Source organism: Legionella jamestowniensis, from assembly GCF_001467745.1.
Classification (GTDB): Bacteria; Pseudomonadota; Gammaproteobacteria; order Legionellales; family Legionellaceae; genus Tatlockia; species Tatlockia jamestowniensis.
Map to the genome: position 1 here is coordinate 1,830,110 of NZ_LNYG01000013.1, position 57,671 is coordinate 1,887,780.

Sequence of the window (57,671 nt, forward strand, 5' to 3'; positions counted from 1 at the left end):
GCGTTTAACCCCATTCTGAAGAACCGTTATCTACAAAATGATGTGAAGAATCCCTCCGCTTTTGTATCATACTTCGCCTTAAAGAGATCCTTCGAGCAGCTACACTGCTTTTCAGGATGACGTGATTGGAGTACTTATCTCAGTTGATATAAAACGTCATTCTGAACGCAGTGAAGAATCTCCTGTACCTTCTCACTGACTTTTGGACGCGAAAAGGTTCAAATTTATATTACATGGGTATAAGTTGTTGTTCAGTCTGTTTTTGAGCAAAGTACGATTCAATAAGAATTCTTAGCTCCTTCTTAAGGTCTTTAGTTATAGAGTAAGCTTCGTCACTCCGATAATATTCACTGCATTTTTGTTGATTAAGGATAAGAGTTTTTATTCTGACTCAATAATATAAAACCGCTCAAAATTAAGCAGATTCCACCAATAAAAATTAAGCCTTGTGTTCCTAATGTATTTAAAAAATTAGAACCTAAGCCAGTTATAGCCCAGGATAATGCCATGACGGCATTGGCAATACCCATTGCCCATCCTTGTGCTTTTTCACTTACTGAATCGGAAAATAGAGTCAATAAAGCAGTGAAGGCCATAATATCGGCGCCAGCAATAATAATTGCCAAAACCCATTGTAAACTTTCAATAGGTAAAACAGCCGCTAGGAGTTGGCCAATAGCTGTAATAAATAAAGACACAAATCCAATGTTAATCGTCTTGAAATGTTTTACACTAAATGGCATGCCAATTAACAATCCCACCGCAAAACCCAATCCAAGCATGCCCTGTATGGCTCCTAATTGCCAATTATCGTATTGATAAACATACTTCATATGAACCACGATAAACTGAAAGTACAAGCTAAAACCAATTTGCATGAAAAGAAAAATAATTGCCAGGACACGAATATTCCTATGTTCGAAAGCCTCAACAAAAATTTTAATAGGACGAGTAAAATCAATTGTTTTTTTACCGCTGGGCAGGTGAGTTTCTTTAAATGCTAACATCAACCAAACAAGTGCTATAACAGCAAGGGTTCCTGCGATAAAAAAAGGAGTTGAAAAATCAAACCAGCTTATGAGTGAGGAGTCGGAAGTTACTCCGCCCAGCAGTGGGCCTAAAATGCTACCGATACAGTAAGACAGAGCAATAATGCTCATATTTTTTGCTTTGCTTTCGGCAGTACTTAAATCGGCAATAGCCGCTTGGGCAATGGGTTGACTCCCGGCCATTAGTCCCGATAAACTTCGGCCAATCAATAAAAACAATATGCTAGAAGACTCAATAGCAATGGCCATTAAATAAAAACTTATAGCTATACCAGTCATACAAAGCATAAGAATCGTTTTCCGCCCGTATTTATCGGATAAATCCCCCATGAAGGATGTACCAAAGAACATGCAGAAAGGGTAGAGCATAAAGCTTAAACCCAAATAAAAATGGCGTAAGGTTGTAGAAGCCTCTACAGGCAAAACAGGACTTGGACTGGCAGTTAACAGGGCAGTCATGACAGGATAAACCAGGCCAAAGCCCAAGGCATCCACAATAATAGCTAATAAACAAGGGGCAATGCTAGAGTAGGGAATAGTTCCTTGTTTCAATTAAATCTCCATTTTAAATAACAAAAGATATTCAAACTAATAGCTATTTTTTCTAGCTTAACAAATTTTGATTTTACTTCATATTGTTATTTTGATACGAGATGATTCATATAATAGTAAGAGAGATGTTAATTATACCTAAAATAGCCATTATAGGGGCTGGGTGCTTCTGGCCTTGTTTCTGCTGCTTCTGCATTTAGAATAAGGAGTAATTCCTAGTGTTTGAAGTGTAGACGTAGATTACTTAGAAGAAACGATAAAATTTCACCTTTTGCATCCATGTGCCTCTTTAAAATCAAAGAACATGAGCACCAGACAGGGGCGAAGCGTTTTCTACGCCCAGACCTAAATTGATGGGGGTGTAGCCTGCTCGAACAAAAGCTGCTCGGAATTGACTTATTAAATAATCTGGTGCTTTTTCTCTATCATTATTTTGGCTAGCTTTGTTACGATGTCCGCCACCATGCATAGTTACTGTTGCTTTTTTACAAGCTTTGTTGAGTGCTTCTTCAGGAACCAATAAATGCGCATAAATATTTTTTATTTCAATGCGACATCGATTTGCACCAGTAGTTTTAATGGTTCCACCCAGTGCTTGCGTAAGATTAACTAAAGCCCTTAAATTAATTGAGTCATAGGATATTAAACCAAATACTTTTAAAAAAGTTTCTTGTTGTTCTTTATTTAGGTTTAAAATGTTACGTCTAGTTTCTTTCTTGGGTTGCTCTTTAATTTTAGGAGGAAACAAGGAATAGTCAGGACTATAGGAGCACTCCGCGTTATTTTCTTTGTTAAGGTCTTGTTCTATCTCTTCTTCATCTTTAAAACTGACGGTAGGGATATCAACTTCTTCAGTCATTGGTGATGAAGAACAATGTAGTGTTGAGGCCTGCTCATGTGGCTCTACGTATGCTAATTGGTGTGTAATTTTTTTAGCGGAAAATTCTGCATTAGATGAATGTTTTTCTTCTTGAGAGGTTTGTTCGCATTGTACAGCGGTAGTTAACACAGAATTTTCATTTGAATTTAATGATAGTTGAGCTGGCTGTATTGCTACCCTTTCAGAGAAATTTTCTGTACCCTCAGTCTGCATTACAGTGGACTCTAGTAAAGACGCTTGTTTTTTCTCTGCTGCTCGTTGCATGAACGTTTTGATTTCTTCATCTATTCGATATTTGACTTTCATTTTGGCAAACAAATTGAGATAACTCGTATGAAGATCTGTACTGATATTTTTACTCTCAAGCGCGTCATAAGCCTCAGTACTTCTTTTTAGTAGGGAAAGAAATGCTTGATCATCTGGATTTTTATCTAAAAATTGACGTTCTTTTCTATTTGATTCTTCTGGTAACGAAAGAAATATGTAGCCATTTTTGCTTTTAATTGAAATATCGTCCTTAAATCTTAAGCAATCATCACTCACTTCAGATTGAAGCATCGTGCATATTTCAAAAAGACTGTTGATTTCGCATAATAAAGGTGATTTAGAGCTTTTCATGTTAACTCTTTTGATAACTTCCTTAACTTTTTTCTTTAGCTCATTCCCGTCATATACATAGGATAATATGTTTTTAATTTTTTTGGACGTTATGTCGTCGATTCCAAAAAGCCATTGTTTGTAGGTAAAATAAATCGTCAAATACAGCTGATCGACTGTAGTATGGGTATCGAGACAAGTTTTAATACGTTCGTATTCTTCCAGATCAGCTTCTATATGACCTATAAACTCGCCTACATTTTTCTGCAGTATCGTTTTAGGAGGGATTTTAACTAACCTTGGTACTTCAGATAAATCCAGGAAAAGAGAAAGAAAAATTTCAAAAATCTCTTCTTGTTTACCATGGGTCAGTCTTTCTTTTAAAAAATTATTGTACTCTATTTGAGCATCAACGTATTTTTTGACTATCTCTACAGGAGTCTTTGAAACCGAGGCTGAGTTTGGCATCGTTTCGCTGTTATTAGAATTTACGGCAGTGAAGAAAGGGATAGCTTTAAACATAATTAATTGCATTTATAAACATAAGTGAGTTTATTTTAATCAATGAAAATTAAAATAATATTAAATGAACATTATTTGTTTAATTTGCTATCTGTAACTAGATAAAAAAGAAATTGAGGGCTTCATGATCTATATTAGTGCTTAATCAAATTGACTTAAAAAATTTAGACTAAGGACATGGGTTATTTTATGGTTAATTGATGATTTAAATAGTTATCTTTTAATCGCTTATAATGATTAGCTGAATATTCAAGATTGGCCAATTCATCATTCGTTAATAATCGTACTGCTTTAGCTGGGTTACCCAAGTATAAATAGCCACTTTGTAGACGTTTCCCTGGAGGAACTAAGCTTCCTGCAGCAATCATGACATGATGCTCAATGTACACATTATCTAAAATAAGTGCAGCCATGCCCACTAAGCAGTAATCTTCGATGTTGCAAGCATGGAGAACAGCTTTGTGGCCGATGGTAATGCCTTTCCCAAGGATAAGAGGCTTCCCACCTGGAGTATACGGGCCATCATGGGTAACGTGTAAGATGGCTCCGTCCTGAATATTGCAAGCATCATCAATTTTTATATAATTTACATCGCCGCGAACGACAGCCATTGGCCAAATGGATACGTCATTACCCAACTGGACATCGCCGATGACTGTTGCTTGAGGATCAATATAAACGCGTTGCCCTATTTGAGGGTGTTTGTTTTCAAAAGTTCGAATGTTATCCATTGTTTACACCATCGTGACAAATTCTTCCGCACTCGTTGGGTGAATAGCGACTGTATTGTCAAAATCTCGTTTTAAAGCGCCCATTTTAACAGCTACGCCAAAGCCTTGCAGCATCTCATCGGTACCATAACCAATAACATGAAGACCAACAATTTTTTCATCGTTACCGACTGTGACCAACTTCATGGCCGTAGGGGTTTTTTCTTCACTGAGCGCATCAAACATTGGATTAAATCGGGTCTTGTAAATCTTCACGCCGTCTTTCCCATACTTACTGAAGGCTTCTTCTTCACTTAACCCTACGGTACCAATAGGAGGATGACTAAAAATTACCGAACAAATGTTTCCATAATCTAGATGCGCATCTTTTTGGCCACCAAAAAGACGATCAGAAAGTTTGCGGCCTGCAGCAATGGCGACAGGCGTTAGTGCCGGGGCTCCAGTGACATCGCCAATGGCATAGACGCCCTCAATAGAAGTATTTTGATAACGATCCACTGTAATTAAGCCACGATTATCTTTAGCTATACCTACAGCATCAAGGTTTAGGTCAAAAGTACGCGGTGCTCTCCCTACGGCTGCAATAACGGTATCTAAATCTGCTATAAATGCTCCACTCTGGCATTTTACGGTTTTACGGCGATTGTCTTGTAAAGTTATACTATGTGCGCAATGATTTGGGTGCACAATCACACCCTGCTCACGCATAATTTCCAAAAGTGTTTCCCCAAGCATGGCGTCAAAACGACTCAATGGGCGGTCACCTCGAATAAGCAAATGCGTTTCCGCTCCTAACCCATGTAATAATCCTGCCAACTCCACCCCAATGTAACCACTACCGATAATAGCAACTTTATCAGGTCTTTCAGCAAGTGAGAAAAAGCCATCTGAATCGATGGCATATTCAACACCTAATAGATCATTAGGTAAAATGGGCTCCCCTCCCGTAGCAATGATAATATGATCGGCTGAAAATTGCGTCCCATTGACATCAATGGTCTTGTTGTCAACAAAGATCCCTTTACCATGTAAATAGGTCATTTTATAGTCTGTAAAACGTTTGGCGTAAATTTCCCGTAATTTTTCAATATAGGCATTACGTTTGCTGACTAATATTTGCCAATCCAGTTTCACTTCGGATGGATGAAAACCATAATCGGGGGATTTTCGTAATATTTCAGCAACCATGGAGGCGTTAAACATTATCTTTTTGGGCACGCAACCCAGATTAACGCAGGTTCCACCTAAATGCTTCTCCTCAACCACGGCGACGTTCGCACCATGGCGGGCCGCACGTACTGCGCTTGCAATACCGCCACTGCCGCCACCTAAAACGAGCAAATCAAATTTCATGCACCTTTCCCCATTTTAAAATTATAAGGCTCCTATGCACTACTCTATCTGTACTCGGTATTTTTGCAAAGTCAAAAACACTATTTAGTTAACGGGAAAGATTAGCTGCAATACTCAAGCGCTTTTATTATACTGAGTTATAAATTGAAAATAGTAGCTGGGTATGAAACAGGGATTTATATTTTTTTTCCTTTGGATATTAACGTTATTGGTGGGGTGCGGAGACTCATCACAGCGGCGCTTTCAAGGTTATGTGGAAGGGGAAAATATATACTTGGCATCGCCTAACTCAGGTATTCTAAAGCAATTATTTGCTCATCGAGGTGATCACGTTACAAAAGGACAACTTCTATTTCAACTTGATGAAGATCCACAAGCCTTGGTAGTCAAGCAAAGCGAAGCTGATTTAATACAAGCACAAAAAACATTAAACGATCTGGAGCAACCTCGCCGAATTCCTGAAATTGAAGCCATTAAAGCACAAATAGAGCAAACGGATGCAAGACTTAAACTTGCTGAAATTAGGGTACGTCGTATGGAGATGTTATATGCCAAGCAGGCGGTTGATAAAGATTCAGTCGATGCTGCCATTGCCCACTATAAAGAGCAGCAGCAACTTAAAGCACAATATGAATCAAATTTACAACTGGCAAGGCTTGGAAGTCGAAATGAGCAAATTAAAGCGCAACAAGCGCAAGTGATTTCATTAGAGGCAAAATTAAAAGAGGCTCAATGGCAATTGGCCCAGAAAAGAATGTATGCACCTGCTGAGGGTTATATCTTTGATACGTATTATCGGGTGGGCGAATTTGTTGGCAGTCAACAAGCTGTTTTATCGTTATTGCCACCAGAAAATGTAAGAATTCAATTTTTTGCGCCCGTTGAGGTATTACCCCAGTTAAAGCGCGGCCAAAAAATTGAATTTATTTGTTTTGGTTGTTCTCAATCCAGTACAGCTATTGTTGACTATATTTCACCTGAAGCAGAGTTTATTCCGCCCCTTGTATTTAGCCGTGAGAATGAAGATAAGCTGGTTTTTAGAATTAAAGCGCGTATTGTACAGCCTGATAAGTTTAAACCAGGAGAACCAGTAACGGTCATTTTGCCATGAATCAAGCTGTAATTGATGTGCAGGATTTACGGAAATCTTTCAATAACCGCGTCGCGGTTAATGGCATAAATTTATGTGTTAAAAAAGGGGATGTTTTTGGTTTCCTAGGTCCTAATGGAAGTGGCAAAACAACCACCATTCGTATGCTATGTGGCCTCTTAACGCCTGATGCGGGGCACGGGACATGCTTAGGTTACAATATTCTAACTGAATCGGAAAAAATTAAACAACATGTCGGATATATGACGCAAAGGTTTAGTTTTTATTTTGATTTGAGTGTTGAAGAAAACTTAAGTTTCATTGCCCGTGTCTATAAACTGGACAATAGAAAGGAGCGTGTCGAAAAAGCACTGGAAGATTTAGGTTTGGTAGATAGGCGACGGCAATTAACAGGAGCCCTGTCAGGTGGCTGGAAACAAAGAATGGCTTTGGCAGCCAGTTTGTTGCATGAACCTCAGTTGTTGCTTTTGGATGAACCCACAGCAGGTGTCGACCCTATCGCCCGTCGTGAGTTCTGGGACCACATCCATGCTCTCAGTGAGCAGGGTATTACTACCTTGGTGTCAACCCATTATATGGACGAAGCTGAGCGTTGTACTTGCCTCGCTTATCTTGCTTATGGGGATTTGTTGGTTACAGGTACCGTGAAAGACGTCATTGAAAAAACTGGTTTATATACCTGGGAAGTAGTAGGAGAAGTTACGACCTTTTTATTACAAAAGACGAAAATACTGGAAGGGGTTACGCAAGCTGCTTTATTTGGTAACAAAATTCACATTTGCGGCTTTGAACCTGAAAAAATAGAATCTGAGTTAAACCGTTTGGCAAAAGAGTATCCTATTCACTGGAAATCGATTGAGTCAACGCTAGAGGATGCTTTTATTAGTCTTGTTAAAAAAACGCATGGAGCAATGGATTGAAAATCTTTTCATTTGGACGCTTAAATGCAGTTATGGTTAAAGAATTTATTCAAATGCGCCGCGATAAGGTCACTTTTGCCATGATTATTGGTATCCCATTGCTTCAATTATTCTTATTTGGGTTTGCGATTAATACCAATCCACGTAATTTACCCACGGCAATTGTTAATCCCGATTACAGTGACTTAGGACGTCGTATCTTGGTGGGTATGGAAAATTCAACCTATTTTCGTTTTGTAACATCTGCTTCCACGGAAGCTGAAGCAAGAGATTTATTAAAGCGTGGCGAGGTGCAATTTGTCGTTAATTTCCCCATTAATTTTTCTCATGATGTAATCAAAGGATTAAAGCCATCTTTATTATTAGAAGCAGATGCTACCGATCCTGCTGCTACAAGTCGTGCTCTCAATGTATTTGCTGAGTTGGCCTCAACCGTTTTAAATGAAGAGTTGGTGGGGCCATTAGAAAAATTATCACCAGGGTCGCCTCCTTACCAACCTGTTGTTCATGCAATTTATAACCCATTGGCAATCACTTCTTATAATATTGTTCCAGGCCTGTTGGGAGTTGTGTTAACAATGACGATGGTTATTATTACAGCGCTTGTTCTTACTCGTGAATTTGAGCGGGGAACTATGGAAAATTTATTAGCAACTCCATTGAAGCCCTTAGAGGTTATGATAGGAAAAATTATTCCTTATATTATCGTGGGGTATGCTCAAGTTGCTATGATCCTCGCAATGGCCAAATTTGTTTTTGGCATTCCCATGGAAGGAAATATTTTTCTGCTACTCTTACTTTGCTTGCCATTTATTGCTGCTAATCTTTCAGTAGGTTTAACGTTCTCAACATTAGCCTATAATCAATTGCAGGCTGTACAGGGGGCTATGTTTTTCTTTTTACCTTCTATTCTGTTATCTGGATTTATGTTTCCATTCAGAGGCATGCCTGAATGGGCACAGTTGGTAGGAAATGTCCTTCCCTTAACCCATTTTTTAATCATCGTTCGTGGCATTTTATTAAAAGGAAATGGTTTCCTTGACGTTTGGCGAGAAGTAATTCCTATCTTGGCATTTACTTTTGTTGTTATGATTGTTGGATTTTCACGCTATCGTAAAACCTTGGATTAATCAAAATAGAAACTGGGATACTGTTTTTTCAACACGTTCATCCATTAAGACGCTAACGTGATCAGCCCCAGGCAACAGTGCTAAATGGCTGTGTGGATATTGTTCACAAAAGACGATGGACTCCGTTGGGGTTATTGAAATATCGTTTTCCCCATGAATGCATAACACAGGAATGCTAGTACGATTAACAAAATGGTGAAAATCAAGGTTTTTTAAATCAATGGCAGCATTTTGTTGAAACATTTCACGTAAAAATAAAAAAGCACGACGACTAAGTTTAAAGCGTCTTGCTAAGCGGCTGACAGGGACACGCATGCGAGTTGGCGATGCGATTAATATAACGCGCTCAGGGAGGAAATCAAGCTGCCAGTCAGAGAATTGACTACCAAGATTAAGTGTATTTAACAGCATGGATCCGCCAAACGAATGGCCAATAACCCCATAAAAGGGACCGAGGTTATTCAATATTTGCCGCAGTAAAGTGACAGCTTCCGACCAAGTTAGTTGCACCCCTTTCGCTTCACCATGTGCGGGGAAATCTAATGCGTAAACATCATACCCTTGTTCCCGTAAATTATGGATAAGGCGTATCATGTAGGCTGCACGTGACATCCATCCATGTGTAATAAGAACTTTTTTAGACTGGTTATTTTTTACGGGCTGAAAGCGATGAATCACATGATGCCTAGGCGTTTCACAATGAATTGTGTCCGTTCGGTTTTCTAAAAAAAACTCACAGGCTCTACGCGCAAAATCCCGGTATTCTTTTTCAATGGGAAGATGAAGTGGCGTAATAAATACTTGATAACATAATTGTGCATGGATTAAGTCTCTAAGCTCAGTTAACTTATTCGCAAGCATAGCTTCACCCTTATTTATTGTTATATACCCAAGATGTTTGAGTATGGATTTAGCGTAGTTTATATAAATTTAGCATAATTGAGAAAAATTGATTTGCATAATTCCTTTTATATCACTAAATTCAAACTGTCACTGGACTTTTATAAATATCAATTTAGACTAGAATTCAATGTTAGTTAAAAGGATTTATTAATGGATACCTCAAATTATTTATACCATCATGGCGAACAGGAGTTACATGGATTTTTAGCCTACGATGAGCAAAGTGACCAGCCACGACCTGCTGTGCTGGTAGCTCATGATTGGTCGGGACGTAATGAGTTTGCTTGTGAAAAAGCAAAGGCGCTGGCTGAAATGGGCTATGTTGGTTTTGCCCTGGATATGTATGGGCAGGGACGTCTCGGGGAAAGTACTCATGAAAAAAAGGCGCTCATGGAGCCTCTTGTCAATGATCGTTTATTACTTCGCGCTCGCATTCGTGCAGCCTATGATGCTCTTGTTGGGATGTCGGAAGTTGATAATAACCGTATTGCGGTAATAGGATTTTGTTTTGGTGGCCTATGCGCCCTGGATTTAGCACGAAGTGGTGCCGATCTTAAAGGGGTCGTCAGTTTTCATGGATTACTGGGCAAACCAAAAGATATCCCCAATCAACCCATTAGCGCTAAGGTATTGGCCTTGCACGGTTACGATGATCCTATGGCTCCACCTGAACAAGTGGATGGGTTTTGTCGTGAAATGACTGAGGCAAATGTTGATTGGCAAGTTCATATGTATGGGCATACACAGCATGCTTTTACTAACCCACATGCGCATGATACTCAATTGGGAACGGTATATAATAGCAAGGCTGAACGTCGTGCTTTATTAGCGATGACTAACTTTTTGACAGAGATTTTTGCAAAATAATAAATTTGCTATTTGTGCCCTGTGCAGAGTAAAAAATCTGCTTAATAGAGAAGCTTCAGATTGTTCACAGGCTACAGGCGTGATATAAAAGTATGCCTGCTATTTTAATACAAGGAGTCTTCTCATGTCTCACAAATTTAATGAAGTGACTAAGGGTATCAGTGAACAATTGGCAAAAATGCGTAAGGAAATGCCTGAAGTCATGTCCGGATTTTCTTCTCTAGCTCAAGCAGCAACAAAAGAAGGTGTTCTGGACAAAAAGACTAAAGAACTTATTGCCATGGCGCTTGCTGTTGCGAATCATTGCCCTGGTTGTATTGGTTTTCATTCCCAGGCTTTGGTAAAACTTCAGGCTACCAGGGAAGAGCTGATGGAAACGTTAGGGATGGCTGTGTATATGGGTGGTGGTCCTTCTCTGATGTATGCGGCCGAAGCTTTAGAAGCCTTCGAAGAATTTAGTGCTTAATGCGTAAAACTGTAGCGAAGTAGAGATGCTTCGCTGCCGTTAATAAGATTAATTTTATGTGCTGGCAAGTTATGAAACAGCATATAGATTTTTGAATTTTTTTATCATATCTTTAATGGGCTAATAAGGCTGCCATATGCTCCATTTGTTTACCATGGGCATCGGGTTCACAAGGGTATTTCTTGGTAACACCAAGCCAGGCTACCTGAGAGACGGTCATTTTATCCTTGTCACTCTGTTGGCTTGAAATGGTACGGTAAGTTTCCAGAATAATCCCATTTAAAGTGACTGCATTAAGCGCAGTGCCTGGTGGCAAACAAAATAAGGGTTTCCCTTGTGCTTTAGCAAGTTCATTGGCTTGCAATAGGGTTTCTGCGATGCTTTCATCAGTTATAATGAGTACATTACGAGCAGACCTTGCCCATGCTTGTGCTTGGGGGTCTGCCTTCATCTCCATTTGTGGAATGGAGTTAGAAATATTCATGTAATGTTCCATCGTGTCTGCCTGAACAGCGAACGCAGACAGCAAAATCAATAAAAATATAAAGGCGCGCATAGTATTCCTCTATGTTATAGGTCTGATGGCGATCGATTAGCCTACGCTATCAAGAAAATAGTAATGAACAGGGTTGTCTTTGCATATAAAAGGACCACATTCGAGAAATGTACTGATTCCATTTGCAAGAATCAAGAGCAGAAATAAACTGGCGAAAAACAAAATGAATTTTCCTGGTCGAGAATTTTGCTCATAAAATGCCCTCTCGAAAAGAAGGCCTATGGCCAAAAGACCTATAATAACCAAGAAACCTATGGCAGACCAGGTATAAAGGTATAATCCAAGCAACGGTGACCCATAACCTAAGTCGCCAGGTGAAACGTGTAAAAAGATTTGTCTTAACGCAATACCCAGTCCCAGTAAAGACGACAAAAACATTAAGCCGTAGTAGCTGATACGAATGCCGTTCATCAAATTCATACAAAGGCATAGTCCGACACCAATAAAGCATATTCGTTGTAGAAGACATAACGGACAAGGAAGAAAATGGTCGACGAGTTGTTGGTAAAAGGCAAACGAAAGCACAATACAGGTGAGTATTAAACCAAGAAGGTTGCCGAGTTGATGCAGTTTATTTTGAGTCATTTTATATTCTCACGACGTGACTATGAAAGTTAAATAGCAACATGGTCAAAAACAGGCAAAATAAAAATTGTAGTTTTATAAAACGGTTAGGCTTGAATACAATTTGTACACCTACAATAAAGTAAAAAATAAACAATAAACTCATCATTATTAAGAACTCCAAAATTAAAGCGTTGTTAATGTGCGGTATAAAGGACAGTATACCTTTAGCTGTCTTAGGCATTCATAAAATAAATGCCTTCCAGATAATTAACGAGCGCGCCCTGTTCTACAGAACATTGCGTTAATCCAATGTACTTATCCGGTCGAATCAATACCGCTGTTGTCTCTTTGATAGCAAAACGCTGATGCACAATTTGTTCTGTGTCTAAAAAAACTGAATTCACTTGGGTAATCTCGCTTACTTCTGTCAAAACCAGGTGGATTCTTAGGAGGGAGTAAAAATGTTCGTTTATAAAAGTTGCAGTTTTTAATAAAGAAGCAAGTTGATGCTTATCATGGCCGGCAAATAAAAATAAATGGTGCATCGTGCCACGAATAATATCGTGGACTGATTTTTTCTCCTTTGTTTGGGCATCGGTTAGATAAAAAGTAGGTGGAAATTCACCGACAGGGAGTAAGGTTTTTTTGCCCAATATTTTAACAATAGGACTATTTGAATAAGAAATTGCTAATTCGGCCAAATCGGTAACAATGTGTCGTCTAACACTATGAAACGACGTGATGAACTTTAGAAAGTTATTGCGCAGTGTAATCAAAAAAGGATTTCTTAACATAAACATGGTGGTCATTACGCCGGTTTTCTTTAAAACGGCCTCAGCGATAGGGTGGCGCTCGCTGTTGTAGCTATCAAGTAAATTTTCCTTCGCCAAGCCTTGTTGGACCAGGGAGAGCTTCCAAACAAGGTTGTAGATATCCTGAATACCGGTATTAAGACCCTGTCCTCCCATTGGGCTGTGAATGTGTGCCGCATCGCCGGCAAAAAAAACGCGGTCATAGCGATAATGCTTGATTTGCCGATGGGCAATGCCAAATTGACTAATCCATAAAGGTTCCGACAGAGTAACCTGTTCCTGGCTCCGCTTTTTAAACATACGTTCAATGTCTGTTAGGGTGGGCTCTTCATGAGACATTTTTTCTTCTGCGGTCATAACGACACGGTAGCGTTTGCCCCCAATAGGGAAGCAAGCTAAAGGACCCTCAACACTGGAAAACATGACTAATTTATTCGCCGGCAAATTCCAATCAACTAGAAGATCGGCAAGCCACCAGGTTTGATTATAAACGTCACCTTTGAATGCTGCATGGACAAGGGTCCTAAGCGTACTATGGGCACCATCACAAGCAATGACCCATGCAGCTTGTACTTGTTCCTCCCTGCCATCATTGTGTTTTAATAAGGCAGTGACTGAATCTGCATGTTGTGTAATGTCAGTAAGCTCGGTTTCCCATTCAACGTTTAAGCCTTTATTAACTAACCCTTGATCGAGAATTGCTTCAGTTTGGTTTTGCGGTAAATCAATTAAAAATTGGCGAGTAGCTTCTTTTAGCTCCGCAAAATTAATATCAAAGAGCTGCTTGGTGCCTGATTTGAAAATAACACCATCGATTCGATGGCCTTGGGTAAGTACTTCATCAAGAAAACCACTGTCATCGAGTACATCCAGAGAGCGTATATGAAGAGCAAGGGCTTTGGATTTATCACTTAAACCTGTTTTCTTATCAATGATACGACAATGTAAACCATGTCGGGTTAATTCATTTGCACAGAACAAACCAACCGGTCCTGCACCAACAACTAATACCTCTAACGTCTCAGCCATCATGGCAACTCCATTGTCGTGTAATTATCCAGGTAATTAAAATAACCTGGATAATGACCAATTGTTTTAAGCTATTATTTCTATCTAATTAATAGTATGCCTATTATCATTTTTATTTTCTTCGTTCAGGTAATTCTCTCCTGAAGATTCTTTTTTCATCAGTTTTTTAACCACGTGAACAGGTGGATGTTGTGGTGTTTTGAATAGCCAATAAGCACGTAGCAGATCAGTGCTTACGGCATTGTCATAAACTTTCGTCGGCTTAGGGGAGAAGGTATTGGCAATTAATTTGGTAATATAGTTAGCCACACAACCGACGTCCTCATAGGAGAAAATAGAGTTAGCATATCCGGTTTCATGGATAAATTGTTCTTTTTCCAAGCGGCATCGGACCTCCCAGGGCACCATTGACATGTAGTCTTCCCAAGTGTGTGTATCAATGATCTCTACTTTTTCGACATTGTTAACCTTGCTGAGTTCAAACTGCCACTTTTCTACAGAGGGTATAACTGGAGCAGGTTGAGTTGGCTCTTGTGGAAGATTGATATAGGCTGTACACAAGCGACCATCTTCTGGAAAAACACGGCCATCGCGAGTAGTAATTAGGGCTAAATCACCAAATCCTTCCGGTTGCAATCCATGTTCAAAAAATTCCTGATGAGCTAAATAGCCTTTTAATTTACAAATGGCCACAGGATAATGGTAGTAAGTCACTTGTTTCACCGCTAATTCTTCTGTCGGTGTAAGTGATAAACCCAACTTCCCCCAGTGTAATGGAGATAACGCTAAGATTAGATAATCTGCTTTTAATTGTTTGACTTCATTTTGATGTAAGAATTCAACCGTTACGCCGTTGCTACGATCGATGGATTGAATGTCTGCTTCTGTTAAAACCTCGTAGTCTTTAGCAATGGCTTCCATAAGGCGTTGGAAACCTCCTTTAATAGCATAAAAAGGTCCTTGATGGAGTATACTCGGGAGGAGTTGCATTGCGGGAATCGTCGTATGCCCCATGTACTCAAAAACGGCATAAGCAGGACAAACCTGCATAGCGCCGTAACCAAATCCCGTGACCACGGGTCTTAATATGTCATTTAGGCGGGCTAACCCGTTGCGAGTTGCAAACTCCTGAAAAGAAAGTTCAAATCCACTTGGAAGCGGTAGGCAATTATCACGCGCATGCTCATACTGTCGTAGGAGTTTTTCAAATCGAATTAGCTCCTTAAGAACTTCTGCTGAGAAGACAACTCTGCCCCATCTGTCTTTGGACAAGTACTTTTTCATAAAATCCATGGAGTCAAGTTTTGTCGGTAAAACCTTTTCAATAGGGAGTTTTTTTTCGGCAATAGCATCTAAAACAATTTGATAATTATGGGCAATCAAGGCAGCGCCATATTCCGTTGCTAACGCCGAATCTTCTGGTTCATTATAAGTATGGCATTTACCGCCTATCCAACTGTTTTTCTCTAAGAGGATAATATTTTTTCTTGGGATACCCGTTTTTTCCAGGGCTCGCGCTGCAAAAAGCCCTGAAGCACCAGCACCAACTATAAGAAAGGTTTTATTTTCGGAAGGTTTCTTTTTTTTCTCTGGCATAATCATCCTAATTAATGAGAGAGACGCTGGCAATTACTCTAAAAACTTAAGCGATCCATAGCGCTTAAGTTTTTTAGCCATTCAGCTAAAATTATTCCACTTAGCATAAAGTGAAATATCAAAGAGTTCAATTCTATAAAATCAATCCTCTCTGTACATGACAGGTTTTTTGTCATGTACAGAGATCAATACTTTAAGTTTTGTAAACATTTAGTTACACGGCCATTTAGCGTTGCTCATGATGGAGTAAACTTCATTATCACCAATAATTAAATGATCAAGTAGGCGAACATCGATTAATTCCAAAGCATGGCTTAAACGTTTAGTGACAGCCAAATCAGCTGTACTGGCCTCAACAATTCCTGATGGATGATTGTGAGCGAGAATAACGGCTGCAGCATTCAGTTTAAATATTTTATCGATTATAGGGCGGGGATAAACATTGGCTGCGTTAATCGTCCCACTAAACAATTCTTCGTAGGCTAAAACGCGATGTTGACTATCAAGAAATAAGGCAACAAAGGTTTCGTTTTTTCGGTCTCTAAGTTGTCGTTTCAAATAAGCATAAGTTTGTTGAGAATTGGTTAGCGTTGTTTTTTTTTGCAAGCTGATAAAATCACTACGACGACAAATTTCGCGCGCTGCTTGCAACTGCAGATAGCGTACCATGCCAAGCCCTGCCACTTGATTGAAAGCTTGTGGCTCGGCATTTAAGATAGCTCGTAAGTCACCCAATTGTTTGATTAAATCTAGCGCAAGTTGCATGCAGGATTTTTTTCGGCTGCCTGAGCTGATAAAAACAGCTAATAATTCGGCATCTGAAAGATTTTCTGCGCCTTGAGACAATAATTTTTCGCGCACGCGAAAGGGGGGTGGCAACACGGGTAATTGCGTCATTGGTTATTCCTTTATTGCGAGGTTTGTGGTTTGATCGCAGGTATTCTTATTAAAAACGATAAACCATGCAAGATCTGGCGAATAAAAAAATTGTATTAGGGGTATGTGGTGGTATCGCTGCTTATAAAGCCGCTTATCTTGTGCGTGAATTAACCAATTTAGGCGCGGAAGTTCGTGTGGTCATGACAGCTGCTGCGCAACAATTTATTTCATCGTTAACCTTCCAGGCTTTAAGTGGCCATGAGGTACGTACGGCGCTATTTGACGAGCAGGCTGAACGTGCAATGGGGCATATTGAGTTGGCTCGGTGGGCCGATTATTTTTTGGTGGCTCCTGCTTCAGCCAATTGCCTGGCTAAAATGGCCAATGGTTTGGCGGATGATTTACTGACAACAATTTACCTGGTTGCTGAAACCCCAGTTATTATTTGTCCTGCAATGAATCGCTCCATGTGGTTGCATCCAGCAACAAAGGCTAATTGTGCGGCATTAAAAAAACGAGGGGCTATTATTGTAGGGCCAGAAGAAGGTCCTCAAGCCTGTGGTGAACAAGGATTTGGCCGCTTAAGTGACACTGATTCAATTATTAATGCCTTGCGTTGCCATGAAATCACTCAACGTTTAGAGGGGCAACAGTTATTGATTACAGCGGGTCCTACTCACGAAGCGATTGATCCGGTGCGTTATTTGAGTAACCACAGTTCGGGAAAGATGGGGTATGCGTTGGCCCAAGCTGCTGTTTTGGCAGGCGCAAGAGTTATTTTAGTGACCGGCCCTACTCATTTAATACCGCCCGCGGGTGTTGAAACCTACCGCGTTGAATCGGCAAAAGATATGTATAATACGGTTATGGCCAGTTTGCAAGAAGGCATGATTTTTATAGGCACTGCGGCGGTGGCTGATTATGGCATTGCATCCGTGGCCAATGAAAAAATAAAAAAGAAAGGTGACAACGAATTAACGCTTACCTTAGCACAAAATCCTGATATTCTTAAGAGTGTCGCTGCCAGTGGTAAAGCAGCTTATGTAGTAGGTTTTGCAGCAGAAACCAATGATGTGATCAAACACGCCCAGGATAAATTAAACACCAAAAAAGCAGATATGATCATTGCCAATCAAGTGGGTAGTGGTTTAGGGTTTGGGTCTGATTATAATCAGGTCATCGTATTAACAAAAAATAAACAGTTAGAACTGCCCTATATCCATAAGACCCGTCTTGCTGCAAGGATTATTGCAATCTTGGCAGCAACTATTCAAAATGACACCCTGCTTAAAACAGAGGAATAATATGAAAAAGGCAATTCAATTAAAAATTTTAGATCCTAGAGTAGGCAATACTATTGAGTTGCCTCATTATGCTACTGCTGGTTCTGCAGGACTTGATTTGCGTGTTTGTATTGATAAATCATTGCAAATTGCCCCCAAAGAGACCGTTTTATTGCCCACAGGGATAGCAATTTATATTGAAGATCCCAATTTGGCAGCCGTTATTTTACCGCGCTCAGGTTTAGGGCATAAACATGGCATTGTATTGGGAAATCTGGTGGGGCTTATTGATTCTGATTATCAAGGCGAATTAAAAATTTCATGCTGGAATCGCAATGAGGAACATTTTACGGTAAACCCAGGGGATCGTATTGCCCAGTTAGTATTTCTCCCTATCGCTCATCCTGAATTTAAAATTGTTGATTCGTTTACTGAGAGTAGCCGAGGTGCGGATGGATTTGGCAGTTCAGGGAGAACATAGGTGGTTTATCAACAAAAGCAAATTGAACGTTCCGTCTTCAGGGCTTATGACATCCGTGGAATAATTGGAAAACAGCTTGATGAAGATGCGTTTTATAGTATTGGCTTAGCTATCAGTTGTCGTCTCTATGAATTAGGGCGAAAAAAAATTTTTGTGGCCCGTGACGGTCGTTTGACAAGTGAAAGCTTGGTCAAAGCATTACAACAGGGTTTAATAGACAGTGGAATTAGCATACTCGATCTTGGTGCTATAGCAACACCTATGTTGTATTTTGCCACTCACACGCTTCAAGTCGATAGTGGTTTAATGGTAACAGGCAGCCATAATCCTGCCGACTATAATGGTATAAAAATTGTTTTGGCCGGAACAACGTTAGTCGAGAAAGATATTCATCATCTTTATGAGTTAGTAGTAGCAGGTAGGTGCTATCAAGGCAAAGGGGAATACCATTCTTTCAACATTATTCCTGCCTACATACAACGTATTGTCAGCGATATTAAGCTTAAGCGAACGTTAAAAATAGTAATTGATTGCGGGAATGGAATTGGTGGCCCAATTATACCTTCGGTAATTAGAGCACTCGGTTGTGATGTAATTCCTCTTTATTGTGACGTTGATGGTAGGTTCCCTAATCATCATCCTGACCCTAGTGTAGAAGCAAATTTGGCTGATTTAAAACAAGCAGTTGCTCACAATCAGGCAGATATAGGTATTGCCTTTGATGGTGATGCAGATCGCTTGGGGGTTGTGACTGATAAAGGCGAAGTGATTTGGCCTGATCGTCTGCTAATGCTTTATGCCCTCAACCTTTTAGAAAAAAACAAGGGGGCAACGATTGTTTATGACGTAAAATGTTCAAGTCATTTAGGGGCATTAATCAACGAGGCAGGTGGGATAGCCAAAATGTGTCCAACTGGTCACTCTATTGTGAAAGCGGTAATGCGGGAAGAAAATGCGGCACTAGCAGGTGAAATGAGCGGGCATCTTTTCTTTAAAGATCGCTGGTATGGTTTTGATGATGCACTCTATAGTGCTTGTCGGTTGTTAGAAATCCTAAGTTCTAATCCACAAACAGTCAGCGAACAGTTTGCAGCAGTTCCTAATAGCATTAATACGCCCGAAATTAAAATCCCTATCGCTGACGAGCAAAAATTTACGTTCATGCAACAATTTTGCGAACAAGCTCATTTTCCTGATGCACATATTATAACAATTGATGGTTTGCGCGTGGAGTTCGCTGAAGGATGGGGACTGTTGCGCGCTTCAAATACAACGCCATGTTTAGTGGCGCGTTTTGAAGCTAAAGACAAAATAAGTCTTGAGCGTATCCAAGCTTTATTTAGAGAGCAGTTGCATAATCTAGATAAAAATTTAGTCCTCTCTTTTTAATTCAAAACCCAAGATAACCGGTTGACGTTTTAGGGCAACCGGGTTCCATGGTTAAATCTCCTATCTCCATCCAGTGCTTTAAGGTTCTCTTAATATCTATCGGATATCTTTATATCGAGGTGCTGCCTACTTGATTCTTCACATCGCTCAACTTACCTATTTCCCACCTCCTAATAAAAATTAATCGAAAAGACCAAAAAAACGTCTTTTTGTTAATATTTTGTTAATAGTCCGCTTTTAAAATAATTCTTGATTTTAATGCAGTGAGATTAACATCATGAAACAAGCTATTGTTATTTATGCAAACTGTCACAACCCAACCGCTAAGGGTGATTTCGCTTTTGCGGGTAGTATTGCTAAGGATCTGGTTCGAGAACTTCTTCATCACGGTTTAGGCATGGACGTGTTTCTGGTCAGTACTTCTGATGGCCTACCTCGATTTGAAAATCTTTATGGTTCACCTGTGGATGGGACAATAGATATTGAAGGTCAATCAGTAAAACTTTGTAGTTTAGAAAAATTTGATGCTGTTTCGTACAAGGTGGTAGCTTTTATTGAAGCGAATCGTTGTAAGTATGCGGCAGCAGATCTTGTAAAGCGAATTGTTTCTCCAGACAGTAAATTCTTATTTATTGGTAATATTAATCAATACGCTCTTTCGGATTTATTCAAACAAGCGATGTATCAACTGCAAGTAGCAAAAGATCAACCGCAACTCTATGATTTTTTTGATTCGCGGGATATGTTTGTTGGTAGTGCAGGGCCTGGTAAAAATCGTTTAGGGTTTACAGCCATTACTAAAGCTGAAGATTTAAGTCCATTATCATCCCGCGATGCTGCGTTAATACCTTCTAACCATTATGGTTTTATGTATGCGGCAAACGTTGATGCTTCAAAAGATTACAAGTTAATAACGCAATATATGAAACTGACTGGCTTTAGTGAGTATGTGCTTGTGGGTGATTTCATGGGTAAGAATGCTGCTATTCGTTATACATTCGAAAATGACCTAAGTTTCACTAGCCCACAAAAATCTTTTCCGCAAATTACTTACCATCAATCTTTAAAGAATGGGGTTATGCGCAAAATGGCAGCGCAAGCAACTAGTGAATTAGTTTTATCAACGGGGTCTTTGAGCACGCTTGAAGTGCTTCAAGATGGTAAATTGCCTTTTTATCAACGTTACGACAGTTTTACTGTCAATGATGAGTTCGTGGCGTCTTGGGCTATCGCTGTTAAATCAATCGTCACCAACGATAGTTCATTATTTGGTGCTATGCCAAAAATGATCCTTGATTTATCAGAATTACTATTTGCACACAAACCATTAAGTCGAATCGATATGGAAAAAACGCATGACTTACTGCAAATGTCTTCTGTTAAGTCACGGTTGACTGCAATTAACAAACAAATTATGGACAGTGCCAATGGAAAAATAGCACCCAGACTGTTGAGTTTTATAGGAGAGAAAAAAAATACTCAGGTTCACACTCAATTGGCAACCGTTTGCATGTCTTTACGCAAAGCAGGAGAAATAAGTAGCCCTGTCTATGATCAGGCCTTAAGGAGAGCTGCGGCATGGGGGCGCCTGTTTGAATTAAAAGTATTAATGGAAACCATGTCTTTTTCGCAGTTAAATACGCAAGACCCAGTTTCGAAAAAAACTGCTATACACTGGGCGGCAAAGTGTAAAAGCCATGATTGCGCCCGTGCTTTAATTGAAGCAGGTGCAATGGTAGATGTACAAGATGCCTCTGGTAGAACCCCTTTACACGAAGCGGTATTAAATGCAGATAAGCCGATGATAGAATTGCTAATTGTATCCGGTGCTTCTTTGACTATCTCAGACAATCACTCTGCATGTCCAATAGATTGCACGAGTGATCAAGGGTTGAAATTATTTATTAATGATTGTCAAAAACCTACAGTCAGGAGTGTGACTGATGCATATAAATAGCAGATCAATTACTTTTCTTTTGGATTACAAATAACATTTCTTCCAGGGCTTGTTGATCCTGTTGACGAGCCCTAACCTTTTCCTGCTTAATGACGTTAAGCGCATATTTATGGCTTACAATGTGAATATATTCAGGTTTATGGCAAAAACGTGCAGTAGGCTGTAATAGATAAGGTTTATCGTCACTAATTTCTACTGTACAAATTAGATAACCGCCAGTGGTTAATCGTTGGGAAACAGCAGCAAAGAAGCTGTCCAGTTCCCCAAAATAGGGAAGCACGTCCGCTGCCACGATTAATCCGTACTGCTGTTCAGTTTGCTTAAGAAATTGTAGCAGTTCGGCCTCGACTAACTCATCATAAATGAATTTATTTTTGGCTTGGGCAAGCATTTTTGCGGCAAGGTCAACACCAGTTAAATGGTTACTGATCTTGCGCATTACCTCACCGCTTAAACCGGTACCACAACCTAAATCAAGCGCATGATCAATTTTTTTACGACCTAGTTGATGAATCATCTCTGCTATGTGCTGGGGAAGGGTATAAGCTAGAGGGCCTGTCATGTGTTGATCGTAATATAAAGCATAATTATTAAATAAATTAGCAGCGTATTCAGGAGACGCTTTAGGGTTAAGTTCGTTGTTACTTAATGCATTTAGCATATGCCGACTTGCAAGGTCATGTGGGTTTGCTGCCACGGCTAACTCCAAGAGTGCTTTCGCCCTGTCTTTATCTTCAAGACGAATATAAATGGCTGCAAGGTTATTCAACGCCGCAAAATGCTTAGGATCTTGTTCAAGTATGGCTTCAAAATGGGTGATAGCTTCACTTAAATGACCAAGAGCCATTTGTGCAACGCCTGAATTATAAAGGTATTCGCAATTTTTGGGATCTTTTTGTAGTAATACATCGTAATGCATCAACGCATTTTCAAAACGGTCATGATGCATGAACGTTGCCGCTAAATTGTTGCGTGCTTCCATATGCTCATTGTCAAAGGCTAAGGCTTTTGTGAAAAAATCAACGGCTAATTGGCCTTTGTCGCGTTTTAAAGCAATAACACCTAGATTGGTTAGTGCTTCTACATGCTGATTATCTTGTTGCAAGACCTCTTGAAAAGCTTGTTCAGCTTCATCGAGTAAATTTTCTTCCAAGTTTAATACGCCTAAATAAAAACGGGCTTCAAGATGATCCTGGTGTAGCGCGAGAACATTTTTAAACTGTGTCTTGGCGGCTGTTAATTCCTTGTGTTGCAGCAGTAATAAGCCTAAATTAAAATGGGCGGCGGCAAAATCAGGTTCTGCATGAACAGCAAGTCGGTAGTGATGAAGGGCTTTCAGATACTCATTGCGAGCCGCATACAAGGTAGCCAAATTATGATGGGCTTGAGCGTACTCAGGTGCTAATTGAATTGCGAGTTGATAATGGTGAGCTGCTTTGTCAAATTGATTTTTTTTCTTGTAAGCATTGGCAAGATTATTATGAAGATTGGCATTTTCGGGTTCTAACTCTAATGCTTGATAAAGAAAACGCAGGGACGTGTCAATATCACCCAGCTGTGCATAAGCAAGCCCAAGGAAATGCAGTGCTTGGGCGTGCTTAGGTTCTTTCTCTAATAATTTTTCATACCGTTTAATCGCTTCGGATAATTGATTCTGTCGCTGGAACAAGTAGGCTTCAGCGAATAATGAATCAACGTCTGTCGTCATGGCCTTTTTACCATACGGATATGGGGCAGGCCATCCATATCAAAAGGTTCCCCTTCTGCTATAAATCCATAACTTTCATAGAAATGGCGCAAATAATGTTGGGCGGTGATAATAACAGACTTTGTAGGAAAATGAGTTTTTAAATAACTTATGATAGTATCCATTAATTGCTTACCTAAACCTAGGCCGCGATGAGAAGGGGCAGTCAATAGGCGCCCAAAACTCATTTTATCAGGGGTATAGGAAAGGATGCGTGCATACGCGATCAATTTACCTTCTTCAACCATTAATAAATGATGCGCATGCTGGTCTTTGTAATCGAGATCCTGATAAAAACATTGCTGTTCTACAATAAAAACCTCACTACGCAATGCCAAAATTTCATAGAGCATATCTTTGCTCAAGTCCTCATAGGAATAAATGGTTGTATTAATCATGATGGTTATTAAATAGTTGATGGCGCAGCTGGTTTAAAGCTTGTGCGCGGTGACTAATCGTATTTTTAATCTTAGCAGGTAATTGGGCTACTGTGCAGTGCATTGTCTCTACAAAAAAAATGGGGTCATAGCCAAATCCATTGTTTCCTTTTGGTGTGTCAATAATCCTGCCTGAAAATTTGCCTGTTGCGATTAGCGGTGTCGGATCATTTGCGTGTGTGACTACGGCAATTGCGCAATAAAAATAAGCTTGTCGATTATCCTTAGGAACATGGGATAGGTTATCTAACAGCAAGGCAATGTTTTCGGCATCAGTAGCATGGGGGCCTGCGTAGCGAGCAGAATAAATGCCAGGTTCTCCCTGTAAACTTTCAACAACCAGTCCGGAATCATCGGCCAAGGCTGCTTTTTTGCCTAGAAGGCTGGCATGTCTTGCTTTAAGGATGGCATTCTCAATAAAACTTTGGCCGGTTTCGTTAGGAGAAGTTATTCCTAATTCAACTTGGGAAATACAACGAATGGGGGAAAGAATCGCTGTCATTTCCCCAATTTTTCCTTTATTGCCTGTGGCTAAAATAATTTCTTTCATAATCGATAAAATAAAAAATGTTTGTAAGGCGTTTGTTATACCAAATATTGTGTTTCGATGGCAGGGAATACAAGCAATTCACTAAAGACCTGCAGAGCAGCTCTTTAGTGAATAACCATTAAATCAATACACAACTGGGCCAACAGCTATTTAATTCTTTAGCCTTCTTGTTAAATTGAAATGATAAGGTCTCAAGTTCTTCAGTTTGTTTCATTAACTTTTGAAGCGCTTCTTCTCGCGTATGCAATTTACCTATATTTTCCTGCATGATTTGCATCGTTTCGCTAATTGCTGTTTGGGCTTTAATAACTTTATAGTCTTGAGTGAATTGTTCTATATTGGCAGCAACGGTATTTTTTTCTATTTTATTTTTTAGTAAATAAAAGCACAGCCATCTCATTTGCTGTTCTGAGAGTTTGTTATCAACCACAACAACACAATAATCATTTACTAAGCGTGTTAGGTAAATGTAAAAGCCTTCTTTTTTTGTTCCAATGGTTTCATTAGGCTTCATCGTTGAGCAATAAGAGATAATTTCATCCTTGTGCTTTTCAATGGATTGTTTTATTTGCCTCTCAAAAAAGCCGCTACCAAAAAAACTGCTATTGATAGAAATTAGCCAATCGAAAGAGGTATCCCCAAAACGTGTCCCTAAGGCATAACATCTCATATTCCTATCTCCTTGTTAAAACTAGCTTCCCCTTAAATTAACATGAAATGACTAAAAAAAATCAAAATAAATCGACTATTACAACTAGGATTTACCACTATGGATTCTGCAAACCTGACTATACTTAATAGAGGAAATACTACTGACTTATCATAATGATTAAATCTAAAGATGCATTTCCTGTTTATAGTATTTTTCCGGGGAAAAAATTTTATAGTTTTGCCACCTCGTTCGGGTTTTACGATAAAAGGGATGATATTAGTGATCTAGTAGGTCAAAAAAAATATCGAGAGCGCTATGAGCAGTTTAAACAGGAAATTATTAAGTTACTCCCTGCCCCTTCCGTTGAATTTGATGATAAAGAAATGCGCATCGATTTTATTGGGTTTTCTTTCGGTGATTATTATTTAACGGATATTATAGATAATTTACGAGAGCGAGAACAGTTTTCCTGGCTTCACCCTATCGGTCATTATCAAACGTTAATATCGCGCGCTCATCAAACGCGAGAAAAAAAAGAATTAATCGAGAAGGCCGAAGCTTTTTATGAGAAGCAAGTAAATCCTTTACGCCTTAAGCTTGATGATTGTCAAGACCTTGTAACCACCAACTTTGTTGTATCGGAAGCACATGAAGACCTGAGTCCAAAAAGGTTTCTCATTGAAAATTTATTCTATTTAAAAAAGCAGGGGTATGACACTTTATTTATGGAACATCTTTTTAACGATACGATGCAAACCGAACTAGAGCATTATATGAATAGTGCCTCTGATGCTGAAATGCCTCCTAGTTTAAAGGCACGATTACAAGGGTTGGATAAAGGCCATTTGTTTAATATTCAACAGCTTGGTATTCTTGATAAATATAATGTTCAACCTTCTTCGCGTCAGTATACTTATACCAATTTGGTTATGGCAGCCAAAAAAGCAGGCATCCGTGTAATAGGTATTGATTCCAGTCTGTCTTATGAAATGCAAAAAGTGGGTATTGGTTCGACCCAACTAGACCTTCCCAAAAGAATCCGCATTTTTAACTATAAAGCAAGTAGCATTATCGATGAGGAAGTGCAATCAGGTCGTTGTAAGAAATGGGTAGCACTCATGGGAAATACGCATGCAGAGCAATATGCAGGTTATTCTGGGGTTGCGCAAATTCAGGGAGCACAAACCGTACTTATAACCGATAATTATCTAAAACCTCCCGAACACGCTACTATTAATAACAATTCCTGGATTGCTGTGGATGAGAATAATTCACTTCAATATTCCTTTTCTATCGAAACACATCCAGCTACGACCCTCTCTTTTGCAGTGTTAGGGAAAGAGATAGTAAATGAGAATGATAACGCTTCGACATTCAAAGTATAAACCTGAAATTTTGCCAATAATTACCGAATCCCTATATAAATAGCGACTTGGTTAGGCGCTTCATATAGTTCAAAGTCGCTAATGAAACGCCGTTGATATGCCGATTGTTGAGCGAAATAATCCCAAATTTGGTGCCAGGTCTGTATGAGGGTAGTGGGCATAGGCCCTGAATTTGTAAAAACAAGATAGTTCCCTGAGATGATGATTATATTGCTGAGATTTGTCTTGTCTTTTGTTTCAGAGGTGCCAACAGTAAGGGTATAAGAACCACTGGCATCAGAATCATAATCTGAATAAACTCCATAAATAGGATTTATATTTGCCAATTCACTGGCATGGAATCGTTGCCAGAGAGAAGGTATTCTGGCGGTATTAGGATTACTCTCGTCACTGTTATTCGTCCTGGTACTGAAGCCTGTAATTGAAAAATTATCCACGTATTGAATTTCAGGTTTAATAATGGGCATAGCAATCTCCTGGATCCGTTTAAATAGTATGAGCCATGGGCCTTTGTGATTTTCCACATGTGACAAAGTCGCAACAGACCGTGAAAGGATTTTATATGTTGCTTAGTGCTGCAACGCGAAGCCGATTACCATCAGGGTCTTCAGCAAGAAAAGTATAGCCAAAAGATACTTGGGTTGGTCGCTGAGCAATTCTTATTCTCTTTTCTTTCCAGCTTAAAAATAATGCATCAACCTCCTCTTTATTAGCTACGGTGAAGGCTAACTCGCCATTTTTACTTCCATTCCCCTCAATGCCTGGCTGCACGGTACGTCTATCTTTTAACCCTAATCCCATTCCATTAGAAAGTTTAAACATGGTAAAAGACGGTGAAGATTCTACAGGGGATTTATTGAATAAGTCCTGATAAAAACTACGGCTAATGGTAAGATTATTCACATACATTACAATGACATTTGGCTCTAACATGATTTAATCTCCTCGATAGTAGGGAGGTTTAGCTTAATGGACACCGATGACAGTTTTTGTCAGTAGGAAATTATTGCTCAGGGATGTTGTATATCTCACGCCACTGCTTTAAAAGTGTCTGACGCTTTTTATGACTAAAGTTTTCGAGTAATGATAAATTGTTAATTCTGTCCGTGCGGAAATGCCGAAAATCGTTGCGTAACTCACACCATGCCACAATCATGCGAGTTTCTTCGAAAAAGCCAAGGGCTAAAGGCCAAATAATACGCCGTGATTCCTTTTCATTCACATCAGTATAATTAATCTGCAGTTTATATTCTTTACGAATCGCATGGCGAATCAACGCTTCATACTGCTCATTAATTGGAAGGGATTTTGTAGGACCTATCAACAGGCCAGAGGATTCAAGTTGATGGCGTAAATCAGTTGGAAGAACAGCGGATATTTTTGACAATGCTCGAATGGCAGCTTTTTTGAGTTTTTCATCCGCTCTACGCGCAACCCAACGTGAACCAAGTACTAACGCTTCAATTTCTTCTTCAGAAAACATAAGTGGGGGTAACGTAAACCCTGGACGCAATACATAGCCAAGACCTGGTTCACCTTCGATATTGGCACCTTGTAATTGTAGCGTGGCAATATCTCTATACAAGGTGCGCAAGCTTACCTCTAATTTCTCAGCCAATATTTTGCCACTGACAGGGTAACGGTGCTGACGTAATAGCTGGAGAAGTTCAAAAAGGCGTTGAGTACGAGACAAGATTAATCCATAAAATGATGGGATAAAAACGCTACTTATATTTTACCTGTTCATTTACCCTATGTCTTCGCATGATAACGAATTTAGAAGCAATTCACATTGACAGATCTATCGAATCCAGTAGCGACGATGTATAAGACATCACTTGTGCAAACCGAATAATTGTAAGTAAATGCCGGTAATTTATTGAAAAGACAATTAAATTATTTTATAAACAAAGACCGCAATTGTTTAAAAGGAATTAAACGTATTATGAAAAAACAAAAATACACGGTTCAATTTTTTTTCTTTCCCCTCTTCTTTTTAATTTCTACAGGTGCTTTTTCCCACGGACTCATTGAAAATCCTCCATCTCGTGAGCAGTTTTGTGGCGTGGAAAGCAAACCGGATGAAATTTATAAAGACAGAATGACGCATGAAAAATGTCGTCCTATTATGACAAAAGAAGACGGCACCATGGATAATAGTGTTTATAATTTTATGGCGGTATTAACACACTCCATCGGTCGTGCAAACAAACCTTTGGAGCAATTACCTGCTCATGTCTGTGGATTTGGCTCTGAAACATGGAATGGAGGAAAAACACCTTGGGATAAAGCCAATGACTGGCCTATCAGTTTAGTTAATTCAGGTCAACAGAAGTTTATCTGGAATATCTCCTGGGGTAATCATTTCGGCGATACAGAGGAGTTTGTTTATTGGATTACTAAACCCGATTTTCAATTCGATCCTAACAAAGAATTAAGCTGGAGTGATTTTGAAGAGAGTCCTTTTTGTAAACTCAGTTACAATGATCAAAATCCAGAGGCAAACCCAAACATCATCGCTGATAAAACAAATAACCGATTTATCACCACCTGTACTGTACCTGCGCGTACCAATCGAGCCGTGATTTATGGTGAATGGGGACGAAACAGTTATACTTACGAACGATTTCATTCCTGTATCGATGTCGTTTTTTCAGACAGCACCCCTATACCAATCATTAAAGCAGTGATTAAGTCATTGCCAACCGAAGTAAGTGGTGCTAGTGAATTAGAGTTAGATGGAACGCAGTCTCAAGGTGAGAATTTAAGTTACAGCTGGTCTATCAATGCAGAAGATTTAACTGCTTATCAATTAAAAGATAGCCAAAACGCGAAAGCTCACTTAGTTATGAGCAACATTAATGCTCAACAAAACGTTACCGTAAATCTTGAAGTAAGCCAAGGAAATGCAGCAAATCGTGCAAGCACACAGTTTATTCATTTACCTGCAATCTCTTCAGCTTGGAAAATTGTGGGTACTGCTACTTTAGCCAGTGCTTTGAATGCGGGGGATAAACTTCAATTACGTCTGATTGATAGTAGCGGTAAAGATTACCTGTTACCGCAAACGCCTCTTCTATTGAGTGAAGAAACGGCAAAAGCTGAAAATTGGGCATATGCTTTGGCTCAAGCAGTGAACGTTGACAATCTATTTTCTGCCAAAATAGGTGTTTTAAGTGCTGATAATCAGACCATTGAACCTATTAAATCCGCGACAGAGAATAAAATTTATGTCCCTGTACAAAGCCAAATAACGCATTCTTTTATCAAAGTTGAAAGGAAGGACGATTCGGTAAGTTCCTGTCAAGCCCAACGCAAGCAGGGTTCAAGTAGTTACTGGCTAGGCTACGATGTGTATGCGGATAATACACCTATTATTTTGAATTTTAGTGAGACGGGTATTGATTTAACTAAAATTATTGTTGAGAACGGTGTCTTTAGTAACGTTGAGGTCTTAGATAAAGATAAACTGCGTATCAATACAAAACCGGATTGGGTTTCTCAGACTACGCCAGGATATCTAGGTTTTTATGGACCTAATTATGGCAGTTATGATCCCTTTAATTCTGTAATCAATGCTAACTGTAGAGTGGGTCAACTTTTTAAACATTAATCGTTCTAGGTCATATTGAGAATTTCTCAATATGACCTAATTTTAGTTTCTTATGTATTCTGAAATTTGCCTTTTCCAGTTTGTTAAAGAAATTAGTTTCCTTACTGCCGAATTAAGCGGATATTTTTTTGTTTATCAAATACTGTATTTTCTGTCGAGCGGTAAGGATTAATATCTAATCCTCCGCGCCTTGTGTAACGCCCATAGACGGTTAGCATTTCCGGTTGGCAATGCTTCATGATGTCTACAAAAATTCGTTCAATGCATTGTTCATGGAACTCGTTATGATTTCTGTAAGAAACAAGATATTTTAATAAGCCTTCTCGATTTATCTGTTTTCCTTTATAAGCGATTTGAACACTTCCCCAATCAGGTTGATTGGTAACTAAACAATTGGATTTTAAAAGATCAGAATATAAAACTTCCTCTACCACTATCTCTTCAACAGAAAGAAAGGAGGGTTCAACGATATAAACAGAACATGCAACGTCAAGGTGATCAATGCACTCGCCTGTAAGTGTTTGCGTTACAGTGAACTGTTTTGCTTCTTCCAAAGGATAAATGTTTACAGAAACGGGTGCCTCAATGCGCTCTTCCAGATCTTTTTTAATCGTATTTTCCAAGTCGGTTATGTGGTTTATTCGGGTATTATTAAAGGAGTTAAAATAAAGTTTTAATGATTTGGATTCAATGAGCTTGGGGGAGTTGCAATCATAAAAAATTTCACCAATTCCAACCATCGGTTTTCCTTTTTCATTCAGCCAGGAAACTTCGTAATGATTCCAGCAATCAAATCCAAAAAAAGGGGGGTTGACTGGATCAACACCCATTTCTTGTCGCTTGCCTGCTCGAGGGATGGGATAAAGTCGAGAGGGATTGTAGGCTGAATCATAGTCTGACTTTTTTCCTAACTCGGATTCACTAACAGCTGAATATTTTTTTAATACGGCATCGTTCATAGGGGTTAGCTCCAATAGTTCAATAATTTTTGCAGTGCTTAAATCATCTCCTTATAGATGATTAAGCTATCATGCCGCGTGAGAGTCAATATATCAGGGGTGAGGACATAGAGTAATATCGTTGTACTTCATCACCATTACAATTTGAAATGGCATCGACGGCGGTTTCAATGTCATAGTGCCATTCATTGACAAGCATTTGCAAAACAACAGTATGGTGAGGACTATAGTCACTTTCATCGATTGCTAAATTTCTTAAATGAGCCCCACGAAGCCCTTTTGAATAGAGCTCGTTTAAAGCATCTGCTTGTTCAGAGTTTAATCCTTGAAGTTCTTCGAAGGCTTGTCTCTTGCTAAAATGGTAATGAGCTATCAACATTTGCAACGCCTTGATGTGATGGTTATGCAGTTGAGGAACATCCAATTCCCTTATTTCTTCGATGGAAAATCCAGCGTCAATAATTGCCTGTTTCAGTATACTGGAATAGACTGGTTTTGGTTGCAGCGATATCTTATGCAAATCACATAACTGCGTTAAATTATCGATATCTTGTAAAAACATCGTTGTATTATCTTCTGGATAGATAAATGCTTTACGGGTACTTATCCATTCAGCCAGCGGTTCGAGACGATATTTTCGTCCCTTTAAACTGAGCCAATAATTTTCATTTTCTCCAATTGGTTCAAGATCAAAAAGGTCAACATCATTAATGGGATATTCTCGTGCTAAACCTTGCAATGCAGTAATAATTTTATTTTCAATGGATTGAATTTCGTTTGAGAATAAATTTTCTAAATGGTGAGATTTTTTAGTAGGTGCAAAAAAAGCCCAAGTGTAGTGCTTCAGGGTATAAAGAACTCCTTCATTGGTAACCTTGTATTGCAGTAAAACGCTTAATGTGCGTAGCAATTCCCCCCGCAATTTATCAATTAACTTGCTATCTGGCATGTCCTGTTCAAACACTTGTATAGCCAAGTTTACACAGGGTTGTAACTGTTCGATGTGTTGCAATGTTTGAAGGGGTTGTAAATAAGAAGATAAAGCCATGTTAAAACCTTACAGTGGACTCTTCGATGTAATCTAGAGTCAAAAATATAACCGATATGGAAAATTCATGTGTAATATTGTAACAAAATAATGCAAAAATTACTAAAGGAGGAGTGATAGAGCGCATAAAAAATAAAGAGGACTTCTAGATCAAAAAACAGACGCTTCTGAGAATGTCTTTTTATAAGGTAATTATTATTTACTATACTTTGATCAAATATTTATCAAGGAAGAGCTATGCCTAATAGAATCCAACCGCAATATCAAATTGGCCCTAATAACGCAGGAAAAATGATTTTGCGCGGCTGTTTTATGAATGTATCGCGCGATTGGATAGACCATACCTCTGGTCAGGTAGGGTCATTGCTTTCAAGATATCTTGAGAATCGTCATGATGAAGCCACAGCAATTAAATTAAATTATGGAGAGGGCATTCCATCGGGTAGGGAAGAAGGGCCGCTAAAAATAGATATTGATTTTATGGCAACCGTCGTGTTCAGATTGAAATCCCTGGAGAAAAGAGGTGATGAACTTCTGCGTGCTCGTTCAGAGGATATTGCTGATCAGGTGGATGAGCAGGTTATGGTTTTGCGGCAAACAATCAATGATTACGCAAAAAAATGCGAAGAAATTGGGGCAGAGCCTATGTTTACCGGCGTACCAGGGGTCATCATTGATAATGTTTTAGATCGAACACCAGTTACTCACGCTGAAAGCATGAGTTGGGAAGTCAAAAAAGACGAAGTCGATTTGTTTGCGGGAATGACTATTCATGACTCAGGAAAAGGATATGAACCGCCCAGTCTTTAATTTGCTTGCTGCTATGGAGCAATTTTGCATCGCCACAATTTGAAACGAGAGGAAACTCATTGGTAATGATGTTTCTGTTTAAGGTTCAAAATTATATAATGATCTAATTTATTGATGATTGATTGCCTATCTTGCCATCTGCCATTATCACTTGGCCACTGGTTTACTAATTGAAAAAGTATATGACTATTGCTCTGGTGTGGTTTCGACAAGATTTAAGAATAAGTGATAATCCTGCATTTATTGAGGCTTGTTCGCATTATGAATTTGTGATCCCACTTTATATTTTTGACGGGAAATGCAGTGTTTCAGGACGCGCCCAAGCTTGGTGGCTCCACCACAGTCTCATTGCTTTAGACAACGCGTTACATGAGTTAGGATTAAATCTGGTGCTTCGTCAAGGTAATCCTCTCGATGTTATTTTAGAATTAATTGATCAATTGTCTGTAAAAGCCATTTATTGGAATCGCTGCTATGAACCGCTATCCATTAAACGCGATAAAATCATCAAAACATCCTTGCAGGAAAGAGAAATTAAAGTTCAAAGTTTCAATGGGAATTTATTCCATGAACCTTGGACTATAAAAAACAACGACGGCAATTTTTTCAAAGTATTTACTCCTTACTGGAAAAAGTGCAAGCAATTGCTTGATGTTAATCCCCCGAAAAATAGTACGAAGTACCCCCAAAAAGTTACAATCGACAGCGATAGTTTGGCAAATTGGCAGTTATTGCCAACCACGAATTGGGCTTCGCAATTCAAGGATTATTGGATTCCTGGAGAGGTAGGGGCTCAGAAAACGCTTGATAAATTTATTGCAAATCATTTGAGCGCGTATAAAAAAAATAAGGATTTTCCTGCCGTACAAGCGACCTCTCGATTATCACCGCACCTGCACTTTGGAGAAATCAGTCCTTGGACAATACTAAGGGCAATTGAGTTAGCAAAACTGGAGCCAGGATGCAATTTAGAGTCGGTAGAGCATTTTTTATCCGAATTGGGGTGGAGGGAGTTTTCAGTGTATTTACTTTACCACTTCCCTACATTATCCAGTGAAAATTTCAGGGGAGAGTTCGATTCATTTCCTTGGCATGATAATAAAGAAGCATTGGTTCGCTGGCAAAAGGGGCTCACTGGTTACCCAATTGTTGATGCTGGGATGAGGGAGTTATGGGCAACAGGCTATTTGCATAACCGCGTGCGTATGATTGTTGCCTCATTCCTTACTAAAGATTTATTAATTGATTGGCGGCTGGGAGCCGATTGGTTTTTGGATACTCTTGTTGATGCCGATTTGGCAAGCAACAGTGCAGGCTGGCAATGGGTGGCAGGAAGTGGTGCAGATGCAGCCCCCTATTTTCGAATTTTTAACCCGGTATTACAAAGTCAAAAATTTGATCCGGATGGGACCTATATACGCCGCTGGGTTCCCGAGCTTTCTCAATTAAGCAGTCAATCTATCCATGCTCCTTGGGAAGATGAGTATGCGTGCAGAACCCTTTTAGGTATTAAGTATCCCCATCCTATTATTAATCATCATGAGGCAAGGACCAGGGCTTTAAGTTATTATAAAGAATTAAAAAATAAACAGGCATGAAGACTATCTGAATTAGTATTCAATGATTGATTCTTGAATCATTGAAGAGCAATTCAAAATTGCTCATTCAACGTAATGATTAAAATCCAGGGGTTGGGTTTTGCGATTCAGCAAACATTTGGGTATAAGCGCCATAAAATGCAGCCAATGCCGCCACGCCAAAAGCGACGGTAACTCCAACCTTTATTGCTTCTGCTACTTCTCTCTTGAAAAATGAAAATCTATTCCGATTCACGATCAAATTCCTCCTAAAAAATGAGTATTATAGAAAAAAAACACGTTTAATGTAAAATTTTAATTCGTTTCGGTATTTTTTGTTGCAGGCATGTCTATTTTAGAACTTCTCCTCATAGAATGGCTTTATGCATAAAATTTTTATATAGTACCGGCTGTGCACCGAGAAAGTGGTAATGAATCAAATATCTTTTGACAAGGAGAGTTATATGTTTTTTCCATTGTCTTGGAAAAATGTAGTAGTGGGGATACTGATTATAATTTTTTCTTATGCTATTCAAGCAGGAACAATGGGCACGATTGCACATCATCCTTTGGAACAAGGAAAATGGAATCTATCCATTAATGGCGGAATTGCAGATACTCGATTTACTGACTCTTCTACAGTCCTTCGTTTTTCTGGTATTGATATCAATGGGAATTTAAATTTGTCAGGGGTTCTTGGCGCTGGAAATGACTATTATTTTAATAAATTGTTTTCAACACATTATTTTTATGGCCTAGGTATTAATTACGCATACACTAATAACCTCGAATGGGGAGTGGAGTTTGAAGGTAGCAGGGCAGATGGACAGCGCTACCGGCGTAATACACGCATTGGTTTTTTTGATCAAACCTACGGTAGCTATGAGTCTTATTCAGGCTACTTACAAAGTACCTATTATTTTGATAATTATATTAAAGTACATGATTCTCTTATCCATCCTTTCGTAGGGGCGAAAGTGGGGATCAGTTACAGACCTGAAGTGGTTGTTTCCAATGATTTTTTAGATGGCTTTCCAGTAACTTTCGATGGAAAATCAAGCACTATTTTTTACAAAAGTAGTTCCAGTGTATCAGGTGGTATTTATACTGGTTTAATGATGAATATAAAAGAAAGCTTGGCTGCATTTATTAAAGTTGGAATTATGGCGAGTGATGGATTGTTGGGTCATAATTTATTTAATAAAACGGTAGCAATTCGTCCAATTCAAAAAGCCAGTGTCAGCAATTCAGGGGCAATCATATCAATCCCTGTAATGATTGGAGTAAAAAAGTTTTTTAATTAAAAGTCCTGTACTCTTACTGAAGCCATTCAGCCAATAAGCGTTCCGCTTTTTCTCGCGCAGCATTTAGAGAATTAGAATCCGTGGAGGAGGGGCTACCTAAATCGTCGCAATGAGCACCTCCTTGAATAAGGTGGTAAGAGAGTTTTGGATTATCCGCATTCCCATTTTTTTCTGCTAATGATAAGGTAGACCAGGGATCATTTTCTCCATTAGTGAAATAAATATTGGCAGTTAAAATGTCCATTAAAGGAAAGTAATAAGTATTATTGAGCTCTGTTGTATTGGCAGTTTGGGTCAGACCAAACAGCCGTTGGCATACATTGTGGTGATAATCCAAATTAATTAACGAAGAACGAGTAGACAGGTTTGGATTGGGATTTGCATTTTGCCAATAACCATATTCTTTACAGGATTGATAGTACCATTGTCGTATGCCCAGGTTGTTTTGATAATCTTTTGCACTTTCACTCATGGCACCTTGTGGTGTCATGTCTACAGCATTGACTTGCATGTCTTTATATAATTTTTTGGCAAAATTGGCGTAACCCTCAAGTGGTGTTACCTGTGTTGATAGACTTGTGCAGAAGGCATCCCGCATCCCATATTGCACGGCAGCAGCCCCGGTATCGGCAATCAAATACAGAAAATCAACCGGATCGTCAATCGCTCTTGCATCAAAAAGAGACTTCATTTGTGCAAACTTGGTAATATCAGTCAAGCTTTCTTCGACTTGGTTTACAACCTCTCGCATTTGTCTTGCGCATGTTACGCCCGCAACTTGAGTTACATGAGTATCGTACTCAATAAAATCCTCCTTAGCCATGACGGGTGCTGATGAAGCCAAAGCTCCCGCCACGAGATAAGGGAATTTTAAACGATAGTAGGCTGATAATGAGCCAGGGTAAGAGCCTCCAAAAGCAATCCATTTCCCATTCCAGTTTTTTTCATTTCTTAAATAACGTTGGAAATAAGCTAAATCATCGAGTGCCGCTTCCGTTGTTAGATAACGTAAATTTGAGGTTGAAAGTGTGTCAAAAGGTAAACTTTCGCCATAATAGCGATGCTCCAGAGCAACTAATTTGGCATGAAATTTCTTTGCGTAGTTTCTAATTGCACCCTTTAATACGCGTTTACTACAGGCAGATTCACCGCAAATGTAAAAAAATACCGGTGAGTCATTTTTAGAACCATAGGTTTCATCAATGTAATAGCGTTGAGAAAAAACACCCAGGGCAGGATTATTATGATCAATCAACTGTGTAAAGTAAGCAAGTTGAATGGTTTTCTCAGTCATTAATGGGGTTTTCTCTTCTTGGGCTTTTTGTAAAAAACGTTCAACCATTCCTGCATATGTTAATGGACAAGCAGCGAGTAGCCCAAGAAAAAAGGCAGCATATTTTTTGGCAAATGTCATTATTCCTCATCCTTGATGTCTGGAAAAAGTAAATGGAAAAACCAATTAACAGCATTCTGTCAATTGGTTAGAAGAATGTAAATTAATTAAAGATACAAGGAGGGACGGATTTCTTCAAAGCGTGCATTATTAAGTTCTTCCATTTTTTTACCCGCAGCCAATTCTTTTTGTTTTTGCTCTTGTTTTGCTTTTAGTTTTGCAATTTCAATCATATTACGCGTTTTTAATTCTTCTAAAATGGCAACGAGTAAAAAGTCAGTAGTCGTTTCCAGTTTGATTTGTTGAATAGGTTGTTGAACTTCTTGTGATTGCATTTTTGCAATGGGAACTTTGGGTCCTTGATTAAAAAAGCGTTGCTTGTCTTGATTGGAGGGTTTTTTCCCCTGGTTAGAGTAAGGTGGTTTATTACCATTAACTGCACGAGAATTTGCATTGTTCTTACCCATGGTGAGCTCCTTTTCCTTATGAGTCTCCTCCAGATTAATCCAAATTTTAAATTAAATGCAAATGTTTTTTTCAATTCTCGCAAATTTTGATTTTTTGTTATTAATATTGGCCATGCTACGCATAAATTAATACTGGATGGTAAAAGCTTTTAATTGCAGTATGTCTGGTGTAACGCCTTTTTTCATACCAGGCGTGTTATCGAATCTTCTATTCAATCCTGTGTCGTGGCAAACCTACAATTAGTCTATAATTTAGACATAAAAACCTGAGAATGGTGCCATGAAGCTTGTTAATCTTTTCCGATATGTTTTTGCGGGTAAAGGGATTATAGACGTAAGCAATATTGATTCTACGAATGTTGAAAGGATAAAGCAAAGGATTGAAAAAAGATCAACAGAGATAAAGAACGAATTTGAATTTATTTTAAAAGATGAAAATCTTTCAAATCCCTTTAGAACAATGCTCCTGCAACTCAACACGCCTAATGCTTTGAGTTTAGAAAAAATTTTGTTTGACTCTAAGGAAGTTCAAACATCCAGTATTCCTGAAAAATTTATAATGCCTGCTGAGGAGAAACTTCAAGAAGTATTTAAGGAAAAAAATAGTATATATGGCTATTTCAGAGCGGATGATTTAGAAGCCTTTCAGCAGTTTTCACTTGTATATAAATTTATACAACTTGCCTCAAATTATATAAACTGTGATAATAGCGAGCAAACAGAGCTTTATGAGTGCGCCTATAAAACGTTAGTATGTTTTGGCAACTTAAAGGACCAGACAGAGTTAAAAATGTTAGAACGGATAGAACAATTTCTTCTTACAAAACAAGCAAGTCAAGCAGCAAATAAATCGATACCAACCCTTATGGATCTTCAAATCGGTAAAAAAAATGGCATTAATTTTGACGAATGGTCCCAATTTATCAAAAAATATGGTGTTAAAACATTAACATTTTTTGCTAGAGCACAAGATATTGAAGAAAAATTAAAAAGAGTTCCTCAAACACCCGCAGAAGCATTTAATGCATTAGCACAAACTGACTATAAGCGTTATTGGGAGGACCCAGAGCTGGCTAAAGTCTGTGAACAATATAACGTTCCAGAAACAGTATTCAATAGATGTCTTGATTTAGAAGTAAACAAATTATGGAAAACAAAGGATAACCTTCCCAACATTACAGTGAATGGTTCCGATCCTGAGATAAATAAATCAGGCTATTATTTGGTTAAACTACCCATAAAAGACCCTCGTTCTTTAATTCTTGGTTATATTACAAATGATTGCCAATCCATTGGTAGCAAAGGAGAACTCTGCGTACTGGATGGTATAAGTTCAGAACATAATGGATTTTATGTAATGCTCAAAAAGAAAGAATCGAAAAAGGATGTCTCGCCATTTTTACAAGATAAGTCCATTGATTATGAGAACTTTGAAATTGTTGGTCAAGGATATGCCTGGCTCAGTATGAGCGGAAACCTTACCATTGACTCATGGGAAAACGCACGGCAAAAAGATGATCAAACTGCCGTAGCGATGCTCAAAAAATTTAGCCAAATGGTTATTTCCCAAAGTAACGGAAATATAGTACAAGTAACTACAGGTAGAGATAGCCCAAGAACTCCATCTGCGTTTAGTAAAGCGCTATCTTTAAAGTATGCAGAAATAATGGAGGAAGGAACACAATATAACGATTCTAAAAGTCAAACGCTTATTGCTATAGACAGGGAGAAAATTAAGGACATTAAAGATGAACTCATCTTCCAATTAACAGAAAACGAAGACTTTACTCCCACAAGAACGTTAAAAGATTTGATAGAGCCAATTTACTCTCAAAAACACAGCATGTGGATATGGAGCTTATTGGCAACCTCAAAAAGTCTAGATTGGCATTCAGAAGACACTCTGACTGCTATTTCTTCATGCGTTAATCTGGATTACAGTGGTGGTGTTGTTACCTGGAAAGCATTGTTTTTAATGGAGCAAGCTTCTTTACTCAATAATGACTCTTTTCAACATATTACTGCCGACAAATGGCAAGCAAAAACTGTTTGTGAAACTATCATTGCTTTAGGCAATGCGCAACTCCTTGATCAGAAAAATTTTGCAGTTCTCATAAAGATTAATAATGATGACCAACTTTTAAATAAAGACAAAGTCCTAGCAAATATTTCTCGTAGTAGCACCCAACTTTCTCGCGCGAATATCCATTTAGATAACAATAGCTTCGAAGCGTTAGCAAATGCCTGTGTTCTTGCTGAAAAATCAGGAAAAAATTTCAATGAAGGGACCATCGCTACCGTAATTACTTTAAAAACAAAGTTTGGTATTACCCTTGATGGACCTACATTTAGTAAATTGCTCGAAAATGGAAGATATGCACCTGAGATTTTAAACCTGTTTACGAGGGCAAAAGAGTACAGGCTAAATGTGCTTGATAACGCTGTGTATAAAAACATTATAGCGAATGCCCCATACCTTAAAGCCCTAAATAAGGTAATCCCAAGCCTGGCAACAGTAAACATCCTTGATAACGCTATTTTCCAGTCATTAATCAAGAATGTGCAAGATAGCCCTTACATGCCTTATGTAATTTCTTTATTGCACGAACACGATTTATTAGATAAAGAGAATTTTAATCAGTTAATGCAACATGCTTCCTATGCAGAGGATATTTATGATGTTTTAGCCCAACTAGGCCCTAGCATCCTGGACAGGGAGAAAGTGCAATTTATTTTTGAACACCATGAGAATGCTTATTATTTAGGAAAAATCCTTGCAAAATTGTCCGAAGCTAACCTATTAGATAATGATAGTTTCAATAAACTAAAACCTTGTGTTTCATCTTTAGAAGAAGTAAGCAAGATTATTTCCTTACTTGAAAAATATGAACTTTTAAACAAAGATAATTTTTTATTAGTGGTAGAAAACCATTCAGCTGCAAAAGATATTTTAGAGGCTTTAAAGAAATTAAAGGAAAGCAATACTCTTAATGATAGTAATTTTAAAGAAGAGCTGACGAAAAATACCCCAAATAATGGCGCAACCCTCAAGCAAGAGGGAGGTGTTTTTCCTAGCACATCCACGAAAGAAGCACTACAAAAATTAAAGAACCCTGCGGATATTAGTGCAGCTCCCGCTACAAATATTAAAGTGATGTAAACACATATTTTCATTTAATGAAATCAATATCAAGCTTATGATTGGGCATCATCTTATCAGAGATTATTATCCCGACGGTCATCTTACTCTTGTAACACCTTAAATTTATTTATTAGGAGAAGGGAATGCTGACCAGTTTTCACATCCCAAGCGAGCGTAGCCGCGAAATGATACTTCGCCTGGATCACTGGTCTCAGTATTCTATACTCGAGGTTTTATAAATGCTTTTGGGCTAAAAGGAGACCGAAGATGCCTTGTTTGGGTTTACCACTTTCATCGAGTTTATGCAATTGGCCCGGATTTTCTTTGTATTCCAGAATAGACCAGCCACTATCTTGATAAAAATGATAGAGCTCCTTTGATTCTGCCAAATAAGTAAAACTGTCAGGATAGATATAAGGTTCAGCTTTGATGGGAAAAACTAAAAAATGCATGCCCCTTACCGAGGTTAGCGATTGTAGCGTTGCCAATAACGGCTGAATGCTGGACGGGTTTAAAAATTGCAGCGTAACGGTGGAGCACATAAAGTCAAAGGATTTATTTTGGATTGGAATTGGCTGGTTTAAATCATGGAGGAGGGCTTCAATGTTTAACAATTGTTCTTGTTTTGCGATATGCTTTATATTCTCAATAGCTTTTTCATTTTTATCTATACCGATAATTTGATGTCCAGACAAAGCAAAGTATAAAGGATTTCTCCCCGAACCGCAGCCAATATCCAAAATGGTCATTTTCTCCTGTTCTCGTAGATAAGTTTGATAGATGTACAATAAATCATGATGGATAGGTGGCAGGTGATATTTTTTTTCAAAATAACGATGAGGGTGGCAGTAAAACTGCAAAGTAGCCTTGAAATCGTCGCTTACCGAGGCAATTTTATGCCATGATGATGGAGGTATTACCAACGAGGGGGATTGCGGGTTTAACGTATAATCAGATTGTTCATTTCCATGCCCATCCAGAAAAACAAACTGCATGTTCCCTTCATGCACGGTGAGATGCCCCCAAGTGCCTTCTTTGGTGCTGTGTTTATTAAGAAAAAACTGAAGGTTCTTTTCTCTATCAAGATCGATGTCTTTATATACCTTTAAAGCTGTGATTAGCTGTGGATGATTGCTCATGATGAGCCCTGACGTTTGGGTAAGTTTACTAAGCCTAACCGGTTTATCAGTAGATTGTCCAATGCCCAACGCCCTCCACCGACAACCAATAAATAACAAGCCCCCATTAACATTGCCCAATCAGTTCTGGATTCATGCATGAAGCTCCAGAAGCCATAGCGATTAAGTTCACGAACATGAAAAAACCACCAATCACTTCCTATCCAGATGGGAAATTTTGTGGAAATAAAAGCAACTATCATGATGATAATCAAAGGAATGCTGGCCAGGCGTGTGAAAAGACCAAGCAATATTAATAAGCCACAGCCAACCTCCACCCAGCCCACAAAAGGACCCATAATGTCAGGATAAGGAATGCCAATCTTCATAAAACGTCCGGCGCCGAGCACATCAGGGTACAGTAATTTTTGGATACCCTCAGGCAAAAAAACTAACCCTACGGATAGTCGGATCAATATCACCCAAGGAGAGACAGCACTATAGAATAAATATTGTAATAAATTTTTATTCATTCAATTCCACTTCCATTCATTTCATTGCCCTTTTAAATAGTAGCGATGGAAGTACTGCCATATCAACCCCAGTGCATTAAGGACAACCCCGATAGCCAAATACCTAAAGGTACCCAGAAAGCCAGGAACAAACAGGAAATAAGACCTGTTACCGCGATGAAATTAGGATAAAGACGTTGGTCTTTTGGTAAGTACAGGGCGGAAAGATTTGTAATCGAGTAATAGATCAACACGGTGAAAGCGCTGAAGGACCAAGTAGTTTCAACGCTACCAAACAAAGTTAGACCAGCAATGGCGAACCCAATACCAACGATCGCTGCTACCGGTATGCGATGCTTACGGGAAACAACTGCAAATAGTTCTGGTAAATCTTGTTGACGCCCCATGGCCAAAGCCATTCGTGAAAGCCCTAAAATGAGGTTTAGTAATACACCCAGCATTGCTGTACATGCACCAATAGCAATGAAGGTAACCAGTCCAGGCCGGTTCATGGCATTGGCTGCAATTTCAAGCGGGGTGGCCTTATTTTCTGTTACAATGGCCAGTTGGGTTGAGCCGACAGAGCCAATGGCAACCATAGCGACTAAAATATAGAGGACTGCACTCACCACCAAGGTCAGGATAATAGCTTTGGGGATGGTGGTAGCAGGCTCTTTAACTTCTTCACCCATCGTGGCAATGCGTCCATAGCCCGTATAGGCGACAAACATTAAAGCAGTCGCATACAAAAAATGACCGAGTCCGCCATCAGCTGTTTTTGGGAAAAATGGCGAGAGGTTTTGTCCGCCATTTCGCAGCAGGCTAGGGAATCCAAAAACGACAAATAACACGAGGGACAGCAGCGTTATCGAGACAATAATCAGGTTGGTTTTGTTGGAGCGCTTTAAGCCGCTCAACACAATCAAGGTTAAAACAATAACAACGGTTACGGCAACAGGGATAATGGAAATTAGTCTTAATTTAAACAGGTGTAGAAAATACCCTGCAAAGCCTAAAGCTGCGGTTGCAGCTGAAGCGGTTTTGGCGCATAAAAACATCCAACCTGCTGTAAATCCTATCGCCGGATGAAGATAGCGATAACCGTACTCATAGGTTCCACCGCTCACTGGATGACTGGCTGCAAGTTGCGCGCTTGATAAAGCATTACAGGTTGCAACTAATGCAGCCAGAATAATGCTCAAAATAACTGATGGACCGGTCACCCCGGCTGCAACCCCAATGCTGACAAACACACCAGTACCTAGAATAGAGCCTAAGCCCATCATGGTTGCGCCTGACAAACCAAGATCACGGTGCAGTTTACGATGAATGATTTTATCGTTCATATGCCTCCTTGCACTCTAACTCATAGACATTCACAGCTGGGAAAGGTTCTATTTCATTTCTTTAGTCACATCTTGTGCTAGCAGTGCTGGATGACTCACGGGAATTCTAACTACTTTAGCACCTGCATTGAGATTTAGCGTTGTTATATCGATGACCCGTAAAGTTGGGAAATTGTAGCTTTTGAAATACAATTTACCGTTTTTTAAGTCTTTGAAGACTGTCCACTGTGTGGTTTCAGTTCCAGGCCTGCCCTTAGCATCTCTTACCATGCCGTTAGGAATAAAAACATTATCGATAATATGCTCTGATAAAACGACAGCTTGTTCTGCATTATCCACTGGAAATGCGGTTTGTTGTAAGAAAGCCACTTTGACAAAACGCGAAGGTGGTGTGCTATCTCCTGGCAACCCAACCATGCCTGCACCTTGGCCGGTAGCAGAATAAATCATACCAGCGACTTTAATCGGTTCAACAGCATAAGGCGATAGATTTGCATAATTTTTAAGATTGGTAAGTTGCCAATCAAAGGTTGGGGAGTTCGTCAAAACTCCTAAAGAGTTCTCATAAATTTGCTTCTGTCCTTTATTAAACTCAACAACAATACTTTTTCCCTGGGCATCATTGATAACGAGATGCAAGGGGAAGGATTGTTGTTGACCATCAATAGTTAACATCTGATCAAATACTACTAAACTTTCAAGCGCTACACGTGCTTCCTCAGTTGTTTTAAATTGGCTTAAGACCCAATCCCCTAATTGAAAGTAGGGTATAGAGTTTTTCAGGTTCTCTTTATTTACTTTAGGGTATTGTGTATATCCAGGTAGATACAAAAGGCCAATGCTAAGCCCTTGGTCATTCATACCATCTACGGCATGATCTTGGCCAAAAAAATTCAAATAAACAAAGCCATATTTTGCAGTCCAAGATTGACTTGATTGACCGTCAGAAGTTGTATTGCTAAATGTTTTTCCTTTAGGAGAGGTGACAATTTCACTATTAAGCGATGGCCCGAATTCTAAGGTTCTACCAACGACAACACTATTATCTTTGGATTGGATCATGATATTGGTACAGGCAATAGAACAATTGAAAACGGTTAATAAAACAAAAGGAAATGCAATCTTGGCCAGCATAGTAAGTCCCTATTATTAATTAGAATTAATTCTGTTTTATCTTAAGCTGAAAAGGGCTTATAAGCCAGGTCAGCAACTTAATCTGAGTAGGCACACTACGCTTGTTGAATAATTTGTGAAGCCAAATCAATTATTCTCTTCTTATAGTATCGAGAAAAATGAATACCTATTGCGTATAATAGGATTAATAATGGATTGCGAAGGACGGGTATGAAGATTATTCTATTTTTATGGTTTATGACTATAAGTTTTGTCTCTTCGAGTGCCATTATTTATGTAAAAGGGCTGCCTATGGCATTGGAACAAAAGAATGATGTTTATCTTCTTCCTCCCTCAAACGTAACCCCATCGAATACAACTTTATTTTATATCACTATGGATGGTGGATGGTGTTAATAAAGTGTGCATGCTGGATACCCATATTGATGGCGGTTTCTTTCAAATTACTCAAGTTGCCTTTCTAATTAATGGAGCTAGAACCGTATGGAATTGTTATGCTTACGAAACCACGGTGATTAAAGTTCTTCCATGGTAGCAACTACATTAGTTTGTTCACTGTTTGAGCTGTAAAGTTTCTTTATATTTTTCAGGTCCGACCTGAATAGATAACTCATATTTGGAGTCACATCCACACAGCAGATTTCCATTGTGCATGAAAAAAGACCGCCGAACATATTTTGTTCTGTGATTCCGTGAGCATCTTTTAAAGCCTCTCTAATCCTTGATTTGGTTTTGCGTCATGAGCCATATCATTAATTACTTATGATGCAAAAGCGACACGCTTTCTCTTCATTTTAATCTGCATAAATTAATATGGAATGGGCCGTCGTAATCAATAACTTAGATTACGCTTCGCTAAAATTATTGAGGTCTCAATTTACCGCATCAATTTGGCGTAATTTTTTTTACTTCCTCGCCATCCTTTTCCGATAAAGTTTCGGCTGATAAAAATAATGTTTTAGCTCTTGTACTGGCGTCGGATATAGAATGAATTTTAATCGAACTGATTGGCTTTTTAATGGCGGCATGTTTGTTTAACTCGCGCGCGCTTGAAAAGAATTTTTGATTCTCTATAGAAGAATAGACACGATATGCCTTGTTTATTGCTGTATCTGCAAGACGATTAAACTCTTGTTCAGAGATAATTTCTTTGCTTTTCTCATATATCGCAACTTTTAATTCATTTAAGATAGCTACGGTAATTTCGCCTGAAAATCTACTAAATGGCTGCTGCTCTTTCCCACCTTGAAAAATCACTACCGCTTGGTTATATAAATCATTAGCTAATTTTTTGTGTAGTCGTTTGATTTCCAAAACCTCGTAAACTTTATTAGCTTTGTTTATAGCATCGCTTGTTATTTTTTTATACATTGCCTCAGGTATAACTGAATAAGCTGGTTCAAGGTATGTCTGTTTCACTAAATCCTCTATTAATTTGACTATAACTTCATTAGCAAACAGGTTATAGGGCCCGCCTTCTCGCGTTCCCAATAGGATAGCTAAAACTTGATTATATATTCCATCACTAATTTCCTTTTTTAATTTAGGATTTATAGTAGTAAAGTTAACTATTATTGATTGAAACGTTTGTTCTCTATCTACAAGTGTTTCAAATTCTTCAGTTGTAGTTTTATTTGTTATGCGATTACCCCTCATAACAGCAGAGGAAATAAAAAGACCCATATGCTTTAAATCTTTTTCTAATCGGTTTTCAATTTGTTGCATTATAGGCTTATTGTTATCAATACATATCTCTATAGTTGTACCAGTAATAAATTTGATTCTAACCCATGTTTCTCTAGCCATTATGGCAATCCTCAATTAATATTGTGTCTGCAAATTGCGCAGATTGTACGCGGTTATTATTAAATCAACCTTAAGAAGTAGATAACTAATTTCATCCGAATTACCTCAATTATCTGTTACTGAGAAAGGAGGTTTATTTATATTCAAATTACAGCAAATACGATACTAAAGGAGGAGTAAAGCGTTAAGTAAACGCAGTTAGATGAATTTTTGTGAAACCCATCATTATTATCGCAAAGTTCTTCCATGGTAGTAACCGATTATATTGTTTTAAAAGCATAATGGCAGAGACAACTGCTCAGGATTTATCCTTATCGAGCCACTTCTTTGTTTGCTTTTTCCATTCTGAATAACACTCATTGCCACAAAAATATCGAACATAATCGTCACCCTCAAATGAATTAGCTGCTGATTTGGGGACTTGTTTAAGGCAAGTGTAACAGCTTTCAGTTTCGCAATTTGCCGTGAGGCCAAATTTTTCAAATGAGGTTATCAAGGCTAGGGCTTTCCTGTCGTCCTTCATATGGGCTTTAACAGGCTCTTTATGGACTCCCAGGGAAAGCCCTCCAATAAGGACATGTTCTTTTGGAATTGCTATTTGCTTTTTAGTAAATGCCTCATCCAGGGTAACCCAACAACAACCAAGGCCAAGGGCTGTGGCTGCCAACCACATATTTTGCATAGCCGCAGCACCACTGTATAGGTGCTGGTTATGTTGTTTTAACCATGCATCAATGTCGATTGTTTTATCAACTGTGACGATAATTAAAAGCTGAGCTTGAGATAAAAATGAAGCATGATGTGCGTTCTCAGCTAACATTTTCAGACTTTCTTTTTTTCGAACCAGCGTAAAATGCCAGGGTTGAGAGTTTAATGGGCTAGGGGCAAATTGACCGGCTTGAAGAATCGTTTCAATATCTTTTTCGTTTAATTCCTCGCTGGTATAAGCCCTAATAGCGCGTCTTTGCTTAATTAACTCTATAATATCCATCATAACCCTCGTGAATATTCCTTACTCAATTAAGGTATAAGCAAGATTGATGTTTTTGACAACTCTGAACTGCTCATAAGGGTGTCAGAAAACGCATCGCTAAATATTTTTGCGGAGGGGACTCCCGCCAAAAACACGCTTGTTTTTAATTTATTTTTTAGGTATCTAAGTACTGTCGAGATATTCCCCGTGGCGGAATTATTTTTTATTCTTGCTTTGAGCAATCAGAAGTTCAGAATCTTTAACCTGCCCTATTGATCTTTGGGTAATTGTTTCATCATGTCAAAGACAAATATACATTCAACGTCGAAGTTATTGTTGTATTGTCAGATCATATGCATGCCATTTGAATGCTGACTGAAGAAGATTTTATTACTCTTGCGCTGGCATTCGATTAAATCTTATTACTTTATTTGTGTCAAATTATTGAGTATAATGCCCATTTTTTATTGATACTTTAGCAGCATTCTTAGATGACCCCGCCTTAGACAAATATCCATAAATAAAGCCAATAATATTATTAATCTAACTTGTAGACACATTTCCGTTGGATAAACGTCCTGTGGACTCAAGTCATCTCATTTTAGCAGGAACACTATGTTTTTACTTTCAAACCGTGCCGAATGGTTTAGCAACGTACGTGCCGATATTTTATCAGGCATCGTTGTCGCTTTAGCCCTTATCCCCGAAGCTATTGCTTTTTCAATTATTGCAGGCGTTGATCCCAAAGTAGGTTTATATGCTTCTTTTGCCATAGCCACTGTCACCGCATTTACAGGTGGACGTACAGGAATGATTTCAGCTGCAACCGGTGCCATGGCGCTTTTGATGGTTACCCTGGTAAAAGCACATGGATTACAGTATTTGCTGGCGACCACTGTGCTGACCGGTCTTTTTCAAATGGTTGCCGGTTATTTAAATCTAGGTAGTTTGATGCGTTTTGTGTCACGCTCTGTTGTCACAGGCTTTGTCAACGCGCTTGCCATTCTTATTTTTTTAGCGCAATTGCCTGAATTAGTGCATGTAGGATGGCAAGTTTATGTTTTAACAGCCGGTGGACTTGCCATAATTTATTTATTCCCTTTCATCAATAAAAATATTCCCTCACCATTGATTGCTATTCTTGTATTGACAGCATTGAGCGTATTTTTCCATTTACCGGTGCGAACGGTGGGTGATATGGGGGACTTACCTGACACTTTGCCGTTTTTTCTATGGCCAGATATTCCTTTAAACCTGCAAACGTTAACTATTATTTTTCCTTATGCTTTTGGCCTGGCTGTAGTTGGCTTATTAGAATCAATGATGACGGCAACCATCGTTGATGATTTAACAGATAGTAAAAGCAACAAGAACAGGGAATGTAAAGCTCAGGGAATTGCTAATATATTTGCTGGATGTTTGGGAGGCATGGCAGGATGCGCCATGATAGGCCAATCAGTTATTAATATTAAATCCGGAGGTCGTGGGCGATTATCTACACTCACCGCGGGTGTGATGCTGCTATGTATGGTTGTTTTTTTTAATGACTGGGTTTCTAAAATTCCAATGGCAGCTTTGGTTTCGGTGATGATTATGGTATCCATCGGCACTTTTTCCTGGGAGTCTTTAAAAAATTTAAAAATACATCCGCTATCATCGAATATCGTCATGCTTTCAACGGTTTTTGTCGTGGTAGCAACCCATAACCTTGCTTATGGTGTTTTTGTAGGTGTTGTGATTGCAGCGTTATTTTTTGCCCATAAAGTGGGACGTTTAGTGGTAGTTTCATCAAGCAAAGAGGATGACGTTACCTGTCGAACCTACAAAGTTCGTGGACAGATATTTTTTGCTTCATCAGAACAGTTTTTTAATGCCTTTGATACGAAAGAATCACTTGAAGAAGTGGTTATTGATGTTAGTCAAGCCCATTTTTGGGATATTACTGCTGTGTCGACTCTGGATAAGATTGTACTTAAATTCAGAGAACGAGGTGCGAAGGTTGAAGTTATTGGTAAGAATGAAGCAAGTGCGACAATTATTGAGTTACTTGCCGTGCATGATAAACCAGAGAAACTTAAAAGAGCACTTAGTGCTCATTAGTGCTTAATAGCGACAGTATTTTGTTCCGGCTTCGCTTGTAAGAATAAGCGCCTTCTTAACCATAGTGCTATATTAACAAGAAAAATTAATATAGGAACTTCAACAAGCGGACCAATGACAGTTGCAAAGGCAACCGCAGCCATTGCCATGAAAATCCATAGAGTCAAATAACGATCTAAAAATGACATTCGGCGTGTGCCCCAAGTACTCATGATAGCAATTCCTGTTCAATTTTTAATTTAAGCTGATGAAATACTGTTTCAAATGCCGCATTGATTTCTTCTTTGCTTCCTTGGGTTTGAGCAGGATCGGGTATGCTCCAATGAAGCTTTGTGGGGTGTCCTGGAAAAATGGGGCAGGATTCACTGGCTGCCTTATCACAAACAGTAATCACAACATCAAAAGTTTGTGATTTAAATTCTTCCCAAGATTTACTTCGGGAAGTATTGGCCTTTATTGCGTGACGTTCAAGTGTTTCTATGGCTTTTGGATGCACATGATTAACTGGGGCACTGCCGGCGCTAAAGGCCAAATAGTGATTGGACGCATAATGATTAAGCATTGCTTCTGCCATAATGGAACGGCAAGAATTCCCTGTGCACAGAAACAATAACTTAATAGGTTGCCTATTCGTCATTTGCAGCACTCATTGGTTTTTATTTTGGAGTCGCAACAGGCATTGGCACCATTAGATTTGGGTGCACAACATGAGTTATTTCCTGAATTTTCACCAGAAAAAAACTGTGCATCCTCCATGGTATGGTAGGCTTCCCATGCAATTCCATTTGGATCATTAACCCAGGACTTTTCAGATTTAGCATAACAACAGGTTGTTTCACCATTGCTATGGGTTGAAATATTGGCTTGTGAAAATTGTTTTCTCAGCGCCTCTAATTCAAGCGCATCATCTACTTGGATACCTAAGTGTTCTATACCTTTTTTGCCGGCCCGTGTTGAAACAGCAAAATTAATACGAGGATCATCTAACATCCATTTAGCATAATCCGATTTGACTTTAACAGGCTCAGCTCCAAATAAAGCATTATAGAAGCGGATGCTGTCAGCCAGATTACTAACACTAATATGAACATGGAAACGTTTCATGATCTACTCCTTTGTAGAAGGACAACAATTATTCAATTCAATAATCAGACAGTTTCTTGTATCAGATTGTTGAATGTTGACTTGTTGTTTACTGCAACAATCCTGAACCATGAAGGCTATAAAATCGCGCATTAATTCAAAGTTTGCTGAATAAATGACGTAGCGTCCTTTACGTTGAGAATTTACAATCCCAGCATTTGACAAATGGCTTAAATGAAATGACAGGGTATTGTGTAAAACACCCAGCGCCTCGCCAATTGTGCTTGCTGATAATCCTTCAGGTCCTGCCTGAACAAGTATTCGAAAAACTTGTAAACGGGTTTCCTGTGAAAGGGTATCAAATATTTTTAGTGCGTCTAATATGTCCATGCTTCTAGAATAATAGAAATTGTGAGGTTAGTCAAAAAAATGGGGTCTTATTTGCTGTACAAGTCACATGTTATACAGATGAAGCGCTTAGAATTGTCAGGATTGCTAGGGCTTAGCGAAGACTGAATCGGTCATGAAGTTGCTCAAGGGACTTTTGAGTATTCCCTTTGCTGTTAATGGTAGAAACACCTAAAAGGGACCGCATTTTTATTCAATTAATTGAGTTAAATATATCCTATTTGGACAAATTAAAGGCTTCGTGTTACAATTCGCCATATTTTATATTTACACACAATGACGAACAAATGCCCAAGCAAGATACCCCATTACCCAAAAGAACTCGAAGAGTCCCTAAGAAATTAAGTGATTATCAGCTTTCATCAAAAATTGCTATATCAGAGATGCAAACCAAGACCTTTAAAAATGGCAAAAGAAATTTTTCTTCTCAAGTAGGCATGCAGACTTTTTTTTCTTCACCTAAAAGATCAAAAGCAAACAGATTTAAGGGAAAAACAGATAAAAGGGCCATTAATATTGATCTGATTCTAAGAAAAATTGGAATCGATAATATGATCGCCGATGAATATATACCCTCTCCAATTGATTTATCAGATTCGGTTGCTGTGAAGGTTGTTGATTTGCTAAAGGAGATGGGGGGGCGGGGACTTTTTGCTAATCAAGATATTGAGAAAGGTACTTGCATTGGTGTGTATACTGGAGAAGAGTACGCAAGCAAGGCAGAATTTGAACGTTATCTAGCACTAAACCCAACCGCCGATAATAGCTATGCTATGAATATAGGCCGTAGAATTATCGACGCGGCTACAAAGGGGAATTTTACCCGTTATATTAATTTTTCAGATAGCCAGGATAATGTTGAGTTTCAGGAAAGAGTAAGAAACGGTAGAAAAGTTGTTGAGGTAATTGCATTAAAAAATATTCGTCAAGGACAACAAATATTGGTTAATTATAATACCTACAACGAAAATGCATCAAAATTGTATTATTTCCTTAATCCTGGTGATGGGTGGCTCTCTGCAAGTGACTGTTATGAGCAAAATAAAACAAGTTATAAATTATTTGTCATGCGCGATGAATGTGAGGCATTGCAAATCAAAAAAAATGATAATTTCTTTATCAACCGAATCGTTTCCACAGTATTTGCTAATCAGTCATTAAGCTCATTAATGGATGTAAGTCCATCTGAAATCGACCTTCCTATATTAAAAGTGAACTCGCGTAGCCAAGTGCTTGATTTTAAGGACAGTGATACCTTCACTGCTTTAATGATAGCTTGTTATTTGGGCCAGTTGAACAATGTGAATTGGCTAATAATACAGGGGGCAAATGTTAATCAGCAACAAAATCACACGGGAAATTGTCCATTATTCTTTGCCTTATCAGGGTATTGTTCAGGAATAGCTAATACTAGCAATTATTTAGATATAATTACTTCACTAATTAGAAGCGGTGCGAATCCACGTGTACATGACCGTTCCGATAAATCGTTCCTACATAAGGCAATTGAGTCACTTTCTAATAAAGACTTTAAAACAGTAATAGATGCAATAAAAGAAAAATCACCGCTTCAGTTTGATGAATTATATGGTTATATCGATGAGAACGATTTTGATATTGTTCAATATGCGCTTAAAGCCAAGCAACTGGATAAGGTACGATGTTTATTAGAAGCTAACTCAGGCTACCTTAGCTTATATCGTGGTAAGAGATCCTCTCGTCATCGTGAAGAAATAGCTTTATTTAAAGTTGCAATTCAAGATTATGATCCCTTTGAATTGGACGTACTTTATAAAATGCTTGGTGAAGAAGGAATGGGTTTACCTGAAAGTTTTTTAGAAAGAATGGGCTTATGCTCTGCTGACACTATGACTTCTAGGTTTCAATAAACGGCAATTTTTTCAGGATTAGCTGCTTTCGTAATCGGTATCGATGGTAAAGCAACCGCACATGCCTCATCCTTTGCGTGAAATTTGAACTATTATTATAAAATACCTTATTCGCTATAGGACAAAATCATGGAAAAGTCTTCTCCAGGTTCTTCAAGAAAACAATCTAAACCAAAAGTTAAAAAGAATGATTTAAAAAATATTTCTGGAGGCACTCGTTTAAAAGATGTATTCGACCCACCTGCGCACAATGAGAGTCCGCATGATTCTGATGAGATTCGTCGGTTAATTAGGGAGGGAATCAAACGTTAATGGCATGATTATTTTAAATAGGCCACAGGAAGCGGGTGGTAAGTTGAATATATTTGACGTATCTAACTATTATCACAAATATTACCCTGTTGAAGACTTCTGGAATCTTTGAAATAATTTGTCAGCACGTTGCAAAATGATGCTAGTAAATGGGCTGGTTGTTATGTTTTTTTGAATTTTGTTAATTAGATTCAAGACCTCTTTGCGTACTAAGGCACCAGATAGATGAGCATCCTCTGCCATTTGTATAAAGTGACGTGGAAATAGGCTATCAAAATCATATTTGCTTCCAATTTTCATCGCCATTTTACTAGCAAGATTAGGATAATATATGGTTGAAATCATATCGTAGAAAGGTGCTAAACGAGTTTTTGAACCATGATAGAGCAAAGAGAAATTTTTGCTATGTGCATCATTGTTGCCAATAATCACATTAAACAGAATCCCTTGTAATAATTCTTTTATGTCAAAGACAGGAAGACTTGATATCTCTCTTATTAAACTAAAGCATTCACTAATTTGGGGTCCGCCTTCTCGCTGATATTTCATCTCAGGGCCAACACCCATTGCTTGACAAAAATCTTCTTGATGAAGGCGTTGAATTCCTTGCTCTGTCTCAACCCGATCATAACGTTTAACTAGCAGGTAAGGGGTGTCATCAGCATAATGGATGGCGGCCTCCACAGCATTTAATCCAATTTTTTGTGCCAGATTAAGGCAGAAGCACTCATTTTCAATTAAGGAGGGGAAATCTCGATTAATTGGTTTTAAAATATGAGTACTGGGTGCACCATTCAGTGGTATTGCGAGATTTCCTTCAATAATAGCCACTGGGAGTTTATCCTGAGCTCCAGCAAGAGATAACCGGATTCCATCCTCACCTACTATCATTGGTCTTTGATGCATGGTTTGCAGGATTTCTAATACGTCTTGTTTTTTGATAATTTTATAGTCCGGCTTTAGCTGGGCTATGGGTGTATTTTGAGGTAATATCATCACAGCTCCGGCACACTCACCACCGATAGCAGCTAATAAGGCAAAATCATTTTTTTCACTGATACCCAATTGACGAGCAATCGCAGTGCGCATATGAGCTTCAGGCAAGAGTCCACTAAAAAACGGACGACATTGCTTCATTGAGTAAGGTTTTTTTTGAAGAGGAAGGGAGTGTGACAGGGGGAGATTTTTCTTGTTTTCCAAGTAATAATCATCGTACTCAAAAGACATATCGCCATGTGTATCAATACTTAATTGGCCTGTTAGTATTTGGTTAAGATAGACATCCAGTTTATGATTTTTCATTTTCGAAATCAGCATGAGATAAGTTGAGTTGAATCCCAAGTACTTGCAGTACTTGCAGCATTTTTCCAATTTGGCAAGTGGGCTTTCCATTTTCCAAATCAATAATAAAACGCAATCCAGTTCCAGCAGTTAAAGCCAAATCTTTTTGGGTAACATCAAGTTCTTTCCGCACTTTGCGAATATAACGTCCTATATTTTCTGGAGATTGAGTCATCATTTTTCTTCTAATGTTCCCGTACGGTAATTTTATACGCTATTTGAAGAAAATTCCATAAAATATTCCCGAGCGGTAATAAACTGATGTTCTTCACCTATTAAATAAAAATGTTACCGATCGGGAAGATCGATTGAGACCCTAAAGCGGCAGTTTAAATCTTGAAATCGACAGAAGCTCTAGCGTTATTTATTTCTGCATTATTATAATTTAAATTTAGGAGAAAACATGAAAGTTGTAATAATTGAACAATTTGGACCTTCAAGTGTGATGAAGCTGATAGATCAGCCAACGCCCAATCCAGGTGACGACGAAGTTCTTGTCAGAGTGAAAGCTGCTTCCGTAAACCCTGTCGATATACAAACCAGAAGGGGAGACTACAACGATTCGATTACATTACCAGCTAGGCTCGGAGTTGATTGTGCAGGTATCATTGAGAAGGTTGGAAAAGGTGTCCATGGTTTTCAGATTGGGGATGAGGTGTTCTATGTCCCGAGGCTACTCGAAAACGAGGGGAGTTATGCAACGCATCATGTCGAGAAAGCAACCATAGTCGCAAAAAAACCTGAAACGATTTCTTTTGAACAAGCTGCTACGTTACCGTTATCCGCTGGTACCGCATGGGAGTGTTTGATTGAGAGGGGGCGCCTAAAGTCGGGTGATAAAGTTCTCATTCATGGCGGAGCAGGAGGCGTCGGTGTGTATGCAATCCAGATTGCAAAGTTTTTTGGAGCGCATGTTGTAACTACATCTGGACTACATAACAAAGATTTTGTAGAAATGCTAGGAGCTGATGTCAGTTATGATTATCGCAAAGAGTTGTTGTATCAAGAGCTTCATCAAGACTATCCCGCTGGTTTTGATATTATCCTAGATACCGTGGGTCAAAAAACAATAGAAAATAGTCTTTCATTACTGGCAACTTCAGGGAGGTTAGTGTCAATTGTCGATATGTCTGAACCTCAAAACTTGATTAGTGGCTGGCTAGTTAATGCAGAGCTCCATTTTGTTTTTACAACTCAATCCGCGAAAAGGCTTGCTGAAATTGCAAAAGTGGTCGATGCGGGCGGTATAAAGCCTATTATTGAACGTGTTATGAAGTTAAGTGAAATAGTGTTAGCTCATGATCTAATCGAGGCTGGAAACAGAAAAGGTAAGATTGTAATCTCAATAGATTAGTGCGTGTGTGGATTAAAAGTAGTTAGCCGAATCTATCTACAGTGCAAACGGCGCCATCTGAAAAATTTGCAGCATTTTTGCAGATGATGGAATAAGTTTTTGTCTGAATCAGTGACGGTAGACACTATCAAAAAAGATGGGGGTATACTGGAGCAAAGAGTTGAGTTATTTGGGGGAGTTAGCGAAAGCAAAGATTAAAATACAAATTGATACTGGTTATGATGCAGTTACCCCTGGGCCAATAGAAGCCCAATATCCTGTGCTTCTTAGTGACCTTCCTGCCCCTAAATTCGTACCTATCTAATTTATACGGTAATTGCAGAAACATTGCACGCCATTACATTATTGGGAATGGCGAATAGTCGATTGAAAGACTACTTGGATCTTTATGTATTATTAAGTAATGAACAGTTGAATAATCAAGTTTTGGCTCAAGCCATACGGGCTACATTTACTCGTCGAGGTATGGCTGTCCCTGATGCGCTGCCTATTGGCCTGATTGATGAGTTTGCCAATGACCTAAGCAGAGAGTCAATGTGGAAAGCTTTTTTGAGAAAGAATGAACTAGAGCAGAAACCATTAACTGAAGTTATTGCTGTGATCAGAAATTTGATTCAAATGCCATTTTCTTTGGCAAATAGATGCATCAAATAGAGATTATATATTCGTAAATTATCCCGACTATGAGGACTCCAAAATCATCCAAAATATGCTTAAAAAATAAAAACTGGAAGCTTGAATTTTAATCACTTGCCTTGCGGGGGGCTACAATAATTCACATTTATTACTTTTGGGGGTAATTATTGTAGTATGCCTTTTGGCTCTAGTAACGGCAACACGTAATGTAAGCTTGGAACGTTCTATGGATTTTGATTCAGTTGGGTTTAAAACAATACGACCGCTTTTTATAGCCCTCAAATATAAAAACTTCATCACCAACTGCTTCAAGTGCTTCTGCAATTGTAATCAAAGTGGAAGATGCAAATTCGGTCATAACCCTTTCTGACTTAATAAGCAAAACAACCACAACCCAGTGCCCATGGATTGTCAAAATTAGGCCTATAATGGGCTGTCTTATTCAACCCGAGCCAGCGTGATAATTTGCCATCATGTCCATGAACCATACAGGAAGTCCCATGCCAATGCGGTGCTGCATAGCCACCATAATGTGCTACAGGGGACCATTCCGGTGAAGGTGGAGGTATAGGTGGGTCAAAGGATTTGAATTCTTCAGCAGCATACACGATTTTGCCTCCGACCACAGTGAGTACTGAAGTAATCGCTTTAATTGCTTCGTCAGCCACATGCATGAAATCGTCGGAGAGTACGGCTAAATCAGCATATTGACCAACAGATAAGGCGCCTTTTACAGTTTCTTCATTTGATTTATAGGCACTACCTTGCGTCCACAGGCGCAGTGCTTCTTCACGTTCTAGCCGATTGTTGTCATGATATAACGAAAGTCCCCCAACTGTTTTTCCTGTAATTAACCAATAGAGAGAAACAAAAGGATTGTAGCTTGCTACACGGGTAGCATCAGTTCCACCTCCTACAGGAATTTCCATATCGAGCATTTTACGA

At 38.8% G+C, this 57,671-nt stretch carries 58 protein-coding genes (1 of these 58 cut by a window edge); 22 read left to right on the forward strand and 36 right to left on the reverse strand.

Annotated features, from left to right (window positions below):
- Positions 1-365: 365 nt before the first annotated feature.
- The 4 genes from Ljam_RS12440 to gorA form a co-directional block, all read right to left on the reverse strand.
- On the reverse strand, positions 366-1,601 hold the full coding sequence (locus tag Ljam_RS12440; protein WP_238583728.1) for an MFS transporter: 1,236 nt from the start codon (positions 1,599-1,601) through the stop codon (positions 366-368).
- A gap of 295 nt (positions 1,602-1,896) precedes the next feature.
- Positions 1,897-3,600 carry a hypothetical protein gene (locus tag Ljam_RS12445; protein ID WP_131762210.1) on the reverse strand — a complete coding sequence of 568 codons (1,704 nt, stop codon included), beginning with the start codon at positions 3,598-3,600 and terminating at the stop codon, positions 1,897-1,899.
- Positions 3,601-3,782: 182 nt separating this feature from the next.
- On the reverse strand, positions 3,783-4,331 hold the full coding sequence (locus tag Ljam_RS12450; protein WP_058450329.1) for a gamma carbonic anhydrase family protein: 549 nt from the start codon (positions 4,329-4,331) through the stop codon (positions 3,783-3,785).
- Between the two features lie 3 nt (positions 4,332-4,334).
- Positions 4,335-5,684 carry a glutathione-disulfide reductase gene (gene gorA / locus Ljam_RS12455; RefSeq protein ID WP_058450330.1) on the reverse strand — a complete coding sequence of 450 codons (1,350 nt, stop codon included), beginning with the start codon at positions 5,682-5,684 and terminating at the stop codon, positions 4,335-4,337.
- A gap of 163 nt (positions 5,685-5,847) precedes the next feature.
- Here gorA and Ljam_RS12460 point away from each other — a divergent pair, with 163 nt between their 5' ends.
- From Ljam_RS12460 to Ljam_RS12470, 3 genes are read left to right on the forward strand one after another with little or no spacing between them, the layout of a single operon-like run.
- Positions 5,848-6,795: an HlyD family secretion protein gene (locus Ljam_RS12460; RefSeq protein ID WP_058450331.1), complete on the forward strand. Its 948-nt coding sequence runs from the start codon at positions 5,848-5,850 to the stop codon at positions 6,793-6,795.
- Positions 6,792-7,715 carry an ABC transporter ATP-binding protein gene (locus tag Ljam_RS12465; protein ID WP_058450332.1) on the forward strand — a complete coding sequence of 308 codons (924 nt, stop codon included), beginning with the start codon at positions 6,792-6,794 and terminating at the stop codon, positions 7,713-7,715. The genes Ljam_RS12460 and Ljam_RS12465 overlap by 4 nt, the downstream gene beginning before the upstream one ends.
- Positions 7,712-8,845 (forward strand): ABC transporter permease, encoded by a 1,134-nt coding sequence (locus tag Ljam_RS12470; protein WP_058450333.1) that lies wholly within the window; start codon positions 7,712-7,714, stop codon positions 8,843-8,845. Before Ljam_RS12465 ends, Ljam_RS12470 begins: the two co-directional genes overlap by 4 nt.
- Here the strand turns inward: Ljam_RS12470 and Ljam_RS12475 are convergent, their stop codons facing one another.
- A complete protein-coding gene (locus Ljam_RS12475; protein ID WP_058450334.1) occupies positions 8,846-9,706 on the reverse strand; it encodes an alpha/beta hydrolase in 861 nt (286 codons plus the stop codon).
- Between the two features lie 192 nt (positions 9,707-9,898).
- On the opposite strand from Ljam_RS12475, the gene Ljam_RS12480 reads away from it, so the two are divergent.
- Both Ljam_RS12480 and Ljam_RS12485 read left to right on the forward strand, forming a co-directional pair.
- Entirely contained in the window at positions 9,899-10,615 is a 717-nt protein-coding gene (locus Ljam_RS12480; protein WP_058450335.1) for a dienelactone hydrolase family protein, read from the forward strand.
- Positions 10,616-10,739: 124 nt separating this feature from the next.
- The gene (locus Ljam_RS12485; protein WP_058450336.1) at positions 10,740-11,081 is read left to right on the forward strand and encodes a carboxymuconolactone decarboxylase family protein; all 342 of its coding nucleotides are present in this window, start codon (positions 10,740-10,742) and stop codon (positions 11,079-11,081) included.
- Positions 11,082-11,193: 112 nt separating this feature from the next.
- Here Ljam_RS12485 and Ljam_RS12490 read toward each other — a convergent pair whose 3' ends face one another.
- The 6 genes from Ljam_RS12490 to radC all read right to left on the reverse strand — a co-directional run bounded on the left by Ljam_RS12490 (position 11,194) and on the right by radC (position 16,538).
- A complete protein-coding gene (locus Ljam_RS12490; protein WP_058450337.1) occupies positions 11,194-11,637 on the reverse strand; it encodes a hypothetical protein in 444 nt (147 codons plus the stop codon).
- Between the two features lie 36 nt (positions 11,638-11,673).
- Entirely contained in the window at positions 11,674-12,222 is a 549-nt protein-coding gene (locus Ljam_RS12495) for a disulfide bond formation protein B (RefSeq protein ID WP_058450338.1), read from the reverse strand.
- A 1-nt stretch (position 12,223) separates the two neighbouring features.
- A complete protein-coding gene (locus Ljam_RS15655; protein WP_058450339.1) occupies positions 12,224-12,445 on the reverse strand; it encodes a DUF5993 family protein in 222 nt (73 codons plus the stop codon).
- Positions 12,438-14,048, reverse strand: a complete 1,611-nt coding sequence (locus Ljam_RS12505; protein ID WP_058450340.1) for an FAD-dependent monooxygenase — start codon at positions 14,046-14,048, stop codon at positions 12,438-12,440. The genes Ljam_RS15655 and Ljam_RS12505 overlap by 8 nt, the downstream gene beginning before the upstream one ends.
- An 81-nt stretch (positions 14,049-14,129) precedes the next feature.
- Positions 14,130-15,641, reverse strand: a complete 1,512-nt coding sequence (locus tag Ljam_RS12510) for an FAD-dependent oxidoreductase (RefSeq protein WP_058450341.1) — start codon at positions 15,639-15,641, stop codon at positions 14,130-14,132.
- A gap of 210 nt (positions 15,642-15,851) precedes the next feature.
- On the reverse strand, positions 15,852-16,538 hold the full coding sequence (gene radC / locus Ljam_RS12515; RefSeq protein ID WP_065235549.1) for a RadC family protein: 687 nt from the start codon (positions 16,536-16,538) through the stop codon (positions 15,852-15,854).
- Between the two features lie 65 nt (positions 16,539-16,603).
- On the opposite strand from radC, the gene coaBC reads away from it, so the two are divergent.
- From coaBC to ankY, 4 genes are all read left to right on the forward strand, one after another.
- A complete protein-coding gene (gene coaBC, locus Ljam_RS12520) occupies positions 16,604-17,824 on the forward strand; it encodes a bifunctional phosphopantothenoylcysteine decarboxylase/phosphopantothenate--cysteine ligase CoaBC (RefSeq protein WP_058450342.1) in 1,221 nt (406 codons plus the stop codon).
- 1 nt (position 17,825) lies between these two features.
- Positions 17,826-18,284, forward strand: a complete 459-nt coding sequence (gene dut / locus Ljam_RS12525; protein WP_058450343.1) for a dUTP diphosphatase — start codon at positions 17,826-17,828, stop codon at positions 18,282-18,284.
- A complete protein-coding gene (locus Ljam_RS12530) occupies positions 18,285-19,673 on the forward strand; it encodes a phosphomannomutase/phosphoglucomutase (RefSeq protein ID WP_058450344.1) in 1,389 nt (462 codons plus the stop codon). It abuts the gene before it with no gap.
- A 277-nt stretch (positions 19,674-19,950) separates the two neighbouring features.
- The gene (gene ankY, locus Ljam_RS12535) at positions 19,951-21,630 is read left to right on the forward strand and encodes a Dot/Icm T4SS effector AnkY/LegA9 (RefSeq protein ID WP_058450345.1); all 1,680 of its coding nucleotides are present in this window, start codon (positions 19,951-19,953) and stop codon (positions 21,628-21,630) included.
- Between the two features lie 4 nt (positions 21,631-21,634).
- On the opposite strand, the gene Ljam_RS12540 is transcribed toward ankY, so the two are convergent.
- The 4 genes from Ljam_RS12540 to Ljam_RS12555 all read right to left on the reverse strand — a co-directional run bounded on the left by Ljam_RS12540 (position 21,635) and on the right by Ljam_RS12555 (position 25,034).
- The gene (locus Ljam_RS12540; protein ID WP_058450346.1) at positions 21,635-23,338 is read right to left on the reverse strand and encodes a tetratricopeptide repeat protein; all 1,704 of its coding nucleotides are present in this window, start codon (positions 23,336-23,338) and stop codon (positions 21,635-21,637) included.
- Entirely contained in the window at positions 23,335-23,775 is a 441-nt protein-coding gene (locus Ljam_RS12545) for a GNAT family N-acetyltransferase (RefSeq protein ID WP_058450347.1), read from the reverse strand. Before Ljam_RS12545 ends, Ljam_RS12540 begins: the two co-directional genes overlap by 4 nt.
- Positions 23,768-24,364, reverse strand: coding sequence for an RdgB/HAM1 family non-canonical purine NTP pyrophosphatase (rdgB, locus tag Ljam_RS12550; protein WP_058450348.1), 597 nt, complete (start codon positions 24,362-24,364; stop codon positions 23,768-23,770). Before rdgB ends, Ljam_RS12545 begins: the two co-directional genes overlap by 8 nt.
- A gap of 118 nt (positions 24,365-24,482) precedes the next feature.
- Positions 24,483-25,034 (reverse strand): SNARE domain-containing protein, encoded by a 552-nt coding sequence (locus Ljam_RS12555; RefSeq protein ID WP_058450349.1) that lies wholly within the window; start codon positions 25,032-25,034, stop codon positions 24,483-24,485.
- A 155-nt stretch (positions 25,035-25,189) separates the two neighbouring features.
- Between Ljam_RS12555 and Ljam_RS12560 the strand changes: the two genes are divergently transcribed.
- On the forward strand, positions 25,190-26,401 hold the full coding sequence (locus Ljam_RS12560; protein ID WP_058450350.1) for a membrane-targeted effector domain-containing toxin: 1,212 nt from the start codon (positions 25,190-25,192) through the stop codon (positions 26,399-26,401).
- Between the two features lie 20 nt (positions 26,402-26,421).
- On the opposite strand, the gene Ljam_RS12565 is transcribed toward Ljam_RS12560, so the two are convergent.
- From Ljam_RS12565 to Ljam_RS12575, 3 genes are all read right to left on the reverse strand, one after another.
- Positions 26,422-26,868, reverse strand: coding sequence for a GyrI-like domain-containing protein (locus tag Ljam_RS12565; RefSeq protein WP_058450351.1), 447 nt, complete (start codon positions 26,866-26,868; stop codon positions 26,422-26,424).
- 91 nt (positions 26,869-26,959) lie between these two features.
- Positions 26,960-27,334 (reverse strand): VOC family protein, encoded by a 375-nt coding sequence (locus tag Ljam_RS12570; protein ID WP_058450352.1) that lies wholly within the window; start codon positions 27,332-27,334, stop codon positions 26,960-26,962.
- Between the two features lie 70 nt (positions 27,335-27,404).
- Positions 27,405-28,094 carry a helix-turn-helix transcriptional regulator gene (locus Ljam_RS12575; protein WP_058450353.1) on the reverse strand — a complete coding sequence of 230 codons (690 nt, stop codon included), beginning with the start codon at positions 28,092-28,094 and terminating at the stop codon, positions 27,405-27,407.
- Between the two features lie 252 nt (positions 28,095-28,346).
- Between Ljam_RS12575 and Ljam_RS12580 the strand changes: the two genes are divergently transcribed.
- Complete coding sequence (locus tag Ljam_RS12580) at positions 28,347-30,014, forward strand: lytic polysaccharide monooxygenase (protein WP_058450354.1); 1,668 nt, start codon at positions 28,347-28,349, stop codon at positions 30,012-30,014.
- Positions 30,015-30,115: 101 nt separating this feature from the next.
- Here the strand turns inward: Ljam_RS12580 and queF are convergent, their stop codons facing one another.
- Both queF and Ljam_RS12590 read right to left on the reverse strand, forming a co-directional pair.
- Complete coding sequence (queF, locus tag Ljam_RS12585) at positions 30,116-30,973, reverse strand: NADPH-dependent 7-cyano-7-deazaguanine reductase QueF (RefSeq protein ID WP_058450355.1); 858 nt, start codon at positions 30,971-30,973, stop codon at positions 30,116-30,118.
- 85 nt (positions 30,974-31,058) lie between these two features.
- Entirely contained in the window at positions 31,059-32,021 is a 963-nt protein-coding gene (locus Ljam_RS12590; RefSeq protein ID WP_058450356.1) for a hypothetical protein, read from the reverse strand.
- 237 nt (positions 32,022-32,258) lie between these two features.
- Here Ljam_RS12590 and Ljam_RS12595 point away from each other — a divergent pair, with 237 nt between their 5' ends.
- The gene (locus Ljam_RS12595; protein ID WP_058450357.1) at positions 32,259-32,831 is read left to right on the forward strand and encodes a hypothetical protein; all 573 of its coding nucleotides are present in this window, start codon (positions 32,259-32,261) and stop codon (positions 32,829-32,831) included.
- Positions 32,832-33,013: 182 nt separating this feature from the next.
- Positions 33,014-34,429 (forward strand): cryptochrome/photolyase family protein, encoded by a 1,416-nt coding sequence (locus Ljam_RS12600; protein ID WP_058450358.1) that lies wholly within the window; start codon positions 33,014-33,016, stop codon positions 34,427-34,429.
- 79 nt (positions 34,430-34,508) lie between these two features.
- Here Ljam_RS12600 and Ljam_RS15250 read toward each other — a convergent pair whose 3' ends face one another.
- Positions 34,509-34,664 (reverse strand): hypothetical protein, encoded by a 156-nt coding sequence (locus Ljam_RS15250; RefSeq protein WP_156411931.1) that lies wholly within the window; start codon positions 34,662-34,664, stop codon positions 34,509-34,511.
- A 208-nt stretch (positions 34,665-34,872) separates the two neighbouring features.
- Between Ljam_RS15250 and Ljam_RS12605 the strand changes: the two genes are divergently transcribed.
- On the forward strand, positions 34,873-35,712 hold the full coding sequence (locus Ljam_RS12605) for a hypothetical protein (RefSeq protein WP_058450359.1): 840 nt from the start codon (positions 34,873-34,875) through the stop codon (positions 35,710-35,712).
- Between the two features lie 13 nt (positions 35,713-35,725).
- Here Ljam_RS12605 and Ljam_RS12610 read toward each other — a convergent pair whose 3' ends face one another.
- Together Ljam_RS12610 and Ljam_RS12615 are read right to left on the reverse strand one after the other, a co-directional pair.
- A complete protein-coding gene (locus Ljam_RS12610; protein WP_058450360.1) occupies positions 35,726-37,126 on the reverse strand; it encodes a S28 family serine protease in 1,401 nt (466 codons plus the stop codon).
- 86 nt (positions 37,127-37,212) lie between these two features.
- Positions 37,213-37,572 (reverse strand): hypothetical protein, encoded by a 360-nt coding sequence (locus Ljam_RS12615; RefSeq protein ID WP_058450361.1) that lies wholly within the window; start codon positions 37,570-37,572, stop codon positions 37,213-37,215.
- A gap of 280 nt (positions 37,573-37,852) precedes the next feature.
- Here Ljam_RS12615 and Ljam_RS12620 point away from each other — a divergent pair, with 280 nt between their 5' ends.
- Complete coding sequence (locus Ljam_RS12620; RefSeq protein WP_058450362.1) at positions 37,853-40,732, forward strand: hypothetical protein; 2,880 nt, start codon at positions 37,853-37,855, stop codon at positions 40,730-40,732.
- 215 nt (positions 40,733-40,947) lie between these two features.
- Here Ljam_RS12620 and tehB read toward each other — a convergent pair whose 3' ends face one another.
- The 4 genes from tehB to Ljam_RS12640 all read right to left on the reverse strand — a co-directional run bounded on the left by tehB (position 40,948) and on the right by Ljam_RS12640 (position 44,824).
- Positions 40,948-41,853, reverse strand: coding sequence for an SAM-dependent methyltransferase TehB (gene tehB / locus Ljam_RS12625; RefSeq protein WP_082651627.1), 906 nt, complete (start codon positions 41,851-41,853; stop codon positions 40,948-40,950).
- Positions 41,850-42,365, reverse strand: a complete 516-nt coding sequence (locus tag Ljam_RS12630) for a DoxX family protein (RefSeq protein WP_058450363.1) — start codon at positions 42,363-42,365, stop codon at positions 41,850-41,852. The genes tehB and Ljam_RS12630 overlap by 4 nt, the downstream gene beginning before the upstream one ends.
- 62 nt (positions 42,366-42,427) lie before the next feature.
- Positions 42,428-43,690 (reverse strand): APC family permease, encoded by a 1,263-nt coding sequence (locus Ljam_RS12635; protein WP_058450364.1) that lies wholly within the window; start codon positions 43,688-43,690, stop codon positions 42,428-42,430.
- Positions 43,691-43,738: 48 nt separating this feature from the next.
- Complete coding sequence (locus Ljam_RS12640) at positions 43,739-44,824, reverse strand: linear amide C-N hydrolase (RefSeq protein WP_058450365.1); 1,086 nt, start codon at positions 44,822-44,824, stop codon at positions 43,739-43,741.
- A gap of 210 nt (positions 44,825-45,034) precedes the next feature.
- Here Ljam_RS12640 and Ljam_RS15255 point away from each other — a divergent pair, with 210 nt between their 5' ends.
- Positions 45,035-45,220, forward strand: coding sequence for a hypothetical protein (locus Ljam_RS15255; protein ID WP_083415622.1), 186 nt, complete (start codon positions 45,035-45,037; stop codon positions 45,218-45,220).
- A 489-nt stretch (positions 45,221-45,709) separates the two neighbouring features.
- Here the strand turns inward: Ljam_RS15255 and Ljam_RS12645 are convergent, their stop codons facing one another.
- Both Ljam_RS12645 and Ljam_RS12650 read right to left on the reverse strand, forming a co-directional pair.
- Positions 45,710-46,630, reverse strand: coding sequence for a hypothetical protein (locus tag Ljam_RS12645; RefSeq protein WP_058450366.1), 921 nt, complete (start codon positions 46,628-46,630; stop codon positions 45,710-45,712).
- A gap of 298 nt (positions 46,631-46,928) precedes the next feature.
- Positions 46,929-47,624, reverse strand: coding sequence for a DUF3330 domain-containing protein (locus Ljam_RS12650; protein ID WP_058450367.1), 696 nt, complete (start codon positions 47,622-47,624; stop codon positions 46,929-46,931).
- Positions 47,625-48,218: 594 nt separating this feature from the next.
- On the opposite strand from Ljam_RS12650, the gene Ljam_RS12655 reads away from it, so the two are divergent.
- On the forward strand, positions 48,219-49,703 hold the full coding sequence (locus tag Ljam_RS12655) for a SulP family inorganic anion transporter (RefSeq protein WP_058450368.1): 1,485 nt from the start codon (positions 48,219-48,221) through the stop codon (positions 49,701-49,703).
- On the opposite strand, the gene Ljam_RS12660 is transcribed toward Ljam_RS12655, so the two are convergent.
- Genes Ljam_RS12660 through Ljam_RS12675 form a run of 4 tightly spaced genes read right to left on the reverse strand, consistent with a single transcriptional unit; the run spans position 49,700 to position 51,176 of the window.
- Positions 49,700-49,915 (reverse strand): hypothetical protein, encoded by a 216-nt coding sequence (locus Ljam_RS12660; RefSeq protein WP_058450369.1) that lies wholly within the window; start codon positions 49,913-49,915, stop codon positions 49,700-49,702. The two genes, Ljam_RS12655 and Ljam_RS12660, sit on opposite strands and share 4 nt — an antisense overlap.
- Positions 49,912-50,340 carry an arsenate reductase ArsC gene (locus Ljam_RS12665; protein WP_065235550.1) on the reverse strand — a complete coding sequence of 143 codons (429 nt, stop codon included), beginning with the start codon at positions 50,338-50,340 and terminating at the stop codon, positions 49,912-49,914. The genes Ljam_RS12660 and Ljam_RS12665 overlap by 4 nt, the downstream gene beginning before the upstream one ends.
- Entirely contained in the window at positions 50,337-50,807 is a 471-nt protein-coding gene (locus Ljam_RS12670; protein ID WP_058450370.1) for an ArsI/CadI family heavy metal resistance metalloenzyme, read from the reverse strand. The genes Ljam_RS12665 and Ljam_RS12670 overlap by 4 nt, the downstream gene beginning before the upstream one ends.
- Positions 50,808-50,810: 3 nt before the next feature.
- A complete protein-coding gene (locus tag Ljam_RS12675; RefSeq protein ID WP_058450371.1) occupies positions 50,811-51,176 on the reverse strand; it encodes an ArsR/SmtB family transcription factor in 366 nt (121 codons plus the stop codon).
- A 305-nt stretch (positions 51,177-51,481) separates the two neighbouring features.
- Between Ljam_RS12675 and ankI the strand changes: the two genes are divergently transcribed.
- On the forward strand, positions 51,482-53,083 hold the full coding sequence (gene ankI / locus Ljam_RS12680; protein WP_162262924.1) for a Dot/Icm T4SS effector AnkI/LegAS4: 1,602 nt from the start codon (positions 51,482-51,484) through the stop codon (positions 53,081-53,083).
- Between the two features lie 129 nt (positions 53,084-53,212).
- A complete protein-coding gene (locus Ljam_RS12685) occupies positions 53,213-53,395 on the forward strand; it encodes a hypothetical protein (protein ID WP_058450373.1) in 183 nt (60 codons plus the stop codon).
- 81 nt (positions 53,396-53,476) lie between these two features.
- Here Ljam_RS12685 and Ljam_RS12690 read toward each other — a convergent pair whose 3' ends face one another.
- Together Ljam_RS12690 and Ljam_RS12695 are read right to left on the reverse strand one after the other, a co-directional pair.
- Positions 53,477-54,697 carry a type II toxin-antitoxin system HipA family toxin gene (locus Ljam_RS12690; RefSeq protein WP_058450374.1) on the reverse strand — a complete coding sequence of 407 codons (1,221 nt, stop codon included), beginning with the start codon at positions 54,695-54,697 and terminating at the stop codon, positions 53,477-53,479.
- Positions 54,684-54,914: a helix-turn-helix transcriptional regulator gene (locus Ljam_RS12695; RefSeq protein WP_238583729.1), complete on the reverse strand. Its 231-nt coding sequence runs from the start codon at positions 54,912-54,914 to the stop codon at positions 54,684-54,686. Before Ljam_RS12695 ends, Ljam_RS12690 begins: the two co-directional genes overlap by 14 nt.
- Before the next feature lie 225 nt (positions 54,915-55,139).
- Here Ljam_RS12695 and Ljam_RS12700 point away from each other — a divergent pair, with 225 nt between their 5' ends.
- From Ljam_RS12700 to Ljam_RS15550, 3 genes are all read left to right on the forward strand, one after another.
- A complete protein-coding gene (locus tag Ljam_RS12700; RefSeq protein ID WP_058450376.1) occupies positions 55,140-56,090 on the forward strand; it encodes an NADP-dependent oxidoreductase in 951 nt (316 codons plus the stop codon).
- A gap of 160 nt (positions 56,091-56,250) precedes the next feature.
- Positions 56,251-56,394: a hypothetical protein gene (locus tag Ljam_RS15545; RefSeq protein ID WP_238583730.1), complete on the forward strand. Its 144-nt coding sequence runs from the start codon at positions 56,251-56,253 to the stop codon at positions 56,392-56,394.
- Positions 56,395-56,417: 23 nt separating this feature from the next.
- On the forward strand, positions 56,418-56,744 hold the full coding sequence (locus tag Ljam_RS15550) for a nucleotidyl transferase AbiEii/AbiGii toxin family protein (protein ID WP_238583731.1): 327 nt from the start codon (positions 56,418-56,420) through the stop codon (positions 56,742-56,744).
- A 353-nt stretch (positions 56,745-57,097) separates the two neighbouring features.
- Here Ljam_RS15550 and Ljam_RS12710 read toward each other — a convergent pair whose 3' ends face one another.
- On the reverse strand, positions 57,098-57,671 hold the final stretch of the coding sequence (locus Ljam_RS12710; RefSeq protein WP_058450377.1) for an amidohydrolase. The gene runs 1,268 nt beyond the window's last position; only the last 574 of its 1,842 coding nucleotides appear in the window; its start codon lies off the right edge, out of view; it ends in the stop codon at positions 57,098-57,100.

Bases quoted from the DNA above. Each gene is read 5' to 3' on its own strand.
- Ljam_RS12510 (WP_058450341.1), bottom strand. From the start codon at position 15,641: ATGCCAGAGAAAAAAAAGAAACCTTCCGAAAATAAAACCTTTCTTATA.
- Ljam_RS12645 (WP_058450366.1), bottom strand. From the start codon at position 46,630: ATGGCTAGAGAAACATGGGTTAGAATCAAATTTATTACTGGTACAACT.
- coaBC (WP_058450342.1), top strand. From the start codon at position 16,604: ATGCAAGATCTGGCGAATAAAAAAATTGTATTAGGGGTATGTGGTGGT.
- Ljam_RS12460 (WP_058450331.1), top strand. From the start codon at position 5,848: ATGAAACAGGGATTTATATTTTTTTTCCTTTGGATATTAACGTTATTG.
- Ljam_RS12505 (WP_058450340.1), bottom strand. From the start codon at position 14,048: ATGATGGCTGAGACGTTAGAGGTATTAGTTGTTGGTGCAGGACCGGTT.
- Ljam_RS15255 (WP_083415622.1), top strand. From the start codon at position 45,035: ATGAAGATTATTCTATTTTTATGGTTTATGACTATAAGTTTTGTCTCT.
- Ljam_RS12480 (WP_058450335.1), top strand. From the start codon at position 9,899: ATGGATACCTCAAATTATTTATACCATCATGGCGAACAGGAGTTACAT.
- Ljam_RS12555 (WP_058450349.1), bottom strand. From the start codon at position 25,034: ATGAGATGTTATGCCTTAGGGACACGTTTTGGGGATACCTCTTTCGAT.
- Ljam_RS12465 (WP_058450332.1), top strand. From the start codon at position 6,792: ATGAATCAAGCTGTAATTGATGTGCAGGATTTACGGAAATCTTTCAAT.
- Ljam_RS12590 (WP_058450356.1), bottom strand. From the start codon at position 32,021: ATGGCTTTATCTTCTTATTTACAACCCCTTCAAACATTGCAACACATC.
- gorA (WP_058450330.1), bottom strand. From the start codon at position 5,684: ATGAAATTTGATTTGCTCGTTTTAGGTGGCGGCAGTGGCGGTATTGCA.
- Ljam_RS12565 (WP_058450351.1), bottom strand. From the start codon at position 26,868: ATGCCCATTATTAAACCTGAAATTCAATACGTGGATAATTTTTCAATT.
- Ljam_RS12605 (WP_058450359.1), top strand. From the start codon at position 34,873: ATGTTTTTTCCATTGTCTTGGAAAAATGTAGTAGTGGGGATACTGATT.
- Ljam_RS12580 (WP_058450354.1), top strand. From the start codon at position 28,347: ATGAAAAAACAAAAATACACGGTTCAATTTTTTTTCTTTCCCCTCTTC.
- radC (WP_065235549.1), bottom strand. From the start codon at position 16,538: ATGACGCAATTACCCGTGTTGCCACCCCCCTTTCGCGTGCGCGAAAAA.
- tehB (WP_082651627.1), bottom strand. From the start codon at position 41,853: ATGAGCAATCATCCACAGCTAATCACAGCTTTAAAGGTATATAAAGAC.
- Ljam_RS12445 (WP_131762210.1), bottom strand. From the start codon at position 3,600: ATGTTTAAAGCTATCCCTTTCTTCACTGCCGTAAATTCTAATAACAGC.
- Ljam_RS12660 (WP_058450369.1), bottom strand. From the start codon at position 49,915: ATGAGTACTTGGGGCACACGCCGAATGTCATTTTTAGATCGTTATTTG.
- Ljam_RS12640 (WP_058450365.1), bottom strand. From the start codon at position 44,824: ATGCTGGCCAAGATTGCATTTCCTTTTGTTTTATTAACCGTTTTCAAT.
- rdgB (WP_058450348.1), bottom strand. From the start codon at position 24,364: ATGAAAGAAATTATTTTAGCCACAGGCAATAAAGGAAAAATTGGGGAA.
- Ljam_RS12540 (WP_058450346.1), bottom strand. From the start codon at position 23,338: ATGACGACAGACGTTGATTCATTATTCGCTGAAGCCTACTTGTTCCAG.
- Ljam_RS12685 (WP_058450373.1), top strand. From the start codon at position 53,213: ATGGAAAAGTCTTCTCCAGGTTCTTCAAGAAAACAATCTAAACCAAAA.
- ankI (WP_162262924.1), top strand. From the start codon at position 51,482: ATGCCCAAGCAAGATACCCCATTACCCAAAAGAACTCGAAGAGTCCCT.
- queF (WP_058450355.1), bottom strand. From the start codon at position 30,973: ATGAACGATGCCGTATTAAAAAAATATTCAGCTGTTAGTGAATCCGAG.
- Ljam_RS12635 (WP_058450364.1), bottom strand. From the start codon at position 43,690: ATGAACGATAAAATCATTCATCGTAAACTGCACCGTGATCTTGGTTTG.
- Ljam_RS12675 (WP_058450371.1), bottom strand. From the start codon at position 51,176: ATGGACATATTAGACGCACTAAAAATATTTGATACCCTTTCACAGGAA.
- dut (WP_058450343.1), top strand. From the start codon at position 17,826: ATGAAAAAGGCAATTCAATTAAAAATTTTAGATCCTAGAGTAGGCAAT.
- Ljam_RS12700 (WP_058450376.1), top strand. From the start codon at position 55,140: ATGAAAGTTGTAATAATTGAACAATTTGGACCTTCAAGTGTGATGAAG.
- Ljam_RS12595 (WP_058450357.1), top strand. From the start codon at position 32,259: ATGCCTAATAGAATCCAACCGCAATATCAAATTGGCCCTAATAACGCA.
- Ljam_RS12620 (WP_058450362.1), top strand. From the start codon at position 37,853: ATGAAGCTTGTTAATCTTTTCCGATATGTTTTTGCGGGTAAAGGGATT.
- ankY (WP_058450345.1), top strand. From the start codon at position 19,951: ATGAAACAAGCTATTGTTATTTATGCAAACTGTCACAACCCAACCGCT.
- Ljam_RS12475 (WP_058450334.1), bottom strand. From the start codon at position 9,706: ATGCTTGCGAATAAGTTAACTGAGCTTAGAGACTTAATCCATGCACAA.
- Ljam_RS12560 (WP_058450350.1), top strand. From the start codon at position 25,190: ATGATTAAATCTAAAGATGCATTTCCTGTTTATAGTATTTTTCCGGGG.
- Ljam_RS12450 (WP_058450329.1), bottom strand. From the start codon at position 4,331: ATGGATAACATTCGAACTTTTGAAAACAAACACCCTCAAATAGGGCAA.
- Ljam_RS12690 (WP_058450374.1), bottom strand. From the start codon at position 54,697: ATGAAAAATCATAAACTGGATGTCTATCTTAACCAAATACTAACAGGC.
- Ljam_RS12600 (WP_058450358.1), top strand. From the start codon at position 33,014: ATGACTATTGCTCTGGTGTGGTTTCGACAAGATTTAAGAATAAGTGAT.
- Ljam_RS12490 (WP_058450337.1), bottom strand. From the start codon at position 11,637: ATGCGCGCCTTTATATTTTTATTGATTTTGCTGTCTGCGTTCGCTGTT.
- Ljam_RS12495 (WP_058450338.1), bottom strand. From the start codon at position 12,222: ATGACTCAAAATAAACTGCATCAACTCGGCAACCTTCTTGGTTTAATA.
- Ljam_RS12695 (WP_238583729.1), bottom strand. From the start codon at position 54,914: ATGATGACTCAATCTCCAGAAAATATAGGACGTTATATTCGCAAAGTG.
- Ljam_RS15655 (WP_058450339.1), bottom strand. From the start codon at position 12,445: ATGCCTAAGACAGCTAAAGGTATACTGTCCTTTATACCGCACATTAAC.
- Ljam_RS12615 (WP_058450361.1), bottom strand. From the start codon at position 37,572: ATGGGTAAGAACAATGCAAATTCTCGTGCAGTTAATGGTAATAAACCA.
- Ljam_RS12570 (WP_058450352.1), bottom strand. From the start codon at position 27,334: ATGTTAGAGCCAAATGTCATTGTAATGTATGTGAATAATCTTACCATT.
- Ljam_RS12670 (WP_058450370.1), bottom strand. From the start codon at position 50,807: ATGAAACGTTTCCATGTTCATATTAGTGTTAGTAATCTGGCTGACAGC.
- Ljam_RS12650 (WP_058450367.1), bottom strand. From the start codon at position 47,624: ATGATGGATATTATAGAGTTAATTAAGCAAAGACGCGCTATTAGGGCT.
- Ljam_RS12665 (WP_065235550.1), bottom strand. From the start codon at position 50,340: ATGACGAATAGGCAACCTATTAAGTTATTGTTTCTGTGCACAGGGAAT.
- Ljam_RS12545 (WP_058450347.1), bottom strand. From the start codon at position 23,775: ATGATTAATACAACCATTTATTCCTATGAGGACTTGAGCAAAGATATG.
- Ljam_RS12630 (WP_058450363.1), bottom strand. From the start codon at position 42,365: ATGAATAAAAATTTATTACAATATTTATTCTATAGTGCTGTCTCTCCT.
- Ljam_RS12655 (WP_058450368.1), top strand. From the start codon at position 48,219: ATGTTTTTACTTTCAAACCGTGCCGAATGGTTTAGCAACGTACGTGCC.
- Ljam_RS12610 (WP_058450360.1), bottom strand. From the start codon at position 37,126: ATGACATTTGCCAAAAAATATGCTGCCTTTTTTCTTGGGCTACTCGCT.
- Ljam_RS12485 (WP_058450336.1), top strand. From the start codon at position 10,740: ATGTCTCACAAATTTAATGAAGTGACTAAGGGTATCAGTGAACAATTG.